Genomic DNA, 57671 nt, shown 5'->3' on the forward strand with positions numbered 1-57671 from the left:
AGTATTTTAAATATGGACGGCACGACCCTAAAGAATTGAATCAAAAGAATTTTAAGGGAAAGCTAGTTGGGATCGACACGAAGGAAGTTGTTAAGCTAATGACAGACTCCGGTACTGATTTCGATGAGTCCGGATTTAGTAAAGGGGCATTTGGATTGGTTCAATCAAGTAATCCAGAAGATTTTTCTGAAATCCCGACATTAGATTTCACTGTCTTATCCACTGGAGAGAAGCAATCAGTACCTGTTGAAGGTGTAATAGCAAATGATTATCTTGGTATACAAGCGAAAGGAGCGCCGGTTATTTATGTGGCTAAAGAGGCAATAAACCAATTCACGCCTTATGCAGACATGTTTTCTGTTGCATTCAATATCGAGGATGAAAAGGAAGCAGCAATCATCAGTCAGCTGAAAGCAATGATTGATGAACAGCCGTATTTCAGAATCATGAGTAAAAGCGAGATGTTGGAAAAAGCGAGAGAAGAAATCATGACCTTCCGTTTGCTGGGGAATACACTGGCTGTTGTTCTGGCGTTGATTGGTCTATTGAATTTTGTAAATATCATCACAACTAGCCTAATTGCAAGAAAACAGGAACTGGCGATTTTAGAAAGTATTGGAATGACGAGAAAGCAAACGAATCAAGTGCTGGCGTTCGAAGGCTTTTACTATGCAGCAATCACTGGAGGACTAGTGCTGACGATTGGTTCGTTGGTAACCATCGGCTTGTTCCAAATCGTAAAAAATACTGCACCGATGGCAGTCTTCTCATTCCCGTTTCTAACTATGGGTCTGTCTTTATTATTAGTCAGCGGACTATGTATTGCTACGCCATTGGTTGTAATGAAACTCTCTGGTCATCAGGCGTTGGCAGACAGAATAAAATAAAGCACAGCAAAATAATTTTAATAAGAGGTCATTAATAGATGGTGAGTCGAATGCTATGGAAGATAGTGCTTGGCTCATCTGTTTTGTTGCTAGATAAAAAAGGTGTAGCTGGAAATTATCAATACAATCAGCATTCCATTGAAAAAAAGAGCCGTTTTTAAGTTGAAATCAAAGGATTTTCGTGGAATATGTTGTCAGTCTCTCCCGTACAGGCTTGATTGTATTTCTAAAAAATTAATAGTATACTTAACAATGTTCAGACCTTTATAAAGCAAGTGATTGGTCATTTTTTTTGACTAAAAGACAGGGGAATATCAGCTGATTTTACTTTTGACGGTTTTTCAATAAAGAAATCGCTGTGGTAAAGTTGAAAAGCGAAGCAAGTCTTTTATTCACACCTTTATGGGAAAGGTCTTTTTATTCGCAGGTATATGCAGTAATAAGAGGAGGTTCGATTTTTGGAGCAAGAACAAGACTTATTTAAAAAATTATTGGATCAGATCCAATTAGAAGATTCTGAAAGAGAACATCCCGTTCTAAAAGAAGGGAAAATCAAAAAAGTACTCGTTCATCAAAAGAGTCGCTTGTGGGAGTTCCATTTAGAAATGCCGGAAATCCTACCGATGATGCTGTATCAGTCCTTGATTCAGCATATTGAGCTTGGCTTTCAGCAGATTGCAGCGACTTCGGTAACGATTCATACAGCAAATGGCGGTACATATACAGAACAGCAGCTTGTTGATTATTGGCAGTTAGCACTTTTGAATAGTCAGTGTGAATCACCTCTGGTTCAGCGTGTGGTCAAAGAGCAGACACCTTTGATTCAAGACCAGAAGGTTATTTTGCCAGTCGATAATGAAGCGGTTATTTCCTATTTGAAACAGCAGTATCTGCCAATCATTGAAAATTTGTATACCCAGTACGGGTTCAAAAAATTTCATATTGAGCCAAAGATGGACCAGCAGCAGGCGGAACGTGTTCTGAAGCTGTTCGAGGAAAGAAAGCAGGAGCAGGCAGAAGCATTTCAACAGCAGGCTGCAGAGTCTCTTGTCAAACATGAACAACGAAAAAAAGAAAAGCAGTCCTCTGTGGGGACTCTTGATGGGCCGGTGAAGTTGGGAAGAAATATCCCAAGTGACGAGCCAGTTCTGCCAATGGCTAACATACTGGAAGAAGAACGTAGAGTCACGATCGAAGGATTTATCTTTGATAAGGAAATACGTGAGCTGCGCTCTAAACGTAAAATATTGATTTTGAAAATAACGGACTATACTTCTTCCTTCATCGTGAAAAAATTCTCGAATGGGGAAAAGGACGAGCAAGTCTTTGAAGCAATCAAACCTAAAAGCTGGATTCGTGTACGGGGAAGCGTTCAAGAAGATACATTTATGCGGGATCTGGTCATGAATGCTCAGGACTTGATGGAAGTCGCACATGAAACGAGAAAAGATTATCTTCCTGAAAGTGAAAAGAGAGTGGAGCTTCACTTACACAGTAATATGAGCACGATGGACGCTACTAATAATATCAGCGATTTGGTTGCACAGGCCGGTAAATGGGGACATAAAGCAATTGCAATCACAGATCATGGTGGTGCCCAGAGTTTTCCTGATGCGCATAGTGCCGGGAAAAAGGCCGGAGTGAAGATTCTCTATGGTATTGAGGCCAATGTCGTCGATGATGGTGTGCCGATTGCTTACAATGAAGCACATATTGAATTAAGTGAAGCAACTTATGTGGTATTTGACGTGGAAACGACAGGGCTGTCAGCCGTCTATGATACGATCATCGAGCTTGCTGCAGTAAAAATGCACAAGGGAAATATTATAGAAACATTTGAGCAATTCATTGATCCGGGACATCCATTGTCACAGACCACGATCAACCTGACAGGGATTACCGATGAAATGGTGCGAGGCTCAAAATCTGAAGAAGAAGTCCTAAAGATGTTCAAGGAATTTGCCGAGGGAACGATTTTGGTTGCCCATAATGCGTCATTTGACATGGGCTTCTTAAATACGAGCTATGGTAAATATGGAATTCCGGAAGCGGAAAATCCTGTTATTGATACATTGGAACTTTCACGTTATTTGCATCCGACTTTTAAGAGCCACCGCCTGAATACTCTTTCCAAGAAGTTCGGTGTAAACCTTGAGCAGCATCACCGAGCGATTTATGATTCAGAGTCAACAGGACATCTATGCTGGATATTTTTGAAGGATGCAAAGGAAAATCATGAGATGTTCTATCATGATCAGCTGAATATGCATATTGGAGAAGGAGATTCTTACAAACGAGCAAGACCCTTTCATGCGACGATTTTAGCAACGACACAAGCAGGATTGAAAAATCTGTTCAAGCTGATTTCTATGTCGAATGTCAATTACTTCTTCAGGATTCCTAGGATTCCACGATCCCAGCTGAATAAGATGCGTGAAGGGCTGATTATTGGAACAGCATGTTCCAACGGTGAAGTCTTCGAAGCAATGATGCAAAAAGGGGTAGAGGAAGCAAAAAATCGAGCTAAATTCTATGATTACATTGAAGTGATGCCTAAGCAGGTCTATGCACCATTATTGGAGCAGGAGCTAGTTAAAAACGAAGCTGATTTAGAGGAAATCATCAAAAATCTTATCAAAATCGGTGATGAACTGGATAAGCCAGTGGTTGCAACTGGGAATGTTCATTACTTGAATGAAGAGGATAGCGTTTATCGGAAGGTTCTTATTGGGTCGATGGGCGGCGCAAATCCTTTGAATCGTCACAGTCTACCTGCAGTTCATTTCAGAACGACAGATGAAATGCTGACGGCCTTTAATTTTCTTGGGGAAGAAACAGCGAGAAAAATCGTGATTGAAAACACAAATGCGATTGCAGATATGTGTGAAGAGATCACTCCAGTCAAGGATGATCTATATACACCGAAAATTCCTGGTTCAGAGGATGAAATCCGTAACTTGAGCTATTCGCGAGCGAAAGAACTTTATGGTGATCCATTACCGGATATTGTTGAAAAACGTTTGAAGAAGGAACTGGACAGTATTATCGGAAATGGTTTCTCGGTAATCTATCTGATTTCTCAAAAGCTGGTGCATAAGAGCATGCAGGATGGCTACTTAGTAGGGTCTCGTGGGTCTGTTGGTTCCAGCTTTGTTGCGACGATGACTGGAATTACCGAGGTTAATCCATTGGCGCCTCATTATCATTGTCCAAACTGTCAGTATTCAGAATTCTTTGAAGATGGCTCTTATGGTTCGGGATTTGATATGCCGGAGAAGAGTTGTCCGAAATGCGGCGCTCGTCTCTTCAAGGATGGACATGATATTCCATTTGAAACCTTCCTTGGTTTCCATGGCGATAAAGTACCCGATATTGATTTGAACTTCTCCGGAGACTATCAAGCAGAAGCACATGGCTATACAAAGGTGCTGTTTGGAGAAGAGTATGTATACCGTGCTGGAACGATTGGTACCGTGGCGGATAAAACTGCATACGGATTTGTAAAGGGATATGAACGTGATCATAATCTGCATTTTCGTGCGGCAGAGATCGATCGTTTGGCTAAAGGATCAACTGGAGTAAAACGAACGACTGGGCAGCATCCCGGGGGGATCATCGTTATCCCCGACTATATGGATGTTTATGATTTTACGCCAATCCAGTATCCTGCAGATGATCAAAATGCAGAATGGAAAACGACTCACTTTGACTTCCATTCGATCCATGATAATGTATTGAAGCTAGATATACTAGGACATGATGATCCGACTGTGATTCGTATGCTGCAGGATTTATCTGGAATCGATCCTAAAACGATTCCGACTGATGATCCTGAAGTTATGCGTATATTCGAGGGAACAGAAGTGTTGGGCGTTGATTCTGACCAAATCTTTTCTAAGACGGGTACATTGGGAATTCCTGAGTTTGGGACTCGGTTTGTTCGAGGGATGCTTGAGCAAACTCACCCATCGACATTTGCAGAGCTGCTGCAGATTTCCGGTCTATCTCACGGAACCGATGTATGGCTGGGGAATGCGGAAGAGCTGATTCGCAGAGGTGAAGCAAACCTAGCTGAAGTAATTGGTTGTCGGGATGATATCATGGTTTATCTGATCCATGCTGGATTAGATGATGGTATGGCGTTTAAGATTATGGAAACAGTGCGTAAAGGGCTGTGGAATAAGATTCCTGATGAATTGAGGGAAGAATATTTGAAAGCCATGCGTGAAAACAATGTACCGGATTGGTACATCGATTCCTGTTCGAAGATCAAGTACATGTTCCCGAAAGCCCATGCGGCTGCCTATGTATTGATGGCGCTTCGTGTTGCTTATTTCAAAGTGTACTTCCCAATTCTTTATTATTGTGCATATTTCTCCGTTCGTGCAGATGATTTTGATTTAGTTGCGATGTCTCAAGGGAAAGAAGCGACTAAAGCACGAATGAAGGAAATCCAAGATAAGGGACTTGAAGCTTCTACGAAAGAGAAGAACTTGTTGACAGTATTGGAAATCGCCAATGAGATGTTGGAAAGAGGTTATAAATTCAGCATGATCGATCTGTATAAATCTGATGCAGAAAACTTTGTAATTGATGGAGACACATTGATTGCGCCTTTCCGTGCTGTACCGAGTTTGGGACAGAACGTGGCAAACGCAATCGTTGAAGCAAGAGAAGATCGTGAATTTTTGTCGAAAGAAGATCTGGCTACTCGAGGAAAAGTTTCCAAGACATTGATCGAATATATGAATGATAATGGCGTTCTTAAGGACTTACCGGACGAAAATCAATTGTCCTTGTTTGATATGCTGTAAGAGGAAGTCAATAAAACAATCTATAAGAATAGACAACTCCCCTGTAAACCGTGATACATGGTTTACAGGGGAGTTGTCTTTATTGCGGCTATTCTTCAAGTGAAATCAAACTATCTGTTTGCCCGTTTTGCTCCAGTTCATAGAGACTATTCAAAGAGCTTTCCATCAGGATTTTTGATGCCTCAAGAGTATAAAAGGCGATATGCGGGCTAACAATGACGTTATCCAATGCCAGAAGTTCAGCAATATAAGGATGCTCACTCGTTTGCTCTGCCTTTGTTTTATTTATATACAAATCCTCGTTCTCCAATGTATCCAGTCCAGCACCGCCGATTTTTCCAGCTTGTAGAGCTGTTAAAAGTGCTTTAGTATCAACAAGCGGACCACGGGCAGTATTGATAATCAAAGTTTCCGGCTTCATCAAATTAAGTAGTTTTTCGCTGATCAAATGATGGTTCTCAGAAGTGTAAGGTGTGTGGAGACTGATGATGTCTGCCTTTTCTACGACCGCTTCAATTGTTGGCAAATAGGTCAGTGTTTCTTCAACATGTTCTTTCGGAAATTTATCATAGGCAATGACATTTGCGCCTAACGAATTGAAAAGTTGGGCAGTAGTCAAGCCAATATGTCCGGTTCCAATGATTCCGACTGTTAAATCATGGATCTCTCGACCAATCAATCCATCAAGAACAAAATTTTGCTGCTGTTCTCTTTGCATGAGTCGAGGAATATGCCGAAGCAGCATAAAGCTTAGTGTAAGTGCATGTTCAGCAATGGCGCGGGGGCTGTATACTGGCACATTCGCCGCTTTAATGTTATATTTTTTTAGGTAAGCTTTGGATAAGCCGTCGATTCCGGCTGAGCGGGTAGATAAGAAACGAATACCGTATTCTGTCATTTGTTGATAGACAGCTTCGTCATGGACTGAAGCCATTTGCTGAAAAGAGACTGCATCTGCATTTTTTGCGAGGATAATCGTCTCTGCGTTCAGTTCCTGATCACTAGTTTCTAGTGTTACATTATGCTCTGCAGCCCATTGTGCAGCAACAGGTTGTTCTTTTTTTCCTATACCGTAAATAAAAATTTTCATAAAAAGCTTCCTTTCCTATGTTACTTATGAGCTGTGTAGACGGGCGGTTATTCTTATAGTCTAGTTTCATGAACTAGTTTTTTAAAATCATAAATTGAAGTCTGTCTCGTGATAAAAATCAGTATATACCAGACTTAAATTTATGGATTGAAAGCTGACTGAGTTCATTCAGCCTTTCCAGATGTCCGGCTTCACAGACTAACTTCTTCAACAATAAGATAACTTGCTTTCAATGATAAAGAGCATCATTGAGTCAAGTTCCTATATTGTTCAGAAGTTGCCCAGTCTGTTCAGCCTTTCCTATTTTACGGAATTTTTTGTTCTTTTCCAAGTAAAGAGTGTTAAGTTATGTCTAAAGCTGAATAGAATAATCTTTTTAAACCTTTAATTTTTTTATCAAGTAGCATATAATAAGAAAGGATTGTTCTAATAAGGCAGAGGCGTGAGCAAATGGCAAATAATTTTAGCGAGAAGAAATAATTTACAGAGTATTTCCTTTCTTTTTGATTTGCGTCGATTTGTTTTCGAAAAAGCAGCTTTTGGAATATTGTTTGCAGGGTATAAGGCAGGTATGAACTTATTTCATGTCCTGTGATTTTCATGGTATAATACAGCTTTACGGGTTTATTTACAGGAGGAGAAAAATATGGCAAAAGATAAGACAAGATACAAAGCAATGATAGCGAATCACACGTATACAATTATTGGACAGGAAACCAAAAAGCATATGGACTTGGTTACAAGAATTGTCAATGAACAGTTGGCAGAAATCAAACATATCTCTCCTCAGACCAATACAGAACAAGCGTCTGTCCTTTTAGCTGTCAATGCTGTCTCTGATCAACTAAAAAAACAAGAGGAAGTTCTGAAGCTGCGACAAGAAGTTGAAGAGTTAAAGCGTCGTACAATCAGAATTACTGAACTTGAAAATAGAATCAAGCGAATCGAAGCGATCGAAGAAGAAGCAAAGGGTGTATTGAAGAAAAATGGGCAGGAAGATGTTGAAATCCATAATCACATGGAAGCACAGCAAATCCTGAATGAGAATCGTAAACAGCAGATTCAGAAAAAAGGGACCCAAGATTCTCAAGATACAAATGAACCCCAGGAAAACTAAGCTTGAAAGGGTGACAGAATGTTAACGTTACTAATACTTATAATTTTAGCGGCTGGATTTTACAGCGGTGCTAAAAGAGGATTTGTCTTACAAATTTTATATAGTGTGGGGTACTTGATTTCTTATCAAGTAGCGAAAAGCAATTATAAAGCATTGGCGTCACACTTAGAATTATACATTCCCTACCCTTCTGCGACACAGGAAACGAAGCTGGTGTTTTTCAATCAGGAAATTGTTCTTGAATTGGATCAAGCCTTTTACGGCGCAGTTGCGTTTTTGATCATTCTGTTTATTGGGTGGCTGATTGTTCGATTTGCGGCAATTTTTGCACGTGGTCTGACCTTTATGCCGATTCTAAAACAGGCCGACTGGGTTGCCGGTGGTGTTTTAAGTATGGTAGTGTTATATGTTGGAATGTTTCTGGTTTTAAATGCTGTCTCCATGATCCCGGTGGATTTTATTCAGAATCAGTTTGAGAGTAGTGGTCTGGCTCAATTTATGATCAAGGATACACCAATATTTTCTAAACAAATCTATAATCTATGGGTAGAGCAGATGATTAACTAACAAAAGTTGAATGGAAGGTTGAAACAATGCCCGACAGGCTCTTTGTTTCAGCTTTTTTTGTTACAGATGGAAGTATAAAGGAATAGAAGGTGAACAAATGAATCAAAAGATTTTATCAACGCTTAACTTTGATAAAGTAAAACAATTGATGAACGAATATATTGTTACTGCTCAAGGGCTTGAAGAAGTAGAGAAGCTGATGCCAAGTGACGATAGCGATACGATCCAATCGTGGCTGAATGAAACAGAAGATGGCGTAAAGGTGCAGCGACTACGTGGTGGTGTACCTGTACCGAAGCTGGAAAATATTCGCCCCCATATCAAGCGAATTGAAATTGGAGCTGACTTGAATGGTCTTGAGCTGGCTCAAATCGGCAGAGTTCTTTCAACAACCAGTGAATTGGTACGTTTCTTTGATGATTTAAAGGATAGTGAAATCGAACTGTTTCGTTTATATATATGGACAGAACAGCTAGTGACCATTCCGGAGCTGAACAGAAAATTGAAAGCAGCAATTGCTGAAGATGGTTATGTACAGGATGAGGCCTCTCAAGAGCTTAAGATCATTAGAAACAGTATCCGAAAAAGCGAACAGACAATTCGCGAACAACTGGATGGGATCGTTCGAGGGAAGAATGCTCGCTATCTGAGTGATGCCATCGTCACTATGAGAAATGAACGCTATGTGATTCCTGTAAAACAGGAGTACCGTGGGATTTTCGGTGGGGTGGTTCATGATCAAAGCTCATCAGGACAGACACTGTTCATTGAGCCAAAACAAATTGTAGAATTAAATAATCGTCTGCGTCAGCATCAAATTGCTGAGCGCAATGAGATTGAACGGATACTGGCAGAGCTTTCTGCCGAGCTGGTCCCTTATCAGCATGAGATCCTCCATAATGCTTACGTAATCGGAAAATTTGATTTCATCAATGCAAAGGCTCGTTTTGGGAAAGCCTTGAAGGGAATTGTTCCGGCATTGAGTCTGGAAAATCATGTATATTTGAAGCAAGCTAGACATCCGCTTTTAGATCCGGAGTCAGCGGTTGCTAATGACATCATGCTTGGCGACGAATATCAGGCCATCGTTATTACTGGTCCGAATACTGGTGGGAAGACGATCACTTTAAAAACCTTAGGGCTTCTTCAGTTGATGGGCCAATCTGGATTACCGATTCCTGCGGATGAGGAAAGTGTGATCGGTATTTTCAAAGAGATTTTTGCAGATATCGGTGATGAGCAGTCTATTGAACAGAGCTTGAGTACATTCTCTTCACATATGACGAATATTGTAGATGTTCTAGGTAAAGTAGATAATCAGAGCTTAGTTCTATTTGATGAGCTAGGTGCAGGAACTGACCCTCAAGAAGGTGCTGCGTTAGCCATTTCTATTCTGGATGCACTGGGAAGTAAGAGTGCCTATGTGGTTGCTACGACGCATTATCCGGAGTTGAAGGTTTACGGCTACAATCGTGCAAAAACAATCAATGCCAGCATGGAGTTCGATGTAGATACCCTCAGTCCGACATATCGGTTGCTGATTGGTGTCCCAGGACGAAGTAACGCATTTGAGATTTCTCGCCGTTTGGGCTTAGAAGAATCAGTGATTAGTGAAGCTAAGCAGATCATGGATGGGGAAAGTCAAGACTTGAATGAAATGATTGCTGATCTTGAGAACCGACGGAAGATGGCAGAAACCGAATATTTGGAGGTTCGTCATTTTGTTGAGGAGTCTCAATCACTTCATCGTGAGTTGAAAAATGCCTATGATTATTTTGTTGACGAGCGAGATAAAGAAATGGAAAAGGCTCGTAAGAAAGCCAACCAGTTAGTCAGCGAAGCACAAGATGAGGCAGAAACAATCATTTCTGATATCCGTAAGCTGCAGCTGGAAAGCGGCAATCAGGGGGGCGTAAAAGAACATCAATTGATTGATGCAAAAACAAAGCTCTCCAATCTGCATCATGAAGAAAACCATTTAGAAAAGAATAAGGTGCTAAAGAAAGCGAAGGAACAAAAGAAGCTCAAAGAAGGCGACGAAGTGATCGTGAACACTTATGGCCAGCGAGGGACTTTGCTGAAGAAATCTGGTGCGGATAGTTGGCAGGTGCAGCTGGGGATTCTTAAAATGACAGTTGATGAAGCAGACATGACCCTTGTTGGTAAGGAAAAGGAACCACCTCAAAGAATTACCGCTGTTCGTTCAGCAGAAGCAAGCCATGTATCGAATCAATTGGATCTTCGTGGGAAACGCTATGAAGAAGCTCTGGCAGAGGTCGATCAATATTTGGATGCTGCTATTCTGGCTGGGTATCCACAAGTAACGATTGTTCATGGAAAAGGAACTGGAGCTTTGCGAACTGGGATCACAGATTACCTGAAGAATCATCGCAGCGTGAGCGGCTTTGAGTTCGCACCGGCAAATCAAGGTGGAAATGGTGCAACGATCGTTAAGTTCAAGTAATAAGTATGGGCAACTTTCTGGATAAAGCCAGCAGCTGACCCATCTAAAGATGAACGAGTTCGAGAAATCCGCTCTGATTTGTACATGGAGATAAAAGGAAGATCCGTTGAATGAAAGAGTGCTTATTGATTTTTTTGAGCTGTAAAGCGCGTGATAGGCGGATTCTCTTACTAATTGTAAGCAGAAAAATAGTCTATCAAAATCTTAAGTGCTATAATATACATGTATTTAGAAATGGGAGGAATGAAAGATGGCTGAAGCAATTACAGATGCAACATTCGCAGCTGAAACAGACGAAGGATTGGTCCTAATTGATTTCTGGGCAACTTGGTGCGGCCCTTGTCGTATGCAAGCACCGATCTTGGATCAATTATCAGGTGAATATGAAGAAGACGAACTGAAAATCGTGAAAATGGATGTAGATGAAAATCCTGAAACACCAGGTTCATTCGGAATCATGAGTATCCCGACATTACTGTTGAAAAAAGACGGTGAAGTTGTCGAACGTCTGGTTGGCGTTCATTCAAAAGATCAATTAACTGACGTAGTCGGTAAATATCTATAATTATCTGCAGGAAAGCTGCGAGAATAAATTGGAAAAACGAGTCTCTCATTTTGAGAAGGCTCGTTTTTTTGTATATCTATTGCTGTATTAGCTATCCTGATATAAAAAAGATTCATAGCCATTTCTTCCAAGCGACTTTGAGCCTGTGTGCACAATCTGGTATATCTGCCAGCTCAATTTTACTAAAGCCTAAAAACAGTGTATTAGGTGGACAGATCGCTTTCTCCTGCCAGAAGTTCATTGTGGAGTAAACTCTTACACCTTCTTTCGCTGCAGCCTCAATTAGTTCATCCTGTTGTGTACCAGCAGTAAACGTCAATAGAAAATACTGGCCGCTCCCATTGCTGGAGATCTTCAAATTATCACTGACCCCAGCAAGCAGTTCAGTGAATACCTTCAATCTCTTTTTAAAAATCTGATTCAGACGACGAACATGTTGATCGTATTTTCCTTCATCAATCAAGGTTGCGACGATGTATTGATTCAATAAGGGAACGGTACTGTTATAATCAGCAAACATACGTCGGTATTCTCCAGCTAGTTGAGGAGGCAAAATCATATAGCTCATTCTTAGTGACGGGGAAAGAACTTTTGAAAATGTGCCCAAATAAATGACACGATCATGGGTATCAATTGACTGAAGTGCTGGAATCGGCTTTGCATAATAGCGTAGTTCACTATCATAATCGTCTTCAATAATATAACTGCTGTTTTTACAAGCCCAGTTCAGCAGTTCATGGCGTCGCCCGACCGGTAAAGTCACGCCAGTTGGAAACTGATGGGAGGGAGTCGTATAAAGCAGTGTATTTTCAGGAACTACAGGTAGCTCTTGTATACAAATACCTTGTTCATCAACGGGGACAGTTTGTATGTTCCGGCCGTTGTTTCTAAAAACTGAAACTGCTTTATTATAGCCAGGTTCTTCCATCAGCACAGGTAAAGCTGAAGTAGAAAGTAACTTGCATAGGAAGTCTAATGATTGTTGAGTCCCGCTTGTTAGAATGATTTGATCAAGATGACAATGAACACCTCTCATTCGTTGAAGATAACGACTCAGTGATTCACGTAAAAAGAGCTCGCCTTGCTTATCCTGTAAAGTTGAAATTTTCTCTTCAATATAGAGCTTTTCCAGACATTCCGCTGTATAGCGCTGCCAGATTTTTTTTGGGAAAAGATTACTTGTATGACTGCTGTTGGTCAGATCATAGAGAATTTCTGTATCGTTACTCTTCTGTTGCTCAATCCGTTTGATAGTAGGCGATACCTGTTTATTGTTGTTTATTGATGGAAGATTAGGAAGAGAAGGAACTGGTTGAACAAAAAAGCCTAATCCTTTTTTTGCTGCAATGTATCCTTCAGCGGCTAACTGACTATATGCGGTATCTACCGTATGACGACTGACATTAAGTAGTTTGGCAGCCGCTCGACTACCAGTTAGACAGTCCCCCTCATTCAATCCCCCTGTTAAGATTTCTTCTTTTATCTGTTGATATATTTGGAGATAGAGGGGCTCGTTTGCTGTTTTATCTAACAAAATCATAGAGTCGCTTCCTTTCTTAGGTGGCATGGTAAAAATATTGCTTAGTGGTGCTTTTGATAGAGCCATCTATAGTATATCATAGAAAAATATTAGTCCATCAAGCAATAGGGGATGGTCGCAAAAAGAAGGAGTGTTCTAGTATGAAAAATAGGGAGAACCGGACTGGCTATATATTATTGGAATTGGGAGCTGTTGCTTTTCTGGCAACCGGTGGAATTTTTGTGAAATTCAGTCAACTGGCGCCAATCAACACAGGGTTTTATCGTGTTCTTTTTTCGTTGCCGCTGTTATTGATGTTTGTTTACAAGGAATTAAAGTATGTATCCAAGAAAGATTGGCTACTGCTGATTTTTGCAGGGGTATTTCTTGCAGGCGATATCGCTTTGTGGAATCTTTCCTTTACGTATACTACCGTTGCCAATGCCAATTTATTGACGAATTTGACACCATTTACTGTTGTTCCTTTATCGTATATTTTTTTTAAAGAGAAGATACCTCGTTTTTTTCTCGTAGGGGCAGGGATAACATTACTAGGGGTGCTGTTGCTGATTGGCGGAAAAGCTGTGCCTGCTCCGGAAAACTATTTTGGCGATTTTTTAGCTCTTTGCGCATCTTTTTTCTATGCTGGTTTTTTATTGATTTGCTATCATCTCAGAGATCGTCTAACTAGTAGTGTCATCATGTTTATTAGTGGGATTGGGACTACTGCAGCATTATTTCTTACTGCAGGAGTAACAGAGGGAATTCAAATTCCTTTGACATTTGCCGATCTTTGGCCATTATTAGGGTTAACGATTTTTTTACAGGTCATCGGCCATAATCTACTAGCCCATTGCCAAGGGAAAATCAATGTCAATCTGTCATCGATCATTTGCTTGGCTCAGCCAGCGCTTGCATCAATTTACTCCTTCTTTTTCTTTGGAGAAAGCATCACTTTGAAAGAGATGGCAGGCATAGCTGTGGTCATTCTAGGTGTCTATCTTGTAAAAGCACAGTACACGAAGGAGAGTACGTCTGTATTTCAGAAACAATTGGACTAAGGAAACTGTCATCTAAAATCAAGAACGTACATTCCCGTTTTCTCGCACAATTAGATGTGCCATGCTATAATAGGACAGATAGCAAAGTGAGGGACAAGCAGATGAATGAACGAATAAAGAACAAACTGGCATTACTACCTGATCAGCCGGGCTGCTATCTTATGAAGGATAAAAACGGCACAGTCATATACGTAGGAAAAGCCAAAATTTTAAAAAATCGTGTCCGCTCCTATTTTACAGGGAGTCATGATACTAAAACGGAACGCCTCGTGAGTGAAATCGAGGATTTCGAATATATCGTTACAGAATCAAATATTGAAGCGTTACTATTAGAAATCAATCTAATTCATAAAAATGATCCAAAATATAATATCATGCTGAAGGATGACAAAAGCTATCCTTTTATTAAGATAACTAATGAAGCTTATCCAAGACTCTTGATTACGAGAAAAGTTGTGAAGGATAGAGCGTTGTATTTTGGCCCATATCCTGATGTTAAAGCTGCTAACGATACTAAGAGGCTATTGGATCGGTTATTCCCTTTGCGCAAATGCAAGGTATTGCCGAAGGAGGTCTGTCTGTATTACCATATGGGGCAGTGTCTGGCTCCCTGTGTATTTGACATTCCAAAGGAAAAATATACGGAGATGGTTGGAGAAATAAGACGATTCCTCAATGGCGGTTATCCGGAGATTCAAAAACAGCTTGAGGACAAGATGTCCTTGGCTGCTGAAGAGATGGAGTTTGAAAAAGCAGGGGAATATCGTGACCTGATCAAGTCGATCGAAACAGTCATGACACGTCAGAAGATGACCAATGCTGATTTGGTTGACAGGGATGTCTTTGGCTATTCAGTGGATAAGGGTTGGATGTGCGTACAGGTCTTTTTTGTCCGTCAAGGAAAATTGATTGAACGAGATGTATCGATCTTTCCTTTTTATGATGAAGCAGAAGACGATTTCTTAACATTTATCGGTCAATTCTATCAAGAAAATGAACACTTTATTCCGAAAGAGGTACTGATTCCAGATAATATTGATAAAGAAAGTGTCGAGGCCCTGCTTTCAACACGAGTGATTCAACCTCAACGTGGAGAGAAGAAAAAGCTTGTTCAGTTGGCAGGAAAGAATGCAACTGTTGCTTTACGAGAAAAATTTGATTTGATTGTCCGAAAGCAGGAGCGTACAATTGGTGCTGTTGAACGATTAGGCGATGCGATGAATATTCCTGTACCGATAAGGATCGAAGCATTCGATAATTCGAATATCATGGGAACTGATCCGGTTTCTGCAATGGTTGTCTTTATTGATGGAAAGCCTGCCAAAAAGGAGTATCGAAAGTATAAAATCAAAACGGTTAAAGGTCCAGATGATTATGCATCAATGCGAGAGGTCATTTATCGACGCTATTCCCGTGTTCTTAAGGAAGGTCTGCCATTTCCGGATTTGATCGTGATTGATGGTGGTAAGGGACAGGTCGATGTCGCAAGAGATGTTTTGGCGAATCAATTAGGCTTGGATATCCCGATTGCCGGGTTGGCAAAAAACGACAAACACAAAACCAGTGAGCTTCTTTTCGGTTCAGATCTGTCAGTGATTCCCTTAGAACGAAATTCTCAGGAATTTTTTCTGCTGCAGCGTATTCAGGATGAGGTTCACCGATTTGCGATCACCTTCCATCGCCAGTTGAGAAGTAAAAGCAGCTTTGCTTCCAAGCTGGATAATATTGAAGGACTAGGACCTAAACGTAAAAAAGAACTGCTGCGTCAATTCAAATCATTGAAGAATATCACAGCTGCTTCTGTCGAAGAGTTGAAAACAGCTGGACTTCCAAAGAATGTCGCTCAAAATGTCTATGACCATCTCCATGAAATCAGTGAAGAATCGAACTAAAAACAGGGTATCTGCGGTAATAAGCAGATACCCTGTTTTATTTCATTTTTTTGTATAGCTGGCTTTACAATTTTAGTAAAGTGAGCTATACTTTTTTTGTAAAGCTAGCTATACTTCATAAGGAGGGCAGTCATGTGCAAAATAAAATACAGGAACTAAGAAAAGCAAACAAAATCACGCAAAGCGAATTGGCAGATGCAGTTAGTGTAACCAGACAAACGATTATCTCGCTGGAAAACGGCAGATACAATGCTTCGTTGGTGTTGGCGCATAAAATTGCTCAATTCTTTGATCAGACGATTGAGGAAATATTTGTATTTGATTTAGAGGAGGAAAATATATGAAATTCGAGATGAAGTTCAATTCAGGAAGTAATAAGGACTATAAGCAGATCCTTCAAAAAAGAAAAAAATTATTTATGGCGATGATTGCCGCAGGTGTTCTAATCTCAGGATTATCGACATTACTTTTGGATTCCGATAACCATGCTTCTTCCTATACGAAAGGGTTTGGTGTAGGCTTGATTTTCATCGGAGTTATTTTATCGTTCAAGAATAAGCAAATGCTTGATAATAAAGAAAAAATGGAGAAGAATAAGCTAGAGGAATTTGATGAACGAAATATTGCCATTGATAATCGGGCACTGATTACTGCTTTGAGAGTATTTATTCTCTTACTAGCTCTTTTTACCATTGTAACAGCGTTTGTGAACCCTATATATAGTGTTGTTTCAGCTGCAATGCTGAGCACATATTTGTTGTTGTACCTTATTTTCTATTTTTATTATCAGAGAAAAATGTAAAATATTTGTTGACAGTAGAAAACATATTCGCTATTATATCACTAAGCGATATATCGTATGATGATATATCTAAAGATGATATAGTGAGGGAATCTCAATGGAAGACACACTGACAGATTCTAGTTATTTGATTTTATTGGCATTGCTTCAGCCGCAGCATGGTTACGCAATCATGAAGCAAGTCAATGTTGTTACTGATGGAAGAGTATCAATTGGACCGGCAAGTATGTATACAATTTTGAAAAAGCTTCAAAAGAGCAATTATATTACTTTAGAAGAGAATGATGAACGAAAGAAGATTTATCTGATTACCGATCTTGGCTTAGAGATATTGGAGAGAGACATCAATCGCAGGAAGCTTCTTTATCAGGCAGGCGAATCTTTAGTAGCTGAGAGAAGGAGAACAGAGCATGATCATTAATGGAAAAAAATATGTTTTTTCACGGGGTGTTGCTTTTTATCCGGAAAAAGAAATGGAAATTTTGAAGAAGCAGGCGCAACAAGGTTGGGCGTTTCAGAAATTGAATGCGTTTGGACTTTTGAAGTTTTCCAAAGCGGATCCTGAGAACAAGAAATTCTCTGTCGATTTTTTTTCAGGTTCCAAAACGGATATCAGCGAGTATTTGAGCTTTTATGAAGAAGCAGGTTGGGAGTGCATCACTGCTTATAAGGGAAAGTATTTTTACTTTAAAGCAGATCCGTGTACACCAACAATTTATTCAGACGAAGAAAGCTATGGCTTACGGATGTACAAGGAATGGATGTGGATGTTCTGGCGGAACCTATTGTGTATTCCTATTGGATTGGTTTTCTTTTGGCTGAATGTCAAGCTGGGGCAATGGGATATCCCGCATAATTCACTCTTTTTTTCAACAAGGATGCTTCTGCTCTTTGTTGGAACGTTCCTAACGGCCATGCCGCTATCAATTATCATCAATGTCATTTTTTCTCTAGTCATCTATAAAGATCGAAGGAAATTCTATGATCGGCCGGAACAGTTTGCAAAGAAGCAGAGATATGTGCGGGACCTTGCTATCTTGATGGTCATTGGTGCGGTTATTGGTGCTTTAATGGCTTTCACAGGGCTAGTGGATTTTTAAAGGATAATGGGAATAGAAGATATGATCGAAAAAAGAGTTGAAGAGCTTTTAAGAGAGAACTTATGAATCATTAAGGAGCAAGTGGTCATACTTTTAGACACGGAAATAGTCGTAAACTATCTATTCGTTTCTCATGAACATGGTGGTGGTTGACACCTCTGTTAGATCGGGATGGGAAATCGATAGTTACAAATAGAAAAAGCATTTGAAGCAGGAGGGTATGAAATGTTAGAAGTTAAAAACTTGGTAAAAACATTTGGTGATTTCACGGCAGTAGATAATATTTCCTTTGATATCCCGGATGGCAAAATTTTAGGTCTGATTGGGCAAAATGGGGCTGGGAAAACGACGACTTTTCGTCTGATTTTAGATTTTCTGACTCAGGACAGCGGAACAGTGCTGTGGAATGGACATGAATTAAATGAAAAAGACTATAACGATATTGGTTATCTTCCAGAAGAAAGAGGCTTGTATCCAAAAGTAAGTATTGAAGAACAGCTGATTTATTTTGCAGAGCTGCGAGGAAAAAGCAGACAGGAAATCAAACCAAAAATTGACGAATGGATGGAAAAATTCAAAGTTAAAGGGAAGAAATCTGACAAAGTAAAATCACTTTCTAAAGGGAATCAGCAAAAGGTTCAGCTGATTGCAACACTCATCCATGAACCAAAGCTGGTTATTCTGGATGAACCATTTAGTGGATTGGATCCAGTAAATGCAGAGCTTTTGAAAGATGGAATCATTGAGTTGAAGAAGAAGGGTTCATGTGTTATCTTCTCCAGTCATAATATGGATAATGTTGAAAAAATCTGTGATCATCTATTGATGTTGCGCAGCGGTAAGATTGTACTTAATGGTAAAGTCCATGATATTCGTGAAAGCTTTGGCAGAACAAAGGTCTTTTTAGAATCTTCACTTTCAGCTGAAGAAGTGTCAGCGATCGATGGAGTGGTCTCAGCTGTTACGCGTGGTGATGGTATCGTGGATGCGACTTTGAGTGATCCAAAGGCCGGCGAAGAAATTTTTGCTCGTGCGACTCAATTCGGCTACATTCCAATGTTTAATCAACAGCCGCCTACCTTAGAAGAGATATTCAAGATGAAAGCAGGTGAACCAAATGAATAAATTTTGGGTAATTGCACGAGATGTATATAAGAAAAATATAAAATCTGTGTCGTTTCTAATCATGATTTTGGCACCGTTTCTATTGATGGGTGTCATGTATGCTGCGATTACATTCTCCGGAGGCTTCTCAGGACCGGATAAAATTGCTATTGTTTCAGATGATGCTGCGTTAGTTGAACAGCTGAGTCAAGTAGAGATGGATGATTTTGAGTTCAAGTCAGCAGCCTCTCAAGAAGAAGCTGAAAAGCAATTGAAAAATGGTGATATAGAAGCTTTTCTGGTATTAGATACAGAGAACAGCGACATTAAGGGTACTCTATACTCGGAATCTACTTTAGGCTCTACAACAGATTTGACAATTCAACAGTTACTGAACGGCATTCAATCATCTATCAATGCCGGAAAACTGAATTTAACTGCTGACCAAGTGGCAAGTCTGCAACAGCCGGCAAGTTTTGAAAAGTCCAAAGTCAATTTTGATCAAGATGGGAAGATGACTACCGGAGTAGATAATACTGCGATCCAATCTGTGATTTCTTTTGCACTTACAATAGTTTTATGGATCATTATCATCACATATGCGTCAATCATCGCTCAGGAAATTGCATCTGAGAAAGGAACGCGTATCATGGAAGTAATCCTGTCCAGTACGAGAGCACAAACACACTTTTACGGAAAACTGACTGGGGTTATCTTGGTGGCCTTCACACAGATTCTGATTTACGCAGTAGGTGCTGTGGTTGCATATAATCAGTTTAAAAATTTGGATATCGTCAAGGAATTCCTGACGAGCTTCTCGTTGGATATGATTCTAGGCAGCTTCCTATGGTTTACACTTGCGTTTATCGTATTGGGAATATTTGTTTATTCTGTATTGGCAGCTTTATGCGGCTCTTTGGTTTCAAAACCGGAGGATACGCCAAAAGCGGTACAGCCAATCATTTATCTGGCGATGATCGGATATTTCATTGGTCTGTCATTAGGAGCAGCAGATCCTCAAAATATCATTATAAAAATCACTTCATATGTACCGCTGATATCTTCATTCATTATGCCAATTCGTCTGGCTACTGAAACAGCATCTATAGCTGAAGGAATGATTTCACTCGCTGTTCTTTTGATCTTTGGAATTTTACTGACGCTATTTTCAGCGAAATTGTATAAATCCAATGTGTTGGTTTACAGTGAGGGTGGTATGTTGAAATCATTAAGACAGTCGATTTCAATTTTGAGAAACGAGAAAAAAGCATAAAATAAACGAGAGTGGGACAATAATCTGTTGCCACTCTTTTCCATACCCTAAATCCGAATAAACGGCGAGTCAGAAGTAGCTCCTACGACAATAAGCCGGAATTCAACAAAAATTTGTGAAACAATTTTCGTGAATTCCGGCTTATTGCTTGTAGCTAAACACTTCTGGCTCAGCCTCTTTTTTATATTATGAGAGAACTTGGGATGTGAAACAATTCTTGGACTCTTTTTGTCCAGGTTTCTCTGAGTATAGTCATTTTTTTGGTGGTGTAGTTTGGCGCTCGATAAGCTCAACATCTAAAGGTCGTTGCAAAAGAGAGGCTTCATTTAACTCGTTATAGATATGGATAAATGAGTTCTTCGCTTGATGGTTGATGGAATAGTCGACTGAGGTCATGTGCATCAGTTTGCTGACTTGGCTATTGTCAAATCCGATAACAGCAACATCTTTTGGAACCACGTAGCCAAGATTCTGCAGCTCCGATATGAATTCTGCTGCTACTGAGTCTGTATAAAATGCCATAGCTTCGGGTTTATCGTCCATAAGATGCCATTGATAAGCCAGCTTGATACCGCTGGTTTCCCGCATAGGATCGTAGAACACCCAGTCATGATTGACTTCCAGCCCAACTTTTTTATAAAAGCTGTCGATTGCTTTGATACGAGCTTTAGTATTTAGATTTTTTGGATTGCCCATCACATGACCAATTTTCTTATATCCTCTACTATAAAGATAGTCCAACGAATGAAAGTAGCCGGAATAATGATCGACATAAGCAGAATAAATTCGTTGAGAATCTATCCTATGCCAAGTGGAGATAGGACCATATCTTGTATAAGGTTCAATCACATCCCAGTCATTGGCTCTAGTCAGAATAAAAATGCCATCAAGCTGTTTGTATTTCATCTGATTCAGTGCATCGATTTCTTTCCTTTTATCCCCATCTGTGAAATAAACTGTTACATAGTAGTTGTATGATTTTGCAATAGAAATGAAATTACTCAAAAATATTCCCAAAAGATCAAAATAACCATGTGCTAAAAAGCCAATCGTTTTAGTTTCTCCACTTTGCAGATTTCTTGCAATCAAGTTTGGAGAGTAAGCTAGCTTGTCCATGGCTTCTAAAACCTTCTCACGACTTTCCTTACTAACATAGCCATTTCCGGAAATGACTCTGGATACTGTTGATTTTGACACATTTGCTGCTTTTGCAACATCTATGATTGTTGGCATTGATTGATCCGCCTCCAAGCTGATTTGATTATGCTTATAGTGTATGAAGAAAAAAATAGATCAAGTACTAATCTAGTATTTTATGGTGCTTGTAGTTAAATGACTTGCTTAGCTCTTTTTGTCCAGCTTCACAAGTCAGCTCAATCGACGATAAGACAAACTGATTTCAGTGATAGAGAGCATCACTGAGTCATTTTCCTATATCGCTCATGAGCTAAACGACTTGTTCCGCTTTTTCTCTTGTCTAGCTTCATGAACTAGCTCCTCTCAACAATAAGCTGCAATTGTTTCGTGGTAAAGAGCACCACGTGTCAATTTCTTCTTATTGTTCGGGAGCTGCCCGAGTTCATTCCGCTTTTCTTTGATCCAGCTTCACAAGTCAGCTCAATCGACGATAAGACAAACTGATTTCAGTGATAGAAAGCATCACTGAATCATTTTCCTATATCGCTCATGAGCTAAACGACTTGTTCAGCTTTTCTTTTAGTATACTGGATAAAATCACAGACTTCAATCGCGTAAGGGGAGGAATAGGGTGTCTGTCAAAGAAAATAAAAAACTTTATAAAAGCGCTTGACATGGGAACATTCCCACAAATTAGAATGTAAATGTAAACGATATCAGAGTAAACTCTGAAAAAATACCAGGAGGGAACTATATGTCAAGAGGAGCACTAAAAATCGCAACAATTGGTGGAGGTTCAAGTTATACACCTGAATTGATCGAAGGCTATATCAAACGTAAAGATGAGCTGCCAATCAAAGAAATCTGGTTAGTAGATATCGAAGCTGGAAAAGAAAAATTGGAAATTGTCGGTGAAATGGCGAAGCGTATGGTCAAAGCTGCCGGTTTAGACTGGGAAGTTCATTTGACACTTGATCGTCGTGCAGCATTGAAAGATGCTGACTTTGTATCTACACAATTCCGTGTAGGTTTACTGGAAGCTCGTGTTAAAGATGAACGCATTCCTTTATCTCATGGTGTGTTAGGTCAGGAAACAAACGGTGCAGGCGGAATGTTTAAAGCTTTCCGTACAATTCCTATCATTCTTGGCATTATCAAAGATATGGAAGAGCTGTGTCCTGATGCTTGGCTAGTTAACTTTACCAATCCAGCAGGAATGGTGACAGAAGCAGCAATCAAGCATGGCGGATGGAAAAAAACTGTAGGTTTATGTAATGTGCCGATTGGTCATAGAAAACAAGCAGCAGAAAAACTGGGTGTTCCGGAAGAAAATCTATTCTTCAAATTTGCCGGCATCAACCATTTCCATTGGCATCGTGTATGGGACAAAGAAGGAAAAGAACGTACACAAGAATTGATCGATATGATCTACGGACCACAAGAAGAACAAGAAAGCCATCTGAAAAATATTTGGGATGCACCATATCATTATGAACAAATCAAAGATTTGGGCATGTTGCCATGTGGTTACCATCGTTATTACTACATCGAAGATGAAATGCTGAAGCATTCAATCGATGAGTTCAAAGAAGGCAAAACCAGAGCACAGGTTGTTAAGGAAACTGAAACTCGTTTATTCGAGCTATACAAAGATCCTAAATTGGATTACAAACCAAAAGAATTGGAACAGCGTGGTGGTACACACTACAGTGATGCTGCATGTGAAATGATTGCGTCTATCTATAACGACAAACGTACAGACATGGTTGTTTCAACTGAAAATAATGGAACAATCACTGACCTGCCATATGACTGTGTAGTAGAAGTTTCAGGACCTGTTACTTCTCATGGACATGAGCCTTACAACTGGGGAGCATTCCCATCACCAGCACGTGGAATCATCCAAAACATGAAAGCGATGGAAGAAACAGTGATTCGCGCAGCAATTGACGGCGACTATGGTGCAGCATTACATGCATTCACAATCAATCCGTTAGTTCCTGGCGGCACAATGGCTAGAACATTGCTTGATGAGCTTTTAGTAGCTCATAAGGACCATCTGCCGAACTTTGCAGATGACATTGCAAGAATTGAAAAGGATCAACCTGAAACGGTTGCTTATGTTACTGAATTGATGAAGAGCAACTAATCAAGAAAAAATCAATCTATACTGCATCCTTTCCCACTAATGAAGGGTGCAGCTATGGATAATCTAGCTCTAATAACAAGCCAAAATATCCTGAAAATAGGTAAAACTATTTTCAGGTGTTTTGGCTTGTTTATGTGTAGTCGTTTTTGGGTTTTCATGTTTCAGTGAGTAGAAGTTAAAAAAATATTTTTTTCTATTGACTAAACCTAACTTTAACTGGTTATGATAAGGATAGGTAAAAACTCAAATAGCTATGAGAAGATGAGAACATAGGGAAAGAAGGGGCAGGTTAATGATTGCGAAAAGAAAAAATCCATTCAAAAATCCTGAATGAAAAAAATTAATAAATAGTGTTGACTTAGACCTACTCTAATACAATAAAATCAATGTAGGCTGTTTCAGGCAAACAATGAAAAGGAAAGGGGGAGATGTCATGATCACGATCAAAGAAGTCTCAGAAAAATTTGGCATTACGACCCATACAATACGTTTTTATGAAAAGGAAAAGCTGGTTGCTATTCCTAGAAATGAGCGGGGCTTTCGTGATTTTGATGAGCATTCTATCACTCGAGTGAAAACGATTCTTCATTATCGAAATGTCGGCATGTCTTTAGAGGATATTCGACAGGTTCTGGCTCATAGTAATGACCACAATTTTTCTTTACAGGTGTTGGCTAGAACCAAAGAAGAGCTGGATAGAAAAATCATGGAGTTAGAAGAGACTCGGAGCTATTTGCATCGAAAAATAGCGATCCATCAGGAACTGGCTGAAAAAGAAACTATGGATAAACAGAGCAGCTATGACTATTCTCCTGTTCACAAAGCAGAATAATATCTCCTGTTTCCTAAGCTATGTGTGATAATAAAAAATAACTCAGCTTAATAAAAATAAATAACTAATAAAAGGACGGATCAATTTGACACTAATCAATAAAGTAAACCAACCATCAGATTTAAAAAAATTATCAATTGAAGAGATGGAACAATTAGCAGCAGAAATAAGAACGCTGCTTTTGAAAAAAGTAAGCCAAACTGGCGGGCATGTGGGCCCCAATCTTGGTGTTGTTGAACTGACACTAGCATTCCATTATGTTTTCGATTCGCCAATAGACAAAATCGTTTGGGATGTATCTCATCAATCATATTCTCATAAAATAGTTACTGGCAGAAAGGATGCTTGGCTAGTTGAAGAGCAGTACAAGGCGGTTACCGGATATACAGAACCTGAAGAAAGTCCCCACGATTTTTTCACTGTAGGACATACTTCGACATCTGTCAGTCTCGCAGTTGGGATGGCTAAGGCTAGAGATATTAAAAAGCAAACTGGAAATATCGTTGCTGTGCTGGGAGATGGTTCTTTGTCTGGAGGGCTGGCGCTTGAAGGGTTGAACAATGCGGCAGAATTAGATTCCAACTTGATTGTAGTGCTTAATGACAATGAGATGTCAATTGCTGAAAACTATGGCGGTATGTATCGCAATTTGGCTGAGCTGAGAAAAAATAACGGACATGCTTCAACGAACCTTTTCACTGCGCTGGGCATGGACTATCAATATGTTGAAGAAGGAAACAGTGTGGCAGAAATGATCGTTGCATTTGAAGCTGTAAAAAACAGCAGTAGACCAATTGTGCTTCATATCCATACAGAAAAGGGTCATGGCTACATACCAGCTGTTGCGAATAAGGAACGATTTCATTGGCAGATGCCTTTCGACTTGGAAACAGGGGAAAGTAAACACACTGGATCAGGAGAAAGCTATGATTCTGTTATTATTGATGTACTAGATAAAAAAATCAAAGACGAGAAACAGCCAATTGTTGCGATAACTGCAGCTATTCCAGGTTTATTTGGCTTGAAGGAGCTTCAAAAGCTGCATCCGGAACATTATATCGATGTGGGTATCGCTGAACAGCATTCAATTACTTATGCTGCTGGATTAGCAAAGTCTGGCGCGAAGCCGATTGTTTTCCATTCCAGTACTTTCTTGCAGAGAGGGTACGATCAGCTTTCTCATGATTTGGGTATCAATGATTTACCAGCTGTGATAATCATTAAGGGTGGAAAAATCAGTGGCGGTGATCCTACCCATCAAGGAAGCTTTGATATCTCATATATTACAAGTATTCCAAATATTATCTATTTAGCACCAACCAGTAAGGAAGAGGTTCGGTCGATGCTGACTTGGGCGATTGAGCAAAAAGAACATCCAGTGGCAATCCGTATTCCGGAAAGAGGCTTTGTATCTGCACCTATTAAGGAAGAGACATTCCATCCTTTAGAATGGCATGTAGAGAAGCAAGGAAAAAAAGTGGCTGTTTTGGCTACAGGCGGCTTCCTATCCTTAGGTGAGAAAACTGTAGAAAATCTGAAGGAGCATGGTATTGAAGCAACATTGATCAACCCAAGATCCTTCACTTATTTTGAGTCCGATCTTCTGAATGAACTACAGAAAAATCATCAGGTAGTGGTAACATTAGAAGATGGCAGCTTAGATGGCGGATATGGTGAAAAAATCAGTAGATATTACGGATGTAGTGACATGAAGGTGTTAAATTTTGGCGCATTAAAGCGATTTAATCATCATCAGACTATGGAAGAGCTGTTTACAGAGTTTCGTCTACTTCCAGAACTGATTACAGAAGATGTATTAGAGGCATTGAACTAGAGTCGTTTCAAAGAAGCGAGTATGAGAGCAAAAAAACGGTTGAGCCCAATATTTAGGTTCAACCGTTTTTTCTTATATAGTGAATAGTTTAGAATAGTGTCATTACTTGTATAGTCGCATTGTTTCTGAAAAGCTGTGCCATTCAGATTGTCCATCTACTTCAAATCGGTAAGACTGTACTCTGAAAAGGTACAGGAATCCGAGAAGTAAAGCAACACCTAGTGCTGAAAAGGTCAACATAGACTGAATCATCAGACAAGAAACAAATAGAATCAAGAATAATAGCATAAGCTTCAGGAATAATTGCTGTAAGTTATTTGAATTTGTAATCACGATTTCTTTTGTATGAGAAGCGACTTCGATTTTTTTGAATGTTGGTAGCGGCCCTTCTTTAAAGCTGATTTCATCTCCAGGTTGGACGTTTAGATCCATTGAGATACAGTTGAATAGCTTTCCTTGCTTTTCGTCATTTACATAAACGGTCAAGGGTTTCATGCAGCCCCATTGTGTTTGTTTTTTTAGTTTGATTTTCATAGTGCTCACCTCCTGTATGAATCTATTTTCCCATGATTTTCAGAAAAAGAAATCAGCCTTTTGACTGATTTCTGATAATTATTTTCTCGTTCTTCGGTTGTAGCTCAAGCTACGACCATGAGACTCAACGGCTGCCGTGGCTAAATCAACAGCAACTGAGGGGGATGCGAGCAGATAAATAATAGTCTGTTCTATAGACGAATTTAAAGAATTCTAAAACTGTATTTCTCTTAGCTATCAATAGTCATCAATCACATAGCGCATATATTCAGCCATCTCAGCGGCATGTTTCCCCGCATTATGACCGGTAACTAACGCAGCGGTGATATTATAACCGCCAGTATAGCCATTGATGTCTAATACCTCACCACAGAAAAACAGTCCCTGCATCCGTTTGCTTTCCATCGTCTTAGGCTGAACTTCTTTTAAGGAAATACCGCCGCCGGTTACAAAGGATTTTTCTAATGGGAAAGTCCCGTTGGCAGTGATGCGAAAATCCTTCATTTCGCTGATAAAATCGGACAGCTGTTGATCAGTTACTTGTCTGCCCTTTAGCTCGTCCAGCTGATTTTTCTCTAAAAGAAATTCCAGTAAACGTTCCGGCAGCAGCTGACGAAATGAATTTTTTAACTGCTTCTCAGGCTCAGCCTGTATTTTTTTCTGTAGTTCTGCAAACAATTTCTTTTCCGAGCTTTCAGGAAAAATATCAAGGGAAAGCTGAACAGCTTGTCCCGGGTTCTTCTTTAATGCTTGATTTACAAAGCTGGAGCAACGCAAAGCAGCTGGGCCTGAAATTCCAAAATGAGTGAATAAAAGATCCATCTGATGAGAGACGATTGCTTTACCCTTTTGATTCAAAACAGACAATTGAACATCTCGTAAGGAGATTCCCTGAAGTGTTTTCTTCTTTATAAACGATTCCTCAGAACGAATCGGTGATTCAGTTGGATAAAGCGGCTCAATGGAATGTCCTAGTTTATCCGCAAATCTGTAGCCATCTCCGGTTGAGCCAGTAGAGGGGTATGTTTTCCCGCCCGTTGCAATAATGACGCAGGGAGCATAGATTTTTTGCTTCTCAAGCGCAACACCGATAATCTGGTTTTCGTTCCTGAGAATTTTTTTTACTGGTGCCTCGGTGTATAAGGTAACGGAAAGCTCCTTCAGTTTTTCATGGAGAGTTTCAACGATCGTCTGAGAACGATCTGTTACAGGAAACATTCTGCCATGATCCTCCTCCTTCAACGCAGTTCCATTAGACTCAAAAAATTGGATGATATCCTGATTATCATATTGAGAAAATGCACTATATAAAAATTTCCCGTTACCGGGGATATGGGCGATGATTTCTTCGGGAGAACGGCTATTTGTGACATTGCAGCGCCCGCCGCCTGTCAAAAGAAGCTTCTTTCCGATCCGCTTGTTTTTTTCTAAAAGCAGTACCTGACTGCCATCTTCTGCTGCCGCAATTGCCGCCATCAATCCGCTGGTGCCGGCACCGATAACTATCACGTCAAATTTATTCATTCTTTTCCCTCATTTCAGTTAATAGTGTACCATAAAAATCTTTTCTGACTATATAAAACCAGTTTAAGATTCGTCACACGAAAAGGGGGTTGAAATTATTTTGTGTCCCGAACTCGTTAATAATACTTTGTAGAAAAAAATGGTTTTTGTCCGTTCTATAGCAAAATAAAGAGCTGCTTCATTTATGAATTTGCCGTGATTTATATTTATTTTCACTTTTTCTGTAAATATATGTGGAAAAATTCAGTAATTAGGGTAAAATTAAAACAAACTTAAAGGAAGGTGAATGTATGGATATTAAAAAGTATGTAAAAGAAATTCGGGAAAAGCTTGGAGAAAAGGATAACGGGCAAACAGAATATCTGCAGGCAATTGATGAATTCCTGCCTAGTATGGAAGCATTTTTAGCAAAAAATCCGGAATTTGCGGAGGCAAATATTTTAGAACTACTGATTGAGCCGGAAAGAGTTATCCAATTTAGAGTACCTTGGCAGGATGATCAGGGGAACTGGCGCGTGAACAGAGGATATCGTATCCAATATAATTCAGCAATTGGTCCTTATAAAGGTGGATTGCGTTTCCATCCAAGTGTAAATCTAAGCGTATTGAAATTTTTGGCATTCGAACAAATTTTCAAAAACAGCTTAACAGGTCTGCCGATAGGCGGAGGTAAAGGCGGAAGTGACTTTGATCCAAAAGGGAAATCAGATGGAGAGGTCATGCGCTTTTGTCAAAGCTTTATGACAGAGCTTCATAAGCATATTGGACCAAATACAGATGTTCCTGCCGGAGATATCGGAGTAGGTGCCAGAGAGATCGGGTACTTGTATGGTACTTACAAACGAATCAGAAATTATGACGCAGGTGTTCTTACTGGGAAGCCATTGACTTATTGGGGAAGCCAGACTAGAACGGAAGCAACAGGATATGGTGCGGTTTACTTTGTCCGTCATTTACTGAATGATCTGAATGACAGCTTTGAAGGGAAAAAAGTTGTGGTTTCAGGAAGCGGGAATGTTTCGATTTATGCAATGGAAAAAGCAGCAGAGCTAGGTGCAACTGTATTGACTTGTTCGGATTCAAACGGATTTGTTTATGATCCGGATGGTATCGATGTTGCACTTGTGAAAGAAATAAAAGAGAAGAAACGCGAAAGAATCTCAAAATATGTCGAAACACGCAAAAATGCGGTGTATCATGATGGACAATCTGTTTGGGATCTTAAAGAAGCGTATGATATTGCATTACCTTGTGCTACTCAAAATGAGTTGAATAAAGAACAGGCAGCTATTCTAGTTGAAAACGGTGTGAAAATCGTTGCAGAAGGTGCGAATATGCCATGTACATTGGATGCTGTTCATGTGTTTGCAGAAAATAATGTGCTTTATTGCCCTGGGAAGGCTGCGAATGCCGGTGGTGTAGCTGTATCTGCCCTTGAAATGAGCCAGAACTCAGAACGACTGTCATGGTCGTTTGAAAAGGTAGATGGTATGCTGGATGACATCATGAAAAATATCTTTGAAATATGTCGGGATACTGCAAAAGAATATGGTCAGGAAAACAACTTTGTTCTGGGAGCGAATGTTGCCGGCTTTGAACGAGTGGCGGAAGCCATGCTTAGCCAAGGATTAGTATAGATTTATTTGAAACAGCAATGTGAGATGATAGAGCTAGCTCAATCGACGATAAGGCAAGTGTCTTTCATGATAAAAGGCATCATGAAGCCTCTGGGTCTTATCGCTCATGAGCTGAACAGCTCGTTCAGCTTTTATTGATATCCAGCTTCACAAGCTAGCTCAATCGACGATAAGGCAAGTGTCTTTCATGATAAAAGGCATCATGAAGCCCCTTGGTCTTATCGCTCATGAGCTGAACAGCTTGTTCAGCTTTTATAATTGGTCTATATGTTTATAAATTACTTGATAAAAGTAGCAAAAAAACGTAAAGTAGTAGTGTATTAAGTTTATTTTCAAGGAGGAGAAGGAATGTCACACATTAAATTTGACTATTCCAAATTAGCACCTTTTGTTGCTGATCATGAATTGGAATATATGCAAACTCAAGTTGATGCGGTAGATAAAGCATTACGTGAGGGAACAGGTGCGGGAAATGATTATATCGGGTGGATCGATCTGCCGGAAAACTATGATAAAGAAGAATTTGCCCGTATCAAAAAAGCAGCTGAAAAAATCCAATCTGACTCAGAAGTGCTTGTTGTTATTGGAATTGGGGGCTCTTATTTAGGTGCACGTGCTGCGATAGAGTTCTTGCAGCATTCATTCAGCAATGTACTGACAAAAGAAGAACGCAAAGCACCTCAAGTATTCTTTGCCGGAAACAGTATCAGCTCAACTTATTTGGCTGATTTGATCAATGTGATCGGAGATCGTGATTTTTCTGTTAATGTTATTTCTAAATCAGGAACAACAACAGAGCCTGCGATTGCTTTCCGTGTATTCAAAGAATTATTGATCAAAAAATATGGAAAAGAAGAAGCGAACAAGCGTATTTATGCGACAACTGACCGTGCAAAAGGTGCAGTAAAAGTTGAAGCAGACGCTGAAGGCTGGGAAACTTTCGTTATTCCAGATGATGTTGGCGGACGTTTCACAGTATTGACTCCTGTTGGTTTACTGCCAATTGCAGTTAGTGGCGCGGACATTGATGTGCTGATGAACGGTGCAAACGATGCACGCAAAGAGTATGCGTCAACAACTGATTTACAGAAAAACGAAGCGTATCAGTACGCTGCGTTACGCAATATTCTATACCGTAAAGGTAAAACAACTGAAATGCTGATCAACTATGAACCAGGAATGCACTACTTCTCTGAGTGGTGGAAACAGCTTTATGGTGAATCTGAAGGGAAAGACCAAAAAGGCATCTTCCCGGCAGCAGCAGACTTCTCAACAGACTTGCATTCTATGGGACAATACGTTCAGGATGGCATGCGTAATCTGTTTGAAACAGTTGTTAAAATTGAAAAACCTCGTCATACATTGACTATTCCTGTACAAGAGGAAGATTTGGATGGCTTGGGTTACCTTCAAGGGAAAGAAATCGATTATGTAAACACTAAAGCGTTTGAAGGAACACTGTTAGCACATACTGACGGGAACGTTCCTAACATGATCGTTAAAGTACCAACTATGGATGCCTACTCGCTTGGCTATGTTATGTACTTCTTTGAGATTGCTGTAGGAATCTCTGGCTACTTGAACGGTGTTAATCCATTTGACCAGCCGGGAGTGGAAGCATACAAAGCGAACATGTTCGCACTACTTGGCAAACCAGGCTTTGAAGATCTTGCGAAAGAATTGAACGAACGTCTGTAATCCGATTGATTTAACTGAAAAATACCGCAAAGAGTGTAAAAACTCTTTGCGGTATTTTTGTACTTTCAACTATCTTCTAATTGAAGAAGAAGCTGATTAAAGCACGTATTCTATAGGGGAAATATTGAGTGCATTATAGAAGGGGCAGCTGCTTACTCGCTTTCATCAGGATTCATTTTTTTACGAAATGCGATGAGTATGATTGCTAATACAAACGTTAGTCTTACCAGAGATTTTACATCCTTGAAAATTGCGAAAAGATTTGGATCTACAGTATACGAAATATAAGCAACAATAAATAGAACAACCCCAAATATAATCTTTCTCATCATTCTACCTCCTGATTATCATTCTCTACTAAGAAATAACGAGAGTCAATATGAAAAAGAGGAAAAATTGTATTTATTCTTAAAAAATATTGATTATTTTATCGAAATAGGGAAATAAAAGAAATAGTAATTGAGACTTGAAGGAAATAAAGACAAACTATGCTGAAGAAGTAACTGAACAGGGATGTTGCTTTGCTTGTTATGAAAAATAGTAAGAGTGAGAGTTGCAACAGAACTTTTAATAATAGTTATATTTCCTTACAGCTTAGTACTGGGGTGGACCGAGAAAAATTGATGCTGACTTTATATAGCCTATCATCCATTTCAAAGGTGATAGGTGATACCTTCTCTCTAAAAATAATGGTCTCATTATTTTTTTTAGCAAACCGTTCTATTTCTCTAAGAATAGCAGCTGGACTGATAGGGATTTCCAATATCTCATCGGGAATAATCAAAAAACTTTTCTTCATAATAGAGTATCCTGCTTTCTAAAGTTCTGTTGCATGTCTATTATACACTATTAAAGAGAAAACGATGATAACACGATTAGGATTTTATTATTATTCTTGGCTTGATTATCAGACTTCACAAGCTGTTCAGCTATTTTTGATAGTTACGTTGAAAGCAATCGTGAAATAGTTGTATTGAAAGTTCATTCTAAAGGCGGAGGACTTACGGTACTGACTATTTTAAACTGTTAGCTAGTGACTGGTAGCAAATGGAGGGCAAGTAAGTGGAAAATGCAAAGAAAAATATTCAAATGATCGATTTGCTGAAGTTTATTGCGGCAATCATGGTTGTTTGTATTCATAGCGAGCCAATTAGTGGGAATGAGTGGTTCAATTTTCTAGTTAAAAATATCCTTTGTCGAATAGCTGTACCTCTGTTCTTTATCAGTAGTGCGTATTTCATTCGAAAAAGTACAGTGAACAAAGAGGGGAACTTGAAAGGAAAAATCGTTCACTTGCTTAAGAACTATCTTTTTTGGAGTGTAGTCTTTCTACCCATTGGTTTGGATTGGATCAACCAAAATCTATCTATTAGTCCATCACTATATCCCGCAGCCTTACTTTTCGGTCTGGTTTATTCAGGCACATATTACCATCTTTGGTATATTCCAGCATTCATTCTATCTGTAGTAATAATTACTAAAGCTCGTCAGTATATTTCTTATAAACTGATTTTTCTCATTGCTGCAGCACTTTATTTTGTCGGCAGTTTGGAAACGTATTATGGTTTGATTACGATTGATTGGGTAAAAGAAATTTTCGATGGGTTTATTCACTTGTTTTTCACGACAAGGAATGGCTTATTTTACGGAATGATCTTCACTGCTATAGGCTTCTTTATTTATGATTATGAACAGAAACTTTTAACATTTAAAAAATACTTTAAATGGGCACTCCTTTTTTTGGGTTCTTTGCTGTTTTTAGAAGGGGTAATTGTTTATAATATGCTGAGGCTAGACTGTAATTTTTTGATTGTACTGATTCCTTTTAGCTTTGTTTTATTTTTATGGGGAATAACGAGTGAAATCAAGTTGCCTTTCAATACGGTGAAGCTAAGAGCATTATCGCATTATTATTACTTCATTCATCCAATTTGCATTGTGATCTTGTTTGAAATAGGTAATGCCTTCAACCTTTCTTTTTTCAATAAGGGATTGACCGGTTTTCTTTTGAGTTATCTATTTACACATCTGTTAAGTGTGTTTCTTATAAAGCTAAAGGAGCAACAGGTGGGAAGAGGTATCTGGTTATCCTCATTCCTATCAGGAGCCGTGTTCACAACTGTAATAGTTGGTTGTATATATATTTTTGAAACAGCTTCTGTACCGATTCAATTTGAACTGGCATCCTGTGTGTTAATTAGTCAGATAATCATATTAGCTGCATTAATAAGTAAACTAATTTCTTTAAGACGAAAGAGAAATATTTATTCTCTAGGATAGCTTTTTCCAGTTCTTGATCTATTATCGGCTGGATATTGGTACTGATTTGTTTAGGCAAATGAATCGAAGCGATATTTTTTTCTATTCATCTGATTGGATGGTATGAAATATTATTAATAAAAATAAGTTGACGAATAGTACGATAAAGTTTATAATAAAAATCTAACAACCTTTTATTTTTTTACTTTACTCTATTTATAGAGTAAAACTCCTTTTACTGTCTCATTTACCCAAGTGAGGCAGTTTTTTATTCTCATAGCTTTATCGATAAAAGCATATTTTTGTATTTTTTCTCCACCTTCTTTACTATTGATTATAAGAGATCATACCCAGATGGGGGAAGAATAGAAGATGGAGGAATAGATATGAGTATAGAACAAGCAGATTCATCCACACTTGCATTTGAGGAAAAAGTCCTTGAAGTAATTGTTCAGTCTGCACTGACTAATGTAGACGGAGTATTGTCCCTTGAGGGCAAACTTTTTGCAGCAGATCAAACAGAACCGTTGGCGGCACAGACTGATTTTGACAAAGGAGTCACGCTAGAGAGAGAAAAGAATCAGGTGACGGTTGATTTGGCTATTGTAGTAGAATTTGGTAAGGATTTTACTGGAATATTTTCTGAAATCAAAAGAATCGTGTCAGAAGAGATTCAGCGGATGACAAATCTGGAAGTGGTTGAAGTAAATGTTCATATTGCTGATATCACCACAAAAGATGAATATAAGAAGATATCTTCTGAGTCCAATAATGAAGCAGCAGAAGTGGAGAAATAGTGAACAAAGCAAAAGCTCAAAGCTCTTTCATTTTTTATGGAAGCTTTGAGCCTTTTTTGTGCCTTGAAGAAGTCAAACTGCTCATCAAGCGCAAAAAAAAGAAGCGCCTAACCATTAGGTTCTTCTTTCAATTATCATATTATACTTTTTTTACGTGAGCAGCCTGAAGTCCGCGGGTACCTTCGACAACTTCAAATGTTACTTCTTGATTTTCTTCTAGATTTTTAAAACCGTCTTCTTCTATTGCGGTGAAGTGAACGAAAATTTCTTCATCTTCGTTATATACAAGAAATCCGTAACCCTTTTTGCTGTCGAACCATTTGACGAAACCTTTTTCCATTCTGATCACGCTCCTTTGAGATATGAAACTAGTCTCATTATAATGACAAACCATGAAAACGTCAATATTTTGGAAAAGCTATTAGATAATCATGGAAAAGTGAAAAAAGAAGGGTTATAATAGAGAATATCTTAACGAAAATAAATATTGACATCATAAAGTTCGGGAAAAGAGGAAAAAATGAAGACAGATATCGAGATTTCACAAGAAGTAGAACTACAACCAATTCAAAAAGTAGCAGAATCTGTTGATTTAGGTCTAGAGGATCTGGAATTATACGGAAATTACAAAGCGAAAATCGATTTTCCCTCAATGAAACGTTTGGAAAAGAATGAAGACGGCAAGCTGATTCTCGTTACTTCAATCAATCCGACGCCTGCCGGAGAAGGAAAATCAACAGTAACGATTGGTTTGGGAGATGCGTTGAACCGAATCGGAAAAAGAACAGTGATTGCACTTCGTGAGCCATCTTTAGGCCCTGTGATGGGGATAAAGGGCGGCGCAACTGGCGGAGGCTATGCGCAAGTACTGCCTATGGAGGATATCAATCTGCATTTTACTGGTGACATGCATGCCATCACAACAGCAAATAATGCGTTGTCTGCTTTACTGGATAACCATATTCAACAGGGGAACGAACTGAACATTGATGCACGAAGAATCATTTGGAAACGGGTAGTAGATCTAAATGATCGGGAGCTGAGACAGGTCATTGTCGGACTTGGAGGCCCTATTCAAGGTGTACCACGTGAAGATGGCTTTGATATCACTGTTGCAAGTGAAATCATGGCAATACTTTGTCTTGCTTCAGGTTTGGAAGATCTAAAATTACGTCTCGGCAATATTGTTGTTGGTTATACGTTTGATCGTGAACCGGTAACGGTCAGTGATTTAGAGATCCAAGGTGCATTGGCTCTTCTACTGAAGGATGCCATCAAGCCAAATTTAGTTCAGACAATCTATGGCACTGCTGCTTTGGTTCATGGAGGACCGTTTGCGAATATTGCTCATGGCTGTAATAGTGTTTTAGCGACTAAAACGGCATTGAAACTAGGGGATTATGTTGTGACAGAGGCTGGCTTTGGGGCTGATCTGGGTGCAGAAAAATTCCTCGATATCAAAGTGCCTAACCTGAAGAAATCACCGGATGCAGTTGTGATCGTTGCGACGATTCGTGCACTAAAAATGCATGGTGGTGTGGCGAAAAATGAGTTGAACACAGAAAATGTGTTTGCATTGAAAAAAGGGTTTGCTAACTTGAAGAAGCATATTGAAAATATGGAAAGCTATGGCTTACCAGTAGTTGTTGCTATAAATGAGTTTGTCACAGATACGAAAAAAGAGGTAGAGATCCTGCTTGAACTATGCGAGGAAGCAGGTGTTCCAGTTGAACTGACGCAGGTCTGGGAGAAAGGTGCAGAAGGTGGAGAAGCACTGGCTAAGACAGTCATTGAAACAATCGAAAAGCAAATTGCAGATTTCCGTACAATCTATTCAATGGGAATCGGCCTTGGTGAAAAAATCGAAACGATCGTTCAAAAGATTTATGGTGGTAAGGAAGTTGTATTTTCTCCTAAAGCACAAAAGCAGCTTGAAACGTTTACCAAGTATGGCTGGGATCGTTTGCCTGTCTGTATGGCAAAAACACAGTACTCTCTTTCTGATGATCCAACAAAGCTTGGCAAACCAGAAAACTTTACCGTAACGATCCGTGAACTAGTACCGAAGCTTGGTGCAGGGTTTGTTGTAGCATTGACAGGAGACGTGATGACAATGCCGGGACTCCCTAAGAAACCTGCTGCACTAAATATGGATATTGATAAAGATGGTCATGCAATCGGTCTATTCTAAATTGAAAATCAAAACCTCTGATGGGATGAAAAAATCGTATCAGGGGTTTTTTACTTTAGGTAATGGCCTATGATGTAAAGCGCTTGCAAAACGATTCGATATATGGTATAAAATAGATGTAAGGGGTAATAGAAATTCCCTAATAATCCTGTAGAAGCCATACAGGGGAATAGTGAACGATGCGAAGACGCATTGAAGACGGAAGCCGTGCTGGCAAACAAGAAAGGAACGTGGGAATTTGAGCAACTCCTTACTAACTGAATACGGTCTGGCAAGTGTTTAAACGATGAAGGGTTGAGTGGACATAAGAACCTCAATTCAGATGTGTATGAAGAAGAGAAGAAAAACACTTGTCAGACTATTTTTGTGGGATCAAATACCTAACTAATCATAATTGAACAGAGGGACAACAGCGGCTGCGACAAAAAGTGTCAGCAGTTTTTTTATTTTCTCGGTACTTTATTTTTATCAGAGGAGCTCATTGGTAAATAGAAACAGTTCTTCTTTTCTATCTGGGCTTTTTATTATATACTTGTTAGGAGTTATAATGGAGGGATAGATATGAATGTTCATGTAACACGCAGGACGGGCTTTTATGGAATGGCTACTCCGATCAAAGTGTTAAAGAATGGAGAACCCTGCTTTATGATTGCGAATAATACAACAAAAACGATTGAAGTATCTGAAGCTGAAGCAGAATTACAGGTCCGATTTTATTTTTTAGGCAGTGACACATTCTATTTGAAAAATGATGGATTAGACAAAGAAATAGAAATTACGATGAGTCCGATTTTACTCTCTAATTATCTAGTGTTTTTCTTTCTGATGCTTATGATTCCGCTTGTGGGGATGTCAATTGCAGCGATTCTGATTTTTGTGCTGCTATACTTTATCTTTTTGTTTTTTATGTTAAAAAAAGCATATGTGATCAAGGAGATCGATGATGGGGCATAACGCAGAACAGTTTTTGAACAGCTTTAATCGAATTGAAAAGTGGCTGAAGGAACAGCTGAATAATCCTTCCGGTATGGGATTCAGTGAAATGACCAGAAGAATGGCTAAGAAAAAGCAATCACAGGTAGCTCCATTGGAAAATGATTTGCTGCAGCTGGCACAGCTGCGCAATGCAATTGTCCATGAACGAGTTTCCAAAGATTTTGTCATTGCTGAGCCGAATGAATGGGCTGTGACGCGTATCCTTTCTATTGAGGAGCAGTTGATTGCTCCTGAAAAGGTACTGCCAAGATTTTCAAAGCATGTTACCGGGTTCGAAATGAATATTTCTTTGAAGGAAATTCTCAAAATCGTTGCGAAAAAGCAATACTCTCAATTTCCTATTTACCATTCAGGACACTTTAAAGGATTGATCACAGTGAGAGGTCTGGGCATTTGGATGGCCGTTGAAAGTGTGAATAGTGGCGGAAATATTCATTTAGAGGGGAAAACCGCCGGAGACCTTCTAACCGATAATTACAAGCAAGGAAACTATCAATTTGTTGATAAGGAAACAAATGTCTACCAGGTGGAAGAGATGTTTGAAACACGTGTTCGTCTGGAGGCTGTGCTCATTACAAAGGATGGTGATCCTAATGGCAACTTGCTGGGGATCATTCGTCCAAGAGATTTGTATGAACACAACTAAATGGATACTTGGAATAGAACGGCTATTGTAAAAATATTCGGGCAATTGCTCTTCATTGCGTAAGGAAATATTTGGTACGATTCATTCATATGAATACGACGAAAAAGAAAAACAAAAGTATTGCTATTGAAAAACGCAGTTCAATAGCCGCTTATCGCGTAATGTTCTATTTCGTGCGATTCATATGGACAATAATGGTGTAAAGGAATGATTTAGTTGTTAGCTATATATCTGATTGTTAGTGCATTGATTGTAGGACTTGATCAGTGGACAAAGTATTTAACGGTAGCCAATATTCAATTGGGAGAAACGAAGGATTTTATTCCAGGATTTCTTTCTTTTACCTATATTAGAAACACTGGTGGCGCATGGAGCATCTTAGAAGGAAAAATGATGTTCTTTTATATCATGACAGTGGTAGTTGTAGCTGTGCTGCTTTACTTGCTGGTAAAAAATATCAAAAGCAGTAAATGGTTTACGATTGGGCTAAGTTTGATTTTAGCAGGAGCAATAGGGAATTTTATTGACCGTCTGCGTTTAGGTTTTGTAGTGGATATGTTCAAAACAGAATTTATTGATTTTCCGATTTTTAATGTGGCAGACATGTCTTTAGTGATTGGTGTGGCCTGTGTGTTCATCTATTTGATTTTGGATGAGCGAGCGTCAAAAAATAAAGCAAAGTCATAAGAACACTTTGATAAGTGAGTATTATGAAGAAATGAAGGATGGCAAAGTATGGAACAAATAAATGTAACAATAAAAGATGAAAAGGGTAGGATCGATAAGGTGTTGAGTGAGCGAGTAAGCTATTCGAGATCGCAGATCCAGCTATGGCTGAAGGAACAGATGGTTACTGTAAATGGAGAAGTCGTTCGTTCAAACTACAAGGTAAAGAACGGCGATGAGGTTGAAATAAAGATTCCTGAGCCTGTGGAATTGGTTATTGAAGCGGAAGATATTCCTTTGACAGTTGTCTATGAGGATCAAGATGTTGCAGTGATCGATAAGCCGCAGGGGATGGTTGTCCATCCGGCTGCCGGTCATGCCAATGGAACATTAGTCAATGCCTTGATGTATCATATCAAAGACCTATCCTCTATAAACGGTGTGATTCGTCCCGGGATCGTTCATCGAATCGACAAGGATACCTCCGGACTTCTGATGGTAGCAAAAAATGATAAAGCACATGAATCATTGGCTGAGCAGTTGAAAGAAAAAACCTCTGTCAGAAAATATCTGGCGTTGGTTCATGGAGAAATCGGTCACGATAAAGGTGAAATCGATGCTCCGATTGGTCGATCAAAAGCGGATCGGAAAATGCAGGATGTGATAGAAAACGGCAAACCGGCTGTTACACATTTTGAAGTGGTTGAACGCTTTAAGGATTATACCTTGATCGAGCTACAGCTTGAAACTGGTCGAACACACCAAATTCGTGTTCATATGAAATATATTGGCCACCCAGTAGCAGGAGATCCGTTATACGGACCAAGAAGAACGCTGAAGGGGAATGGTCAGTTTCTTCATGCGAAGACACTAGGCTTTGTTCACCCAACAACAGGGGAGTATATGGAGTTCAATTCTCCAATCCCTGAAGTCTTCGAAAAAACTTTAGAGCAATTAAGAAATAATCATTGATTTATTATTGATTAAGAGGTAAACTGTCCCTAGTTGAATATTATTCCTTTAAGAGTAGTCCCGTGAGGCTAAGAAGGACACATGCAGATGTAATCAGGTGCGCTTGATGTTGGTCTGTATGTATTACAGTATACTTTTGTAAACTAGTAAGCTAATCCTCCTGCCTTCTTGGGCAGGAGTTTTTTTATTGTTCCGGACAGCTCTGAATCTAAAGGAACAACAGGAATAAATACTATCAAAATAAAGCGTCAATTATATAAGGAGGCATTCACATGCAAGGAAAAGAAGTTGTAGATGCAGTAACAATGAAACGTGCACTGACACGTATCACGTATGAAATTATCGAAAGAAATAAAGGGATTCAGGATATTGTTCTGGTGGGAATCAAAACGAGAGGGATTTATATTGCAGCACGTATTGCAGAACGTCTGAAACAGCTGGAAAATATTGATGTTCCTGTAGGGGAGCTGGATATCACCTTATATCGAGACGATGTAGAGGATGATACATTGGAGGAGCCGGAGCTTCACTCTTCGGACATTCCGTTTTCAGTAAAAGGCAAGCAAGTGATTTTAGTTGATGATGTGTTGTTTACTGGAAGAACAATTCGGGCAGCATTAGATGCAGTTATTGATCTGGGGCGACCGAAGAAAATCTCATTGGCAGTGTTAGTCGATCGAGGACATAGAGAGCTGCCGATTCGCGCAGATTATGTAGGAAAAAATATTCCGACATCAATCAAAGAAGAAATTGTTGTAGAAATGGAAGAGCTTGACGGCAAAGATCGTATCTTGATCAAGAAGGGTGCAGAATAAAGAAAATGGGATATGTCTGAAAACCTTCAATAGGTTGAAAATTTTCAGACACAATCTAAAATCAATCGTTGAATAGAGAGTTGGATGGAAGATAAATGGAAGAGAAGAAGTTTAGAAATACAGATGTTGTACTGGATATTCATGATAAGCCGGAGCCCTTACAGTGGCTGGGCTTGAGTTTGCAGCATTTGTTTACAATGTTTGGCGCAAATGTATTGGTACCGATATTAACTGGGCTAGAACCTAGTATTGCCTTGTTCAGTTCAGGTGTTGGCACATTGCTGTACATCTTGATTACAAAAGGAGCTGTCCCTGCTTATCTGGGAAGCAGCTTTGCATTTATTTCAGCCATCAATGCGCTAATGGCAACTCAAGGATATCCTGCAGTAGCACAGGGAATCGTTTATGCGGGAATTGTTTATCTGATTGTTGCACTAGTTATTGCAAAGATTGGCTCTGACTGGATCAATACGATGCTGCCGCCAGTAGTTGTCGGTCCTGTAATCATGGTTATCGGTCTAGGGCTGGCGTCAACTGCTTCAAATCAGGCGATGTACAGAACCTTGGCAAGCGGTGAGTCTGTTTACGACAGCAAATATTTTATGGTGGCATTATTCACATTAGGAATCACTATTTTCTTCAATATGTATCTAAAGGGATTTATGAGCTTGATTCCGATTCTGTTAGGCATTGTTTCAGGCTATGTCTTTGCACTGATCGTAGGGATTGTTGATCTGACACCGGTATCTGAAGCTGCTTGGTTCAGCTTGCCGGCATTCCAGATTCCTTTTGTTGATTACGATGTAAGCTTCTCACTAGCAGCCCTAACAAGTATGGCGCCTATCGCTTTCGTTACAATGACGGAGCACATGGGGCACTTGATGGTTTTAAGCAAAATCACAAAAAGAGACTTCTTTAAATCTCCTGGACTGAATAAAACTTTGCTTGCAGATGGATTATCAACGATCATTGGAGGCTTTACAGGAGGACCGCCTACAACTAGCTATGGAGAAAATATCGGAGTACTGGCAATTACAAAAGTACACAGTGTTTATGTCATCGGTGGTGCTGCAGTTCTGGCTATTTTAGCAGGCTTTATTGGTAAAATCAGCGCTTTGATTTTAAGTATCCCGACACCGGTCATCGGCGGAATCAGCTTTCTTCTATTCGGAGTTATTGCTTCTAGTGGGCTGCGTATCCTGATTGACAATAAGGTTGATTATGATCAAAAGCGTAACTTAGTAATCACTTCTGCAATCATGGTTATTGGTATCGGTGGCGCCTATCTGAAAATCGGTGGTTTCGAACTAACAAGCATGGCGCTTGCTACAGTCTTAGGAATCGTGTTGAATCTGGTATTGCCAAAACATGCCCGAAGCGAAGAAATTCAAAATGAAGTAGATATTTGATTAGATTGTTTTATAAAGAAGTGGGTGTGTACTAAAACCACTCATTTGTAACCATGGAAATAAAAACAAAACAGATGAGCCAATTTTTAGTTACAAAATACTCAAGGAGGACCATTATTCTAGTCGATTTATCGACGTAGAGATACTGGATAGCGGACCTCAAAAAATGAAATAAAAACAAAACAGATGAACCGATTTTTATTTACAAAATACTCAAGGAGGAATGACGAATGATTCATACATCGGAGCGTGTCAGCTTAAAACATCTGCTGACAGTTGAAGCACTAAGTGATCAAGAAGTGATGGGGTTGATTCGACGAGGGCAGGAGTTCAAAAAGGGAGCTGTCTGGCAATCGGCGGGGAAACAATATTTCGCAACGAACCTTTTTTTTGAAAATAGTACGCGAACACACAAGAGCTTTGATGTTGCAGAAAAGAAGCTGGGGCTTGAGGTCATAGAATTTGAAGCGAGCACCAGTTCTGTTCAAAAGGGTGAAACATTGTATGATACGGTTCTGACCATGTCAGCTATCGGAGTAGATGTTGCAGTCATTCGTCACGGGGAAGAGAATTACTACGACGAGTTGATTCAAAGCAAGACGATTCAGTGCTCGATCATCAACGGTGGAGACGGAAGCGGACAGCATCCGACACAGTGTCTGCTTGATCTGATGACGATCTATGAAGAATTTGGTCATTTTGAAGGCCTGAAGGTGGCTATCGTTGGGGATTTAACTCACTCCAGAGTAGCAAAATCAAACATGCAGATGCTGAAAAGGCTGGGAGCAGAGATATTTTTCTCTGGTCCGGAAGAATGGTATGACCCTCAGTTTGACGTTTATGGTGTATACGAACAACTAGATGACATTGTAGAAAAAGTCGATGTCATGATGCTTCTTCGTGTACAGCATGAGCGCCATGACGGAACAGAGAGCTTTTCAAAGGAAGGGTACCATCAGCAATACGGGTTATCTGTCGAACGGGCAAGACGCTTGAAAAAGAAAGCAATCATCATGCATCCGGCACCCATCAACAGAGATGTGGAGCTGGCAGATTCACTGGTTGAGAGCATCCAGTCAAGAATCATTCAGCAGATGAGTAATGGTGTTTATATGAGAATGGCTATTTTAGAAGCTGTACTAGCAGGAAAGGTGTAGGTGGCAAGTATGAAAACATTGATAAAAAACGGGAAAATCGTAGAAAAAAATAATGAATTGACAGAAGCTTCTGTATGGATTGAGGATGGTAAGGTCTTCGCAATTGGAAAATCCTTTAACGAAGCACAATTTGATACAGTTTATGATGCAAAGGGACAGTTGATCACACCGGGATTGGTTGATGTTCATGTGCATTTAAGAGAACCGGGATTTACGTATAAGGAAACGATTGAAACTGGAAGCAAGGCTGCTGCAAGAGGCGGATTTACTACAGTCTGTGCAATGCCGAATTTGAATCCTGTACCCGACACAGCTGAAAAGCTTCAGGAAATCTACGATATCATTCAAAAGGATGCAATCGTGAAAGTGTTGCAGTACGCACCAATTACAGAAGAGCTGCGCAGTGAGCGCTTGACGGATCAAAAAGCATTGAAGGAAGCTGGGGCTTTCGCATTTACTAATGACGGTGTAGGGGTTCAGACTGCCGGGACAATGTATCTGGCAATGAAGGAGGCTGCTGCAAATAACATGGCTCTTGTTGCCCATACAGAAGATGAGTCATTACTATTTGGCGGCGTGATGCACGAAGGCGAAATATCCAAGAAGCTGGGGCTGCCTGGAATCCTTAGTGCAACAGAAGCTTCTCAGATCGCCAGAGATATCACACTAGCAAAGGAAACAGGCGCACACTACCATGTCTGTCACGTATCGACAGAGGAAAGTGTACGTGTGATTCGTGATGCGAAACGTGCAGGGATTCATGTTACTGCTGAGGTTTCTCCCCACCATCTCTTGTTGATCGATGAAGATATTCCTGAGGATAACGGGTTCTGGAAGATGAATCCTCCACTAAGAGGAAAGGCGGATAGACAAGCGCTGATCGATGGTCTGATTGATGGAACAATCGATTGCATTGCCACAGACCATGCCCCTCACGGGTTAGAAGAAAAAAATCAAACCTTCTTGAAAGCACCATTTGGTATTGTAGGTAGTGAAACAGCCTTTCAATTGATTTACACACACTTTGTTGAAACAGGGAAATTCACATTAGAACAGGTCGTTGACTGGATGGCAGTGAAGCCGGCGGCAATCTTCGGACTGAATGCTGGAACGTTGAAAATCGGTGGAGCTGCAGACATTGCGGTGTTCGATTTATCACTGGAAGAAGCAATTGATGACCAGAAGTTTGAATCTAAAGCAGTCAATACCCCGTTCGTCGGTTGGAAAGTCAAAGGAAATACGCTAATGACTTTCGTAGATGGAAAGCTGGCATGGGCTAAGGAGGAAGTGTGACGTTGAAACGATTACTTATTTTAGAAGATGGAACGGTCTTTGAAGGAAAAGCCTTCGGAGCAGAAGCAAATGTAGTAGGCGAAGTCGTATTTACAACAAGTATGACTGGCTATCAGGAAACAATCACTGACCAAAGCTTTAACGGTCAGATCATCACATTCACTTATCCTATGGTAGGAAATTATGGAATCAATCGTGATGACTATGAATCTATCGCTCCGACCTGTAAAGGAGTGGTAGTAAAAGAATTTGCTCGTCTGGCTTCTAACTGGAGGAATCAGCTTACCTTAGATGAATTTCTAAAGCGTAAAGGGATTCCCGGAATTGCGGGAATCGATACACGTGCATTGACAAAGAAACTCCGTTCAGCAGGAACAATGAAGGGAATGCTGGTGGATAAAGGTGACGAACTAAATCACTTGTTTGATCAGTTGAAGGCAACTGTACTGCCTCACAATCAAGTGGCGCAGGTTTCTACAACAAAACCGTACCCAAGTCCGGGTGTAGGCAGAAATGTCGTTGTTGTGGATTTTGGACTGAAGCACAGTATCTTGCGAGAGCTGTCAAAAAGACATTGTAACCTGACTGTTCTTCCGTATAACACTGATGCTCAGACGATTCTTGATCTGCATCCAGATGGTGTGATGCTGACCAATGGACCAGGGGACCCGAAAGATGTGCCGGGAGCAATTGAAATGATTCAGCAGATTCAGGGGAAAGTGCCGATTTTCGGTATTTGTCTGGGGCACCAGCTGTTTTCATTGGCTAATGGAGCCGACACGTACAAAATGAAGTTCGGTCACCGAGGTCTGAATCATCCGGTTCGAGAAATTGCGACAGGACGAATTGATTTTACTTCCCAAAATCATGGGTACGCAGTGGATGAAAACACAATCGATCCTGAAAAACTAATGGTCACTCATATTGAAATCAATGATGGTACAGTTGAAGGGGTCAGACATAGAGAGTTCCCTGCGTTTACTGTTCAATACCATCCAGATGCTGCACCTGGTCCACATGACGGGCTGCATCTTTTCGATGAATTTATGGAATTAATGGATGCATGGAAGGAGCAGAGAAATGCCTAAACGTAAAGATATAAAGAAAATCATGGTTATCGGTTCTGGTCCGATCATTATTGGTCAGGCTGCAGAATTTGACTACGCAGGTACACAGGCATGTCTCGCATTAAGAGAAGAAGGCTATGAAGTCGTATTGGTCAATTCTAATCCGGCAACAATCATGACAGATAAAGAAATAGCTGACAAAGTTTATATTGAGCCCATCACACTAGAATTCGTTTCAAGAATCCTACGGAAAGAACGTCCAGATGCTTTGCTGCCTACATTAGGTGGGCAAACAGGATTGAATATGGCTATGGAATTAGCAGCTTCCGGTATCCTTGATGAATTAGATGTAGAATTATTAGGAACAAAATTAAGCGCCATCGATCAAGCAGAGGATCGTGACTTATTCAAGCAATTGATGGAAGAACTGGGACAACCAATCCCGGAAAGTGATATTGTGCATACGGTAGAAGAAGCTGTTGCTTTTGCAAATAAAATCGGTTATCCGATCATTGTTCGTCCGGCCTTCACCTTAGGCGGTACCGGCGGCGGAATGTGCGACAATGAAGAAGAGCTGAGAATCGTCGCTGAAAACGGGCTGAAGCTTTCACCAGCTACGCAGTGTCTGATTGAAAAGAGCATTGCCGGTTACAAAGAAATCGAATATGAAGTGATGCGAGATTCAGCCGATAATGCCATTGTTGTATGTAACATGGAAAACTTTGATCCTGTGGGCATCCATACAGGAGACTCTATTGTATTTGCACCGAGTCAAACCTTGTCTGATCATGAATATCAAATGTTGAGAGATGCTTCATTGAAGATTATCCGTGCATTGAAAATCGAAGGAGGCTGTAACGTTCAGCTGGCTTTAGATCCTCATAGCTTTGATTATTACGTTATCGAGGTAAATCCTCGGGTATCTCGTTCCTCAGCGCTGGCAAGTAAAGCGACGGGCTATCCAATTGCTAAATTAGCGGCAAAAATCGCTGTAGGACTGACACTAGATGAAATGAAAAATCCGGTGACAGGTACAACCTATGCAGAGTTTGAACCGGCTTTGGACTATGTGGTAGCGAAGATTCCGCGTTGGCCTTTTGATAAATTTGAAAAGGGCGATCGTTTGTTGGGTACCCAGATGAAGGCAACAGGAGAAGTGATGGCAATCGGTAGAAATATCGAGGAGTCTTTACTGAAGGCTGTTCGTTCATTGGAAATCGGTGCTTATCACAATGAGTTGAAGGAATTAAAGGAAGTTTCGGATGAAGCGTTGACTGAAAAAATGGTCAAAGCACAGGATGATCGTTTGTTCTATCTTTCTGAAGCGCTGAGACGCGGCTACACCATCGAAGAGCTGGCATTGTTGACAAAGGTTGACCTGTTTTTCCTTGATAAGCTCTTGCACATTGTCGAGCTGGAACAAGAATTAGCTGGAAATGTTGATGACTTGGATGTGTTGAAGGAAGCGAAGCAAAATGGCTTTACCGATCGCAAGGTGGCTGACTTATGGCAGACAACAGCTGATAGCATTGCTAAAATTCGTAAAACACATAACATCGTACCAGTTTATAAAATGGTTGATACATGTGCTGCAGAGTTTGAATCTCAGACACCCTATTTTTACAGCAGCTATGAGTTTGAAAATGAAAGTATTCGTTCAGAAAAGGCATCCGTACTGGTGTTAGGCTCTGGCCCAATTCGAATCGGTCAGGGAGTGGAATTTGACTATGCGACTGTCCATTCTGTGAAGGCGATTCAAGCAGCGGGGTATGAAGCAATCATCATGAACAGTAACCCTGAGACCGTATCAACAGACTTTTCAATTTCAGATAAGCTCTATTTTGAACCATTGACCTTAGAGGATGTTATGAATGTCATCGATTTAGAACAGCCGATTGGTGTCATCGTTCAGTTTGGCGGACAGACAGCCATTAATCTGGCGGAACCGTTAACGAAGAATGGTGTGAAAATTCTTGGAACAACGATTGAGGATCTGGATCGTGCGGAAAACAGAGATTTGTTTGAGCAGGCTCTGAATGCTCTTGAAATACCTCAGCCTCCGGGCGATACTGCGATCAGCGAAAGCGAAGCAGTGACGATTGCCAACCGTATCGGGTATCCGGTTCTGGTTCGTCCAAGCTATGTGCTTGGTGGTCGAGCAATGGAAATCGTGGAAAACCAGAAGGACTTAGAAGACTATATGCGTAACGCCGTGAAGGCTTCCCCTGAACATCCTGTATTAGTGGATAGTTATCTGCTGGGGCGTGAATGTGAAGTAGATGCAATCTGCGATGGCGAGACAGTTTTGATACCGGGAATCATGGAACATATCGAACGTGCAGGTGTCCATTCCGGCGATTCGATGGCAGTTTATCCACCACAAACCCTGTCTGATTCTATTAAAGAGACGATTGCTGAATATACGAAGAAATTGGCGCTTGGACTGAACTGTATTGGGATGATGAATATTCAATTTGTTATCCATGAAGAGACAGTTTATGTAATTGAGGTCAACCCAAGAGCTAGTCGTACCGTACCGTTCTTAAGTAAAATCACAGGAATCCCAATGGCGCAGGTAGCAACGAAAGCTATCTTAGGGGAAAAGTTGACGGATTTAGGCTACTCAGATGGCTTGTATCCGGAAAGTGAGCAGGTCCATATTAAAGCACCTGTCTTCTCCTTCACAAAACTACAAAAAGTAGATACGTATCTTGGGCCTGAAATGAAATCGACTGGTGAGGTCATGGGGTCAGATTACAGCTTGGAAAAAGCTCTTTACAAAGCATTTGAAGCATCTGGCCTACACTTGCCGAGCTATGGTGCAGTGCTCTTTACGATTGCCGATGAAACAAAGGAAGAAGCATTGGAACTTGCTAAACGATTTAACAGTATTGGCTACAGTCTGGTTGCTACTTCAGGAACTGCACAGTATTTTGCAGAAGCTGGTTTGCGCGTGAAAACAGTGTTGAAGATCGAAGAGCAAGAAGAAGGAAAAGAAACGGTGGTTGACTTGATTCGCAATGGTCAGACACAGGTGGTGGTCAATACAATGGATAAGAACCGTTCTTCTCTAAATGAAGATGGTTTCATTATCCGAAGAGAATCAGTTGAGCATGGGGTTCCCTTATTTACCTCTCTAGATACAGCAAATGCAATTTTGAAGGTGCTGGAATCAAGAGCATTCTCTACAGAAGCTATATAATCAGATTTTAGAATAGATAACAGTCGCTTATGAGCAATAAAATGCTCTGTATTTAAAGTGTATAGTGCAGCCTCAATCCTTTAAATACAAGTTGGACAACGGTGCAGGAAATCTCCATGCTTCAAGGCGTGAAGTATGGAGAGATTTTCTTGCGGCGAAAGAAGCAGAACAGATTACAGCATAGGAGGAGTCGGACAATGAAACAGGAAATGATGACGATCGTTGAACAAAAACAACTGGCACCAAGAATTTTCCGTATGACATTGACTGGTGAATTGGTTAACGAGATGGGGATTCCGGGGCAGTTTTTACATATCAAGGTTCCAAGAGAAGACTTTCTTTTGAGAAGGCCAATCAGTATCAATCAAATCAATAAGGAAGAAAAAACCTGCTCAATCATTTATAGAACAGAGGGAGATGGCACGCTTCATTTTTCTAAAATGTCTGCCGGGGAACAGTTAGACGTGATGGGACCGTTAGGAAATGGTTATGACCTTTCTTTTCTAGAGGCGGGGCAAAAAGCATTTGTTGTTGGCGGTGGTATTGGTATTCCTCCAATGTATGAGCTGTCCAGACAATTGCATCAAAAAGGGATAGAAGTTGTTCATTTTCTTGGTTATGCGTCTAAAGAGGTTTCTTATTACCAAGAGGAGTTCATTGCTTTAGGTGATACTCGATTTGCAACAGATGACGGCTCCTATGGGGTTCATGGGAATGTTGGGAACCTGTTGATGGATGCTATGGAAAAAGAGACTCCTGCTGCTGTATTTGCTTGTGGTGCGAATGGTATGCTGAAGACAGTTGCTCAACTGTTTGAAGAGAATTCAAATGTTTTCCTTTCTTTGGAGCAGCGTATGGCTTGCGGTATGGGCGCTTGTTATGCCTGTGTTTGCCATGTTCCAGATGATGAAACAGGGACGCAAAGTGTGAAGGTCTGCGACGAAGGTCCGATTTTCAGAGCGAAGGAGGTTGTATTATGATGGAAAAAAATCCTATAGCGATTAGTATTCCCGGTTTGGATTTAAAAAACCCAATCATTCCTGCAAGCGGCTGCTTCGGCTTCGGTGAAGAGTATGCGAAGTATTATGACATTGGCAAGCTAGGCTCAATCATGATCAAAGCAACAACAGCAGAAGCTCGATTCGGTAATCCGACACCACGTGTAGCAGAAACACCAAGTGGAATGCTGAATGCAATCGGTCTGCAAAATCCCGGATTAGAAGCTGTAATGACACAAAAGCTGCCGGCATTGGAAAAATATGATCTTCCAATCATTGCCAATGTTGCTGGAGCATGTGAAGATGATTACGTAGAAGTCTGTGCAAAAATAGGTGATGCACCGAATGTCAAAGCAATCGAGTTAAATATTTCATGCCCCAATGTGAAGCATGGGGGGATTGCATTTGGTACTGATCCAGATGTTGCCTTTCAGCTGACACAGGCAGTAAAAAAAGTTGCAAAGGTTCCAATCTATGTGAAACTTTCTCCTAACGTGACGGATATTGTTCCAATCGCTAAAGCAATCGAATCTGGTGGTGCTGATGGCTTCAGTATGATCAATACATTGCTGGGGATGCGTCTTGATCTTAAAACAAGAAAACCAATTCTGGCTAACGGTACAGGAGGGTTGTCTGGACCTGCGATCAAGCCAGTAGCTATTCGTCTGATTCATCAGGTGTCACAGGTTTCGGCGTTGCCAATCATCGGAATGGGTGGTGTCCAGACAGTAGATGACGTGCTGGAAATGTTCATGGCTGGTGCCAGTGCTGTTGGTGTAGGGACAGCGAATTTTACAGACCCTTATATCTGTCCTAAATTAATCGATGCATTACCGATCCGTATGGCAGAATTAGGTATTGAATCCCTTGAACAATTGAGAAATGAAGTTAGAGAGGAGCGGCGCTCATGAGTCATCGTCCGATAATTGCTTTAGATCTTCCATCAAGAGAAGAAGTAGAAAAATTTTTGAATAACTTTCCATCAACTGAATCATTGTACGTAAAGGTTGGCATGGAGCTTTTTTATCAGGAGGGACCTGAAATTGTTAAGTGGCTGAAAGCTGCCGGGCATTCAGTCTTTTTGGACTTGAAGCTGCATGATATTCCAAACACTGTAGAGCATGCAATGAAAGGACTAGCAAAGCTTGGTGTAGATATGACAAATGTTCATGCTGCTGGGGGTATCAAGATGATGGAGGCTGCAAAGCGAGGCCTCGAAGCTGGAAAACCAGATGGAAGCGAAACACCTGTACTGATTGCAGTGACACAACTGACCTCAACGAGTGAGGAAGAAATGCATCATGATCAGCTGATCAATGTTTCCTTAAAAGAAAGTGTGCAGCATTATGCAAAATGTGCTGAAACAGCAGGGCTTAATGGTGTTGTTTCCTCAGCGCTAGAGGTTGGTTTTATTAAAGAAGGGACCTCTTCTGAATTTGTCTGTTTGACTCCGGGAATCAGACCTTCTGGTAGTGATGCAGGTGATCAAAAGCGTGTGATGACTCCGTCAGAAGCTGCAAAAATCGGCTCGGATTATATTGTTGTCGGTCGCCCAATCACACAAGCAGAAGAACCTTATCAAGCATATCTTGCAATCAAAAAAGAATGGAATGGGGAAAAATAAATGACTGAATTAGCAAAGAATATTGCCAAAGATCTGTTGAAAATCGAAGCAGTTTTTTTAAGTCCGAATGATCCTTTTACATGGGCAAGCGGCATCAAAAGCCCGATTTATTGCGACAATCGTATCACGATGAGTTATCCGATGATTCGTAAGGAAATCGCTCAAGGACTGGCTGATCAGATCAAAGAAAACTATCCGGGTGTAGAAGTAATTGCCGGTACGGCAACAGCAGGGATTCCTCATGCTGCTTGGGTAGCAGATATTTTAGACTTGCCTATGGTTTATATCCGAAGCAAAGCAAAGGAACATGGAAAAGGAAATCAAATCGAAGGACGTATTGCTGAAGGACAGAAAATGGTCATCATTGAAGACCTGATTTCTACCGGAGGAAGTGTCTTGGAAGCAGCGGAAGCAGCAACGCGTGAAGGTGCGGATGTTTTAGGTATAGCAGCAATCTTTACCTATGAGTTACCAAAGGGAAAAGAGAACTTTGCTGCTAAGGGGATTGAGCTAGTGACTTTGACAAATTATTCAACACTTTTGGAAGCTGCTTTGGAGTCCCAATATATAGAAGAAAAGGATCTTGATTTGTTGAAGGAATGGAAACAAAATCCTGAGGCATGGAAAAAATAGAGAAAACAAAGGAAGGACAATCATTAAAATGAAAATTGTTCTTCTTTTTTTATCGAATCTTATTGAAATCGGGATATTTCAATAAATAGACTGTACTTATTAAAAAAAAATTTTGGCGTACACATGATTTGACGGATAAGCAGAAATAAGATAAAGTAGTCAAAATAAAAATAGTACACTCAAGGAAATAATGGAGGGTTGTATGAAAAAAAGAAATATACGAAATATGGATGTAGAATGGAGTTATTCTGGTGAGAGAGGTCCAGAGCATTGGCATACCCTATGCGACTGGTTTGCTCAAGGAGCAGCCTTTCCTGATCAATCACCAATTTCTTTATCAAGTATCTCAGTTTGCGGAGAAAAGGCTATAGAAGAAAGCATCGCCTTTCATTATGAACAGGAAGTTTTTTCCGAAAAGGAATTTAAGAATACTATTCACTTTGTGCCGCCGAACACCCAAAGTTATTTAATTTTTCAAGGAGTAGAGTATCGACTGACAGATATTCATTTCCATACACCTAGTGAGCATACGCTAGAGGACATTCAGTATCCTATTGAGTTTCATTTGGTTCATATGAATGATGTTGGTCAAAACTTGGTTGTTGGCTGCTTGTTCGAATTGGTTGAAGGAGAGAACAAGTTTTCGCTATTGAAGGAATTGATTGAGTTTAGTCAGAGAACCCATGAATTTTCTTTCGATCCGTCAATTTTTTTGCCGGAGCAGCGGAGTCATTTTCACTATGTAGGTTCTTTAACTACACCACCTACAAAGGGTCCAATCCCTTGGTTTGTTTTTCAGACAGTTCAGCAAATGGACTGGGGATTGGTTTGTCTGCTGAAAAAAGGCATGTTGGAATATAATAACAGACCTCTTCAAAATAAAAACCAAAGAGACATTTATTTTGTTGAGTAACGGAGAAAAAAATGAATATTAAGCAAATGAAATATGTGGTGGCTGTAGCAGATAGTGGTGGTTTTCGTGAGGCCGCTAAACGATTGTTTGTTACCCAACCCAGTCTTTCAAATGGTATCAAGGAATTGGAAGAAGAGTTAGGTGTGACTTTGTTTGTACGGACGAATAAAGGTGCAACTCTAACAGAAGAAGGGATTGCCTTTTTAGAGCATGCAGAAAAAGTTTTGACCCAGCTGACATTAATGGAAAACCGATTTCAGCATCATCAAAAGGAAGAACGCTTTTCTGTTTCCTCTCAGCATTATGACTTTTTAGGCGGCATCATGGCAGCTGTGATTCAGAAATTCGAAAATCAGTATAAAGAGTTCCGCTTATTTGAAACGACGACCTTGAAGGTGATCGAAGATGTCAAAAGCTATCATAGTGATATCGGCATCCTTTATTTGAACAGTCAAAATCGTTCAGGAATCAAAAGACATTTAGCGACTACAAACCTTGCTTATGAGGTAATTGGCAGCTTTACGACGCATGTCTTTGTGGGGAAAGGCCATCCGTTAGCGCAAGAAGAGGAATTGACAGTGGAACAGCTGATAGGTTATCCTCAGGTTCGCTTTATTCAAGAGGGCAGTGAGTTTAATTATTTTTCAGAAGACTTAGTAGCACAAACCGATCAGCATGCAGTTATTCATGTAAGTGATCGAGGAACATTAATGAATATTTTAGCAGGAACAACCGCTTATGCGACAGGTTCAGGAATCATTACGGGCTTCACAAAAAAGGAGATAAAGCTGATTCCTTTGAAGGAACAGGAGGAAAATAAAATCTGTATCCTTTATCAAAAGAATCAACAGAGAAATGATGTTGTAGATTATTTTATCAAATTATTGGGCGAGACTATTAATATAGAAAAGTAGATAGCATAGCCTGATTAGCTGGAGTTGCATTTTAATGCAACTCTTTTTTTGATCAATAATAATTTTTATTATTCTAATAGTGTTGTTGTTTTTACAAAAAATAAACAAACAACCCTTTTTTTATGATAAAATTATTATTATTTTTAGTATCTTATATATGTAAAGCTAGTTTAAGTAAATAGGTGTCCATTCTATTTGCTTGAGCTAAGAAATGAATAAAACTTACTCTACCACATAGAAAATTTAGCGAAGTGTCTGTAGATCGAAAAAGAAGGAGAGCTATTTTATGAAAATACGTTTAGAGTATCCTGAAATGGAAGCGTTATCGAATCAGTTGCATTCTCAGGAGGAAACATTCCAGCAGTGTGTCGCAGAGCTGAATCGCTTGATTCATTCTGTACCTGATTCATGGGAAGGGAAATCAGCTGATGCTTATATCAACCAGTTTGAAGAGCTTCAGCCGGCATTTGAGCAAACGCAGGTGATCATTGAGGCACTGCAGCAGCAAATCAAAGAAACAATGGCTGTGATGAAGGAAAAAGATAGCTCTCTTGCGAGCAAGTTACATTTTTAGCAGGGAGGCACGATAGATGAACGAAGCATATTATCAACAAAGAATTAGAAATAAACAGCAGGAGTTGTATGGAATTGAAGACGAGCTGAGAGAGAAGCAAAGGGACTTGGAAAATTTGTTTGATTTTAAACGAGAGCACCATCATAAAGTCAATGAGATCAGTCAGCATTTTCAGGCGAGGCAACAACGGTTGAGAGAGGTACCAGTCAACAGTGCTCAGGTCAAGTTTCTTGTTTCTTATACGAAATCAATGGAAGGCTTATTAAGTGAGAAGGACCGATATTTACAAAAGAAGGAAGACGAGCAGCAGGAAATCGATCGAGGGATTCGTCGGGTGGAGCAGGAAATTGACTCCTTGAGAAGCCGTCGGATGCTTTGTGAAAACCAACTTTCTGATTTGCAGTATCAGTTGAGGGTAGAGAGGATGAAAAAGGATGAGTAGTGAATTGAAAATATCAGATGCTGAATATGTTTTTGCAGAGCAGTCGTTGATTGCGTATTTGTCAACAATGGCGGAAGCCGGATCGGATTTTCAAAAGGTAATCGAATCAGTTGTTAATAATGCCTTGGAAGATCCGTTAATAACCTCTAAACTTGGGGTTCTTTCAGAGAAAATGTCAGCAGTGACCGAGAAAGCTGCTGAGCTGACAGAAACTCTAAATGGAGAAGCACATGATTTTATAGCTGAAATAGATGAAAAGGATCAGTTTATTTATTAAGTAAAGGAGAGGTACAATGAGCAAAATACAATTGGATGCTGAAGAGCTGCAAGCGCTAAAAACCAGTATGCAGGATGTGATAAGCAGAATCAGAGAAGTATCCTCCGGTGGTTATGTGACTGAGAATCTTTTCAATGAAAGTCAGGGTGAATCCTCCGAAATGCTTTCTCAATGCTTAGAAGTATTGGTAAAGTGTGCCAATCAAATGGAAGATGTTGCAGAGAAAACAAGTTCTTTTCTTGGTGAAGTCATCGAAGGATTTGCGACAGCAGATTCAGAGAATGCTGCAAAAATCAACAGTAATCGTGAATAACAAGAAGAATTCCTGAGGGGGAAAATAAAAAGGGAGCTTCTAAATTTTTACTGATCATACTGCCACATCCCATATCAGTTGTTATACTTATCCAGAAAGTTTTCGAGTAGACATGGATTTCGAGAATTTCAAAAATCATGTGGAAAAAATACTAGGAATGTTAGGATATATTTTTATGCTCAAAATGAATCTGAGACATTGACTTCTATTGAAAATGAACTAAAAAAAGTATTTTCTATAGGAGGGTTCTCAGTAATAGGATATTCTAAAAAATTTGAAGAATATATTATTAATGATTCTTTTAGCTCTGTCTGAGAAAGTACAGCTTTCTCCAATAAAGGAAAAACATTTTCTGTTCGTAGAACATGAGGAGAAATTAACTTTGACTATAAACAAAAAGAAAATTAAAAAAAGTACTCATATTTTAAATTATGAATACTTATAAAATGAGAAAACAGAGGTGGGGTATGAAAAAAATACTCACAGCAAGTATTGTGTTTGCTTTAGTTATATTAGGAGGGTGTAAGAGCATGGATAAAGAAGAAATACAGGCACAGCCTACACGAGAAGAAGTCAAGCAGGAGATGCTGGATCATCTTCAAGAAAAATATGGAGAAGAATTCGAATGCCAGTCAATTGAATATAAATCATGGTCACAATCGGGGTATGAGCATATGTTTGCTTATCCTAAAGATGGGAATCCTAAGAATAACTTTGCTATCTATCGTTATGATGAAGGAGAACGCTATGAAGACGGATACGTAGGGTTACTAATGAAGGATAACTACTATGAGATAGTTGATGACATAATCAAGAAATATTTTGAAGAAAATACTGTAAATATAAATTATAAATATGTTTATCCAGACTCTTTTAATTCAAAAATTTCGTTTGAAAAATTTTTAGAATACGCCAATAAGAAAAATAATATTACTATCTCCATTTATGTGCAAGTAGAAGATGGATTTTCTGAAGAACGTTTGGGTACCCTTTTTGGGGATATAAAAAATGAAATAGAGAAAACCATCAGTATCGCTTTTCTTTCAATATCATGTTATTTAAGAGAAGGATATAGAGAAGATATTGAACAATATTCTATAGAAAATCCAGAAGAAGATACTTTTCCAACGAATAATAGGATCATGGAAAAATTTGATTCTTGGGGTCAAATAGACTTTGATTATGAGTATAAGGAGGGAGAGTGATGGCACAACCTACAGAAGAGGAGTTACTGATTCTAAATTCGATTATCTACACAGAAGATTTTGCTGAAAACGCTCAAGGCCAGACGGTTTTAACATGGGCAAATACATTTGATTTGAACAGTATCAATAACGCCAATAAACCTGCTGAGATTTCTCGTGATGAATTTGCTAATATTATCACGACAATCAAAAATAATCCGTCAGTTTATGGAAACATGAAAATAAATAATGTAGAAAATTCCCAATATGCGAATGAAAACGGCTCGCAGAGAATCACCAATGCTGCGATTTCTTATGGTGATGAGTTGATCCTTGTTTATAAAGGAACAGCTGGAGATATGGAATGGCGTGATAATGGTGAAGGCGGCTACTATAATGTTGCTGATACTAAACAGCAGCAGGTTGCTTTAGATTATTTTGACGAGATGATGAGCAAGTACAACAAGAATGGTCAATACAATATTTATGTCAGTGGTCACTCGAAAGGTGGAAACAAGGCACAGTATGTTGGCGTTCTTAGAGGAAATCTAATCAAGCATGTGTACGCTTTTGATGGTCAGGGTTTTAATCAGGCTTTTTTATTGAAATATAAGGATTTGATCGAAAAAAACTGTGGGAAAATCACAAATATCAGTAATGAATTGGACTTTGTAAATATTTTGTTATTTCCAATTGCGGGAGATAGGCGATATATTCAATCCACGACGA

Annotated in this window: 52 protein-coding genes (2 of these 52 cut by a window edge); 44 read left to right on the forward strand and 8 right to left on the reverse strand. The window is 39.8% G+C overall.

Annotated elements, in window-relative coordinates:
* Positions 1–887 carry the 3' end of an ABC transporter permease gene (locus I6N96_RS04590; RefSeq protein WP_209556339.1) on the forward strand. Its footprint begins 1555 nt before the window's first position, so only the last 887 of its 2442 coding nucleotides appear in the window; its start codon lies beyond the left edge, outside the window; it ends in the stop codon at positions 885–887.
* A 458-nt stretch (positions 888–1345) separates the two neighbouring features.
* Positions 1346–5701: a PolC-type DNA polymerase III gene (locus tag I6N96_RS04595; protein ID WP_209556340.1), complete on the forward strand. Its 4356-nt coding sequence runs from the start codon at positions 1346–1348 to the stop codon at positions 5699–5701.
* Between the two features lie 88 nt (positions 5702–5789).
* Here I6N96_RS04595 and I6N96_RS04600 read toward each other — a convergent pair whose 3' ends face one another.
* Positions 5790–6791: an NAD(P)-dependent oxidoreductase gene (locus I6N96_RS04600; RefSeq protein ID WP_209556341.1), complete on the reverse strand. Its 1002-nt coding sequence runs from the start codon at positions 6789–6791 to the stop codon at positions 5790–5792.
* A gap of 646 nt (positions 6792–7437) precedes the next feature.
* On the opposite strand from I6N96_RS04600, the gene zapA reads away from it, so the two are divergent.
* The 4 genes from zapA (at position 7438) to trxA (ending at position 11504) form a co-directional block, all read left to right on the forward strand.
* Positions 7438–7908 carry a cell division protein ZapA gene (gene zapA, locus I6N96_RS04605; RefSeq protein ID WP_209556342.1) on the forward strand — a complete coding sequence of 157 codons (471 nt, stop codon included), beginning with the start codon at positions 7438–7440 and terminating at the stop codon, positions 7906–7908.
* A gap of 18 nt (positions 7909–7926) precedes the next feature.
* Positions 7927–8475: a CvpA family protein gene (locus tag I6N96_RS04610; RefSeq protein ID WP_209556343.1), complete on the forward strand. Its 549-nt coding sequence runs from the start codon at positions 7927–7929 to the stop codon at positions 8473–8475.
* Positions 8476–8572: 97 nt separating this feature from the next.
* Complete coding sequence (locus I6N96_RS04615; RefSeq protein WP_209556344.1) at positions 8573–10939, forward strand: endonuclease MutS2; 2367 nt, start codon at positions 8573–8575, stop codon at positions 10937–10939.
* A 250-nt stretch (positions 10940–11189) separates the two neighbouring features.
* The gene (gene trxA, locus I6N96_RS04620; protein WP_209556345.1) at positions 11190–11504 is read left to right on the forward strand and encodes a thioredoxin; all 315 of its coding nucleotides are present in this window, start codon (positions 11190–11192) and stop codon (positions 11502–11504) included.
* Between the two features lie 112 nt (positions 11505–11616).
* Here trxA and pdxR read toward each other — a convergent pair whose 3' ends face one another.
* Positions 11617–13044: a MocR-like pyridoxine biosynthesis transcription factor PdxR gene (gene pdxR, locus I6N96_RS04625; RefSeq protein ID WP_209556346.1), complete on the reverse strand. Its 1428-nt coding sequence runs from the start codon at positions 13042–13044 to the stop codon at positions 11617–11619.
* Positions 13045–13184: 140 nt separating this feature from the next.
* Here pdxR and I6N96_RS04630 point away from each other — a divergent pair, with 140 nt between their 5' ends.
* The 8 genes from I6N96_RS04630 to I6N96_RS04665 all read left to right on the forward strand — a co-directional run bounded on the left by I6N96_RS04630 (position 13185) and on the right by I6N96_RS04665 (position 20255).
* A complete protein-coding gene (locus I6N96_RS04630; RefSeq protein WP_209556347.1) occupies positions 13185–14084 on the forward strand; it encodes a DMT family transporter in 900 nt (299 codons plus the stop codon).
* A gap of 101 nt (positions 14085–14185) precedes the next feature.
* Positions 14186–15976, forward strand: coding sequence for an excinuclease ABC subunit UvrC (gene uvrC, locus I6N96_RS04635; protein ID WP_209556348.1), 1791 nt, complete (start codon positions 14186–14188; stop codon positions 15974–15976).
* A 134-nt stretch (positions 15977–16110) separates the two neighbouring features.
* The gene (locus I6N96_RS04640; protein WP_086347424.1) at positions 16111–16320 is read left to right on the forward strand and encodes a helix-turn-helix transcriptional regulator; all 210 of its coding nucleotides are present in this window, start codon (positions 16111–16113) and stop codon (positions 16318–16320) included.
* Positions 16317–16778 (forward strand): DUF2178 domain-containing protein, encoded by a 462-nt coding sequence (locus tag I6N96_RS04645; protein ID WP_209556349.1) that lies wholly within the window; start codon positions 16317–16319, stop codon positions 16776–16778. The genes I6N96_RS04640 and I6N96_RS04645 overlap by 4 nt, the downstream gene beginning before the upstream one ends.
* Positions 16779–16875: 97 nt before the next feature.
* Positions 16876–17199 carry a PadR family transcriptional regulator gene (locus I6N96_RS04650; protein WP_209556350.1) on the forward strand — a complete coding sequence of 108 codons (324 nt, stop codon included), beginning with the start codon at positions 16876–16878 and terminating at the stop codon, positions 17197–17199.
* Positions 17189–17878, forward strand: coding sequence for a DUF2812 domain-containing protein (locus I6N96_RS04655; RefSeq protein ID WP_209556351.1), 690 nt, complete (start codon positions 17189–17191; stop codon positions 17876–17878). Before I6N96_RS04650 ends, I6N96_RS04655 begins: the two co-directional genes overlap by 11 nt.
* 225 nt (positions 17879–18103) lie before the next feature.
* Positions 18104–19003: an ABC transporter ATP-binding protein gene (locus tag I6N96_RS04660; protein WP_209556352.1), complete on the forward strand. Its 900-nt coding sequence runs from the start codon at positions 18104–18106 to the stop codon at positions 19001–19003.
* Positions 18996–20255: an ABC transporter permease gene (locus I6N96_RS04665; RefSeq protein ID WP_209556353.1), complete on the forward strand. Its 1260-nt coding sequence runs from the start codon at positions 18996–18998 to the stop codon at positions 20253–20255. Before I6N96_RS04660 ends, I6N96_RS04665 begins: the two co-directional genes overlap by 8 nt.
* A gap of 252 nt (positions 20256–20507) precedes the next feature.
* Here I6N96_RS04665 and I6N96_RS04670 read toward each other — a convergent pair whose 3' ends face one another.
* Positions 20508–21488: a LacI family DNA-binding transcriptional regulator gene (locus tag I6N96_RS04670; protein ID WP_209556354.1), complete on the reverse strand. Its 981-nt coding sequence runs from the start codon at positions 21486–21488 to the stop codon at positions 20508–20510.
* 658 nt (positions 21489–22146) lie between these two features.
* Here I6N96_RS04670 and I6N96_RS04675 point away from each other — a divergent pair.
* From I6N96_RS04675 to I6N96_RS04685, 3 genes are all read left to right on the forward strand, one after another.
* Entirely contained in the window at positions 22147–23541 is a 1395-nt protein-coding gene (locus tag I6N96_RS04675) for a 6-phospho-beta-glucosidase (protein WP_209556355.1), read from the forward strand.
* A gap of 433 nt (positions 23542–23974) precedes the next feature.
* Positions 23975–24373 (forward strand): MerR family transcriptional regulator, encoded by a 399-nt coding sequence (locus tag I6N96_RS04680; RefSeq protein ID WP_209556356.1) that lies wholly within the window; start codon positions 23975–23977, stop codon positions 24371–24373.
* 79 nt (positions 24374–24452) lie between these two features.
* Entirely contained in the window at positions 24453–26207 is a 1755-nt protein-coding gene (locus I6N96_RS04685; RefSeq protein ID WP_209556751.1) for a 1-deoxy-D-xylulose-5-phosphate synthase, read from the forward strand.
* A 102-nt stretch (positions 26208–26309) separates the two neighbouring features.
* On the opposite strand, the gene I6N96_RS04690 is transcribed toward I6N96_RS04685, so the two are convergent.
* Positions 26310–26741, reverse strand: a complete 432-nt coding sequence (locus I6N96_RS04690) for a hypothetical protein (RefSeq protein ID WP_209556357.1) — start codon at positions 26739–26741, stop codon at positions 26310–26312.
* A 237-nt stretch (positions 26742–26978) separates the two neighbouring features.
* A complete protein-coding gene (locus tag I6N96_RS04695) occupies positions 26979–28265 on the reverse strand; it encodes a BaiN/RdsA family NAD(P)/FAD-dependent oxidoreductase (protein ID WP_209556358.1) in 1287 nt (428 codons plus the stop codon).
* Positions 28266–28555: 290 nt separating this feature from the next.
* Here I6N96_RS04695 and gdhA point away from each other — a divergent pair, with 290 nt between their 5' ends.
* Together gdhA and I6N96_RS04705 are read left to right on the forward strand one after the other, a co-directional pair.
* Complete coding sequence (gdhA, locus tag I6N96_RS04700; RefSeq protein ID WP_209556359.1) at positions 28556–29902, forward strand: NADP-specific glutamate dehydrogenase; 1347 nt, start codon at positions 28556–28558, stop codon at positions 29900–29902.
* Positions 29903–30250: 348 nt separating this feature from the next.
* Positions 30251–31600, forward strand: coding sequence for a glucose-6-phosphate isomerase (locus I6N96_RS04705; protein WP_209556360.1), 1350 nt, complete (start codon positions 30251–30253; stop codon positions 31598–31600).
* Between the two features lie 152 nt (positions 31601–31752).
* Here the strand turns inward: I6N96_RS04705 and I6N96_RS04710 are convergent, their stop codons facing one another.
* Complete coding sequence (locus tag I6N96_RS04710; RefSeq protein ID WP_209556361.1) at positions 31753–31929, reverse strand: hypothetical protein; 177 nt, start codon at positions 31927–31929, stop codon at positions 31753–31755.
* Positions 31930–32177: 248 nt separating this feature from the next.
* Positions 32178–32399, reverse strand: a complete 222-nt coding sequence (locus I6N96_RS04715) for a DUF4318 domain-containing protein (protein ID WP_209556362.1) — start codon at positions 32397–32399, stop codon at positions 32178–32180.
* A 263-nt stretch (positions 32400–32662) separates the two neighbouring features.
* On the opposite strand from I6N96_RS04715, the gene I6N96_RS04720 reads away from it, so the two are divergent.
* Positions 32663–33880 carry an acyltransferase family protein gene (locus I6N96_RS04720; protein WP_347339063.1) on the forward strand — a complete coding sequence of 406 codons (1218 nt, stop codon included), beginning with the start codon at positions 32663–32665 and terminating at the stop codon, positions 33878–33880.
* A gap of 365 nt (positions 33881–34245) precedes the next feature.
* A complete protein-coding gene (locus I6N96_RS04725; RefSeq protein WP_209556363.1) occupies positions 34246–34656 on the forward strand; it encodes an Asp23/Gls24 family envelope stress response protein in 411 nt (136 codons plus the stop codon).
* Between the two features lie 139 nt (positions 34657–34795).
* On the opposite strand, the gene I6N96_RS04730 is transcribed toward I6N96_RS04725, so the two are convergent.
* Complete coding sequence (locus I6N96_RS04730; protein WP_209556364.1) at positions 34796–34996, reverse strand: cold-shock protein; 201 nt, start codon at positions 34994–34996, stop codon at positions 34796–34798.
* Positions 34997–35176: 180 nt separating this feature from the next.
* Between I6N96_RS04730 and I6N96_RS04735 the strand changes: the two genes are divergently transcribed.
* The 23 genes from I6N96_RS04735 to I6N96_RS04845 form a co-directional block, all read left to right on the forward strand.
* The gene (locus I6N96_RS04735) at positions 35177–36847 is read left to right on the forward strand and encodes a formate--tetrahydrofolate ligase (protein WP_209556365.1); all 1671 of its coding nucleotides are present in this window, start codon (positions 35177–35179) and stop codon (positions 36845–36847) included.
* Positions 36848–37408: 561 nt separating this feature from the next.
* Complete coding sequence (locus tag I6N96_RS04740) at positions 37409–37801, forward strand: hypothetical protein (RefSeq protein ID WP_209556366.1); 393 nt, start codon at positions 37409–37411, stop codon at positions 37799–37801.
* Positions 37791–38489 carry a CBS domain-containing protein gene (locus I6N96_RS04745; protein WP_209556367.1) on the forward strand — a complete coding sequence of 233 codons (699 nt, stop codon included), beginning with the start codon at positions 37791–37793 and terminating at the stop codon, positions 38487–38489. Before I6N96_RS04740 ends, I6N96_RS04745 begins: the two co-directional genes overlap by 11 nt.
* Before the next feature lie 216 nt (positions 38490–38705).
* Positions 38706–39176, forward strand: a complete 471-nt coding sequence (gene lspA, locus I6N96_RS04750; protein WP_209556368.1) for a signal peptidase II — start codon at positions 38706–38708, stop codon at positions 39174–39176.
* A 48-nt stretch (positions 39177–39224) separates the two neighbouring features.
* A complete protein-coding gene (locus I6N96_RS04755; protein WP_209556369.1) occupies positions 39225–40127 on the forward strand; it encodes an RluA family pseudouridine synthase in 903 nt (300 codons plus the stop codon).
* A gap of 272 nt (positions 40128–40399) precedes the next feature.
* The gene (pyrR, locus tag I6N96_RS04760; RefSeq protein ID WP_209556370.1) at positions 40400–40942 is read left to right on the forward strand and encodes a bifunctional pyr operon transcriptional regulator/uracil phosphoribosyltransferase PyrR; all 543 of its coding nucleotides are present in this window, start codon (positions 40400–40402) and stop codon (positions 40940–40942) included.
* 95 nt (positions 40943–41037) lie between these two features.
* A complete protein-coding gene (gene uraA, locus I6N96_RS04765; protein ID WP_209556371.1) occupies positions 41038–42351 on the forward strand; it encodes a uracil permease in 1314 nt (437 codons plus the stop codon).
* 230 nt (positions 42352–42581) lie between these two features.
* Positions 42582–43508 (forward strand): aspartate carbamoyltransferase catalytic subunit, encoded by a 927-nt coding sequence (locus I6N96_RS04770; RefSeq protein WP_209556372.1) that lies wholly within the window; start codon positions 42582–42584, stop codon positions 43506–43508.
* A 9-nt stretch (positions 43509–43517) separates the two neighbouring features.
* A complete protein-coding gene (gene pyrC / locus I6N96_RS04775) occupies positions 43518–44801 on the forward strand; it encodes a dihydroorotase (protein WP_209556373.1) in 1284 nt (427 codons plus the stop codon).
* 2 nt (positions 44802–44803) lie between these two features.
* A complete protein-coding gene (locus I6N96_RS04780; RefSeq protein WP_209556374.1) occupies positions 44804–45889 on the forward strand; it encodes a carbamoyl phosphate synthase small subunit in 1086 nt (361 codons plus the stop codon).
* Entirely contained in the window at positions 45882–49070 is a 3189-nt protein-coding gene (carB, locus tag I6N96_RS04785; RefSeq protein WP_209556375.1) for a carbamoyl-phosphate synthase large subunit, read from the forward strand. The genes I6N96_RS04780 and carB overlap by 8 nt, the downstream gene beginning before the upstream one ends.
* A 197-nt stretch (positions 49071–49267) precedes the next feature.
* Positions 49268–50050 (forward strand): dihydroorotate dehydrogenase electron transfer subunit, encoded by a 783-nt coding sequence (locus tag I6N96_RS04790; RefSeq protein ID WP_245186847.1) that lies wholly within the window; start codon positions 49268–49270, stop codon positions 50048–50050.
* Positions 50050–50979 carry a dihydroorotate dehydrogenase gene (locus I6N96_RS04795; protein ID WP_209556753.1) on the forward strand — a complete coding sequence of 310 codons (930 nt, stop codon included), beginning with the start codon at positions 50050–50052 and terminating at the stop codon, positions 50977–50979. Before I6N96_RS04790 ends, I6N96_RS04795 begins: the two co-directional genes overlap by 1 nt.
* Entirely contained in the window at positions 50976–51692 is a 717-nt protein-coding gene (gene pyrF / locus I6N96_RS04800) for an orotidine-5'-phosphate decarboxylase (protein WP_209556377.1), read from the forward strand. The genes I6N96_RS04795 and pyrF overlap by 4 nt, the downstream gene beginning before the upstream one ends.
* Positions 51693–52325, forward strand: a complete 633-nt coding sequence (gene pyrE / locus I6N96_RS04805) for an orotate phosphoribosyltransferase (protein ID WP_209556378.1) — start codon at positions 51693–51695, stop codon at positions 52323–52325. It begins immediately after the preceding gene.
* A gap of 202 nt (positions 52326–52527) precedes the next feature.
* The gene (locus I6N96_RS04810) at positions 52528–53238 is read left to right on the forward strand and encodes a carbonic anhydrase family protein (RefSeq protein ID WP_209556379.1); all 711 of its coding nucleotides are present in this window, start codon (positions 52528–52530) and stop codon (positions 53236–53238) included.
* A gap of 11 nt (positions 53239–53249) precedes the next feature.
* Positions 53250–54152, forward strand: a complete 903-nt coding sequence (locus I6N96_RS04815; protein WP_209556380.1) for a LysR family transcriptional regulator — start codon at positions 53250–53252, stop codon at positions 54150–54152.
* A 286-nt stretch (positions 54153–54438) separates the two neighbouring features.
* Complete coding sequence (locus I6N96_RS04820) at positions 54439–54726, forward strand: WXG100 family type VII secretion target (protein WP_209556381.1); 288 nt, start codon at positions 54439–54441, stop codon at positions 54724–54726.
* A 16-nt stretch (positions 54727–54742) separates the two neighbouring features.
* Positions 54743–55168 carry a hypothetical protein gene (locus I6N96_RS04825; RefSeq protein WP_209556382.1) on the forward strand — a complete coding sequence of 142 codons (426 nt, stop codon included), beginning with the start codon at positions 54743–54745 and terminating at the stop codon, positions 55166–55168.
* On the forward strand, positions 55161–55445 hold the full coding sequence (locus I6N96_RS04830) for a hypothetical protein (RefSeq protein WP_209556383.1): 285 nt from the start codon (positions 55161–55163) through the stop codon (positions 55443–55445). Before I6N96_RS04825 ends, I6N96_RS04830 begins: the two co-directional genes overlap by 8 nt.
* A gap of 16 nt (positions 55446–55461) precedes the next feature.
* Positions 55462–55758: a hypothetical protein gene (locus tag I6N96_RS04835; protein WP_209556384.1), complete on the forward strand. Its 297-nt coding sequence runs from the start codon at positions 55462–55464 to the stop codon at positions 55756–55758.
* 530 nt (positions 55759–56288) lie between these two features.
* Positions 56289–56963, forward strand: a complete 675-nt coding sequence (locus I6N96_RS04840; RefSeq protein WP_209556385.1) for a hypothetical protein — start codon at positions 56289–56291, stop codon at positions 56961–56963.
* On the forward strand, positions 56963–57671 hold the 5' portion of the coding sequence (locus tag I6N96_RS04845; protein WP_209556386.1) for an Mbeg1-like protein. The gene runs 896 nt beyond the window's last position; 709 of the gene's 1605 nt are visible here — the first part of the coding sequence; its start codon is at positions 56963–56965; its stop codon lies off the right edge, out of view. The genes I6N96_RS04840 and I6N96_RS04845 overlap by 1 nt, the downstream gene beginning before the upstream one ends.

It is taken from the genome of Enterococcus larvae, from assembly GCF_017830045.1.
Classification (GTDB): Bacteria; Bacillota; Bacilli; order Lactobacillales; family Enterococcaceae; genus Enterococcus_L; species Enterococcus_L larvae.

Bases quoted from the DNA above. Each gene is read 5' to 3' on its own strand.
- I6N96_RS04825 (WP_209556382.1), top strand. From the start codon at position 54,743: ATGAACGAAGCATATTATCAACAAAGAATTAGAAATAAACAGCAGGAG.
- pyrF (WP_209556377.1), top strand. From the start codon at position 50,976: ATGAGTCATCGTCCGATAATTGCTTTAGATCTTCCATCAAGAGAAGAA.
- I6N96_RS04745 (WP_209556367.1), top strand. From the start codon at position 37,791: ATGGGGCATAACGCAGAACAGTTTTTGAACAGCTTTAATCGAATTGAA.
- I6N96_RS04675 (WP_209556355.1), top strand. From the start codon at position 22,147: ATGTCAAGAGGAGCACTAAAAATCGCAACAATTGGTGGAGGTTCAAGT.
- I6N96_RS04650 (WP_209556350.1), top strand. From the start codon at position 16,876: ATGGAAGACACACTGACAGATTCTAGTTATTTGATTTTATTGGCATTG.
- I6N96_RS04645 (WP_209556349.1), top strand. From the start codon at position 16,317: ATGAAATTCGAGATGAAGTTCAATTCAGGAAGTAATAAGGACTATAAG.
- carB (WP_209556375.1), top strand. From the start codon at position 45,882: ATGCCTAAACGTAAAGATATAAAGAAAATCATGGTTATCGGTTCTGGT.
- I6N96_RS04835 (WP_209556384.1), top strand. From the start codon at position 55,462: ATGAGCAAAATACAATTGGATGCTGAAGAGCTGCAAGCGCTAAAAACC.
- I6N96_RS04695 (WP_209556358.1), bottom strand. From the start codon at position 28,265: ATGAATAAATTTGACGTGATAGTTATCGGTGCCGGCACCAGCGGATTG.
- I6N96_RS04740 (WP_209556366.1), top strand. From the start codon at position 37,409: ATGAATGTTCATGTAACACGCAGGACGGGCTTTTATGGAATGGCTACT.
- I6N96_RS04600 (WP_209556341.1), bottom strand. From the start codon at position 6,791: ATGAAAATTTTTATTTACGGTATAGGAAAAAAAGAACAACCTGTTGCT.
- I6N96_RS04830 (WP_209556383.1), top strand. From the start codon at position 55,161: ATGAGTAGTGAATTGAAAATATCAGATGCTGAATATGTTTTTGCAGAG.
- pyrC (WP_209556373.1), top strand. From the start codon at position 43,518: ATGAAAACATTGATAAAAAACGGGAAAATCGTAGAAAAAAATAATGAA.
- I6N96_RS04820 (WP_209556381.1), top strand. From the start codon at position 54,439: ATGAAAATACGTTTAGAGTATCCTGAAATGGAAGCGTTATCGAATCAG.
- zapA (WP_209556342.1), top strand. From the start codon at position 7,438: ATGGCAAAAGATAAGACAAGATACAAAGCAATGATAGCGAATCACACG.
- I6N96_RS04680 (WP_209556356.1), top strand. From the start codon at position 23,975: ATGATCACGATCAAAGAAGTCTCAGAAAAATTTGGCATTACGACCCAT.
- trxA (WP_209556345.1), top strand. From the start codon at position 11,190: ATGGCTGAAGCAATTACAGATGCAACATTCGCAGCTGAAACAGACGAA.
- I6N96_RS04735 (WP_209556365.1), top strand. From the start codon at position 35,177: ATGAAGACAGATATCGAGATTTCACAAGAAGTAGAACTACAACCAATT.
- I6N96_RS04715 (WP_209556362.1), bottom strand. From the start codon at position 32,399: ATGAAGAAAAGTTTTTTGATTATTCCCGATGAGATATTGGAAATCCCT.
- I6N96_RS04630 (WP_209556347.1), top strand. From the start codon at position 13,185: ATGAAAAATAGGGAGAACCGGACTGGCTATATATTATTGGAATTGGGA.
- gdhA (WP_209556359.1), top strand. From the start codon at position 28,556: ATGGATATTAAAAAGTATGTAAAAGAAATTCGGGAAAAGCTTGGAGAA.
- I6N96_RS04655 (WP_209556351.1), top strand. From the start codon at position 17,189: ATGATCATTAATGGAAAAAAATATGTTTTTTCACGGGGTGTTGCTTTT.
- I6N96_RS04755 (WP_209556369.1), top strand. From the start codon at position 39,225: ATGGAACAAATAAATGTAACAATAAAAGATGAAAAGGGTAGGATCGAT.
- uraA (WP_209556371.1), top strand. From the start codon at position 41,038: ATGGAAGAGAAGAAGTTTAGAAATACAGATGTTGTACTGGATATTCAT.
- I6N96_RS04770 (WP_209556372.1), top strand. From the start codon at position 42,582: ATGATTCATACATCGGAGCGTGTCAGCTTAAAACATCTGCTGACAGTT.
- pyrR (WP_209556370.1), top strand. From the start codon at position 40,400: ATGCAAGGAAAAGAAGTTGTAGATGCAGTAACAATGAAACGTGCACTG.
- I6N96_RS04725 (WP_209556363.1), top strand. From the start codon at position 34,246: ATGAGTATAGAACAAGCAGATTCATCCACACTTGCATTTGAGGAAAAA.
- I6N96_RS04690 (WP_209556357.1), bottom strand. From the start codon at position 26,741: ATGAAAATCAAACTAAAAAAACAAACACAATGGGGCTGCATGAAACCC.
- uvrC (WP_209556348.1), top strand. From the start codon at position 14,186: ATGAATGAACGAATAAAGAACAAACTGGCATTACTACCTGATCAGCCG.
- I6N96_RS04790 (WP_245186847.1), top strand. From the start codon at position 49,268: ATGAAACAGGAAATGATGACGATCGTTGAACAAAAACAACTGGCACCA.
- I6N96_RS04730 (WP_209556364.1), bottom strand. From the start codon at position 34,996: ATGGAAAAAGGTTTCGTCAAATGGTTCGACAGCAAAAAGGGTTACGGA.
- pdxR (WP_209556346.1), bottom strand. From the start codon at position 13,044: ATGATTTTGTTAGATAAAACAGCAAACGAGCCCCTCTATCTCCAAATA.
- pyrE (WP_209556378.1), top strand. From the start codon at position 51,693: ATGACTGAATTAGCAAAGAATATTGCCAAAGATCTGTTGAAAATCGAA.
- I6N96_RS04795 (WP_209556753.1), top strand. From the start codon at position 50,050: ATGGAAAAAAATCCTATAGCGATTAGTATTCCCGGTTTGGATTTAAAA.
- I6N96_RS04670 (WP_209556354.1), bottom strand. From the start codon at position 21,488: ATGCCAACAATCATAGATGTTGCAAAAGCAGCAAATGTGTCAAAATCA.
- I6N96_RS04710 (WP_209556361.1), bottom strand. From the start codon at position 31,929: ATGAGAAAGATTATATTTGGGGTTGTTCTATTTATTGTTGCTTATATT.
- I6N96_RS04660 (WP_209556352.1), top strand. From the start codon at position 18,104: ATGTTAGAAGTTAAAAACTTGGTAAAAACATTTGGTGATTTCACGGCA.
- I6N96_RS04815 (WP_209556380.1), top strand. From the start codon at position 53,250: ATGAATATTAAGCAAATGAAATATGTGGTGGCTGTAGCAGATAGTGGT.
- I6N96_RS04615 (WP_209556344.1), top strand. From the start codon at position 8,573: ATGAATCAAAAGATTTTATCAACGCTTAACTTTGATAAAGTAAAACAA.
- I6N96_RS04840 (WP_209556385.1), top strand. From the start codon at position 56,289: ATGGATAAAGAAGAAATACAGGCACAGCCTACACGAGAAGAAGTCAAG.
- I6N96_RS04705 (WP_209556360.1), top strand. From the start codon at position 30,251: ATGTCACACATTAAATTTGACTATTCCAAATTAGCACCTTTTGTTGCT.
- I6N96_RS04610 (WP_209556343.1), top strand. From the start codon at position 7,927: ATGTTAACGTTACTAATACTTATAATTTTAGCGGCTGGATTTTACAGC.
- I6N96_RS04665 (WP_209556353.1), top strand. From the start codon at position 18,996: ATGAATAAATTTTGGGTAATTGCACGAGATGTATATAAGAAAAATATA.
- I6N96_RS04810 (WP_209556379.1), top strand. From the start codon at position 52,528: ATGAAAAAAAGAAATATACGAAATATGGATGTAGAATGGAGTTATTCT.